This window comes from Pseudomonas sp. S2_F03, assembly GCF_054668335.1.
In genome coordinates this window covers 3,378,018-3,435,688 of record NZ_CP162759.1, presented here as the reverse complement: position 1 = coordinate 3,435,688, position 57,671 = coordinate 3,378,018, and the positions used below count along the sequence as shown (strand labels likewise).

Annotated in this window: 44 protein-coding genes and 9 pseudogenes (2 of these 53 cut by a window edge); 28 read left to right on the top strand and 25 right to left on the bottom strand. The window is 59.6% G+C overall.

Features of this window, described 5'->3' with window-relative positions:
• On the top strand, positions 1–63 hold the end of the coding sequence (locus AB4N76_RS16135; RefSeq protein WP_109785379.1) for a DUF6124 family protein. Its footprint begins 312 nt before the window's first position; only the last 63 of its 375 coding nucleotides appear in the window; its start codon lies off the left edge, out of view; its stop codon occupies positions 61–63.
• A gap of 36 nt (positions 64–99) precedes the next feature.
• Complete coding sequence (locus AB4N76_RS16130) at positions 100–390, top strand: hypothetical protein (RefSeq protein WP_460163243.1); 291 nt, start codon at positions 100–102, stop codon at positions 388–390.
• Positions 391–471: 81 nt separating this feature from the next.
• On the opposite strand, the gene AB4N76_RS16125 is transcribed toward AB4N76_RS16130, so the two are convergent.
• The gene (locus AB4N76_RS16125) at positions 472–915 is read right to left on the bottom strand and encodes a DUF2846 domain-containing protein (RefSeq protein ID WP_046031158.1); all 444 of its coding nucleotides are present in this window, start codon (positions 913–915) and stop codon (positions 472–474) included.
• A gap of 305 nt (positions 916–1,220) precedes the next feature.
• Positions 1,221–2,117: a LysR family transcriptional regulator gene (locus tag AB4N76_RS16120; protein WP_046031159.1), complete on the bottom strand. Its 897-nt coding sequence runs from the start codon at positions 2,115–2,117 to the stop codon at positions 1,221–1,223.
• A gap of 119 nt (positions 2,118–2,236) precedes the next feature.
• Here AB4N76_RS16120 and AB4N76_RS16115 point away from each other — a divergent pair, with 119 nt between their 5' ends.
• The 4 genes from AB4N76_RS16115 (at position 2,237) to AB4N76_RS16100 (ending at position 5,500) form a co-directional block, all read left to right on the top strand.
• The gene (locus AB4N76_RS16115) at positions 2,237–3,514 is read left to right on the top strand and encodes an MFS transporter (RefSeq protein ID WP_460163242.1); all 1,278 of its coding nucleotides are present in this window, start codon (positions 2,237–2,239) and stop codon (positions 3,512–3,514) included.
• Positions 3,515–3,591: 77 nt separating this feature from the next.
• Positions 3,592–3,852 carry an AAA family ATPase gene (locus AB4N76_RS16110; RefSeq protein ID WP_460163241.1) on the top strand — a complete coding sequence of 87 codons (261 nt, stop codon included), beginning with the start codon at positions 3,592–3,594 and terminating at the stop codon, positions 3,850–3,852.
• A 17-nt stretch (positions 3,853–3,869) separates the two neighbouring features.
• The gene (locus AB4N76_RS16105) at positions 3,870–4,862 is read left to right on the top strand and encodes an AAA family ATPase (RefSeq protein ID WP_460163240.1); all 993 of its coding nucleotides are present in this window, start codon (positions 3,870–3,872) and stop codon (positions 4,860–4,862) included.
• Entirely contained in the window at positions 4,859–5,500 is a 642-nt protein-coding gene (locus tag AB4N76_RS16100) for a retron system putative HNH endonuclease (RefSeq protein ID WP_046031162.1), read from the top strand. Before AB4N76_RS16105 ends, AB4N76_RS16100 begins: the two co-directional genes overlap by 4 nt.
• 57 nt (positions 5,501–5,557) lie before the next feature.
• On the opposite strand, the gene hemE is transcribed toward AB4N76_RS16100, so the two are convergent.
• The 11 genes and pseudogenes from hemE to AB4N76_RS16045 all read right to left on the bottom strand — a co-directional run bounded on the left by hemE (position 5,558) and on the right by AB4N76_RS16045 (position 21,341).
• Positions 5,558–6,625 carry a uroporphyrinogen decarboxylase gene (gene hemE / locus AB4N76_RS16095; RefSeq protein WP_077432322.1) on the bottom strand — a complete coding sequence of 356 codons (1,068 nt, stop codon included), beginning with the start codon at positions 6,623–6,625 and terminating at the stop codon, positions 5,558–5,560.
• Between the two features lie 243 nt (positions 6,626–6,868).
• A complete protein-coding gene (locus AB4N76_RS16090) occupies positions 6,869–8,287 on the bottom strand; it encodes an FAD-dependent oxidoreductase (RefSeq protein WP_460163239.1) in 1,419 nt (472 codons plus the stop codon).
• Positions 8,288–8,320: 33 nt separating this feature from the next.
• Positions 8,321–12,767 (bottom strand): annotated as a pseudogene (gltB, locus tag AB4N76_RS16085) (glutamate synthase large subunit).
• 351 nt (positions 12,768–13,118) lie between these two features.
• Entirely contained in the window at positions 13,119–14,708 is a 1,590-nt protein-coding gene (locus AB4N76_RS16080; RefSeq protein ID WP_046031166.1) for an AAA family ATPase, read from the bottom strand.
• Positions 14,709–14,718: 10 nt separating this feature from the next.
• Positions 14,719–15,819, bottom strand: a complete 1,101-nt coding sequence (gene aroB / locus AB4N76_RS16075) for a 3-dehydroquinate synthase (RefSeq protein ID WP_046031167.1) — start codon at positions 15,817–15,819, stop codon at positions 14,719–14,721.
• A gap of 150 nt (positions 15,820–15,969) precedes the next feature.
• Positions 15,970–16,488 (bottom strand): shikimate kinase AroK, encoded by a 519-nt coding sequence (gene aroK / locus AB4N76_RS16070; RefSeq protein WP_046031168.1) that lies wholly within the window; start codon positions 16,486–16,488, stop codon positions 15,970–15,972.
• Positions 16,489–16,492: 4 nt separating this feature from the next.
• A pseudogene (gene pilQ, locus AB4N76_RS16065) lies at positions 16,493–18,555 on the bottom strand (type IV pilus secretin PilQ).
• Between the two features lie 13 nt (positions 18,556–18,568).
• A pseudogene (locus AB4N76_RS16060) lies at positions 18,569–19,095 on the bottom strand (pilus assembly protein PilP).
• The gene (gene pilO, locus AB4N76_RS16055; RefSeq protein WP_046031171.1) at positions 19,092–19,715 is read right to left on the bottom strand and encodes a type 4a pilus biogenesis protein PilO; all 624 of its coding nucleotides are present in this window, start codon (positions 19,713–19,715) and stop codon (positions 19,092–19,094) included. Before pilO ends, AB4N76_RS16060 begins: the two are co-directional and overlap by 4 nt.
• Positions 19,712–20,277, bottom strand: a pseudogene (locus AB4N76_RS16050) (PilN domain-containing protein). Before AB4N76_RS16050 ends, pilO begins: the two are co-directional and overlap by 4 nt.
• Positions 20,277–21,341, bottom strand: coding sequence for a pilus assembly protein PilM (locus AB4N76_RS16045; RefSeq protein WP_109785372.1), 1,065 nt, complete (start codon positions 21,339–21,341; stop codon positions 20,277–20,279). The pseudogene AB4N76_RS16050 and the gene AB4N76_RS16045 overlap by 1 nt, the downstream one beginning before the upstream one ends.
• A 216-nt stretch (positions 21,342–21,557) precedes the next feature.
• Here AB4N76_RS16045 and AB4N76_RS16040 point away from each other — a divergent pair, with 216 nt between their 5' ends.
• Complete coding sequence (locus AB4N76_RS16040; RefSeq protein ID WP_460164616.1) at positions 21,558–23,999, top strand: penicillin-binding protein 1A; 2,442 nt, start codon at positions 21,558–21,560, stop codon at positions 23,997–23,999.
• 243 nt (positions 24,000–24,242) lie between these two features.
• Here AB4N76_RS16040 and AB4N76_RS16035 read toward each other — a convergent pair whose 3' ends face one another.
• The 3 genes and pseudogenes from AB4N76_RS16035 to rpmE form a co-directional block, all read right to left on the bottom strand.
• The gene (locus tag AB4N76_RS16035; RefSeq protein ID WP_046031175.1) at positions 24,243–25,511 is read right to left on the bottom strand and encodes a malic enzyme-like NAD(P)-binding protein; all 1,269 of its coding nucleotides are present in this window, start codon (positions 25,509–25,511) and stop codon (positions 24,243–24,245) included.
• 178 nt (positions 25,512–25,689) lie between these two features.
• Positions 25,690–26,492 (bottom strand): annotated as a pseudogene (locus tag AB4N76_RS16030) (thermonuclease family protein).
• Positions 26,493–26,505: 13 nt separating this feature from the next.
• Positions 26,506–26,736, bottom strand: coding sequence for a 50S ribosomal protein L31 (gene rpmE / locus AB4N76_RS16025; protein WP_007899231.1), 231 nt, complete (start codon positions 26,734–26,736; stop codon positions 26,506–26,508).
• A 201-nt stretch (positions 26,737–26,937) separates the two neighbouring features.
• Here rpmE and AB4N76_RS16020 point away from each other — a divergent pair, with 201 nt between their 5' ends.
• On the top strand, positions 26,938–29,157 hold the full coding sequence (locus tag AB4N76_RS16020; protein WP_077432315.1) for a primosomal protein N': 2,220 nt from the start codon (positions 26,938–26,940) through the stop codon (positions 29,155–29,157).
• Between the two features lie 103 nt (positions 29,158–29,260).
• Here the strand turns inward: AB4N76_RS16020 and AB4N76_RS16015 are convergent, their stop codons facing one another.
• Positions 29,261–29,383: a hypothetical protein gene (locus AB4N76_RS16015; protein WP_460163238.1), complete on the bottom strand. Its 123-nt coding sequence runs from the start codon at positions 29,381–29,383 to the stop codon at positions 29,261–29,263.
• Between AB4N76_RS16015 and argS the strand changes: the two genes are divergently transcribed.
• From argS to AB4N76_RS15970, 9 genes and pseudogenes are all read left to right on the top strand, one after another.
• Positions 29,382–31,118: an arginine--tRNA ligase gene (gene argS, locus AB4N76_RS16010; RefSeq protein ID WP_077432314.1), complete on the top strand. Its 1,737-nt coding sequence runs from the start codon at positions 29,382–29,384 to the stop codon at positions 31,116–31,118. The two genes, AB4N76_RS16015 and argS, sit on opposite strands and share 2 nt — an antisense overlap.
• A 12-nt stretch (positions 31,119–31,130) precedes the next feature.
• A pseudogene (locus AB4N76_RS16005) lies at positions 31,131–31,829 on the top strand (SPOR domain-containing protein); the annotation flags it as partial.
• A gap of 248 nt (positions 31,830–32,077) precedes the next feature.
• Entirely contained in the window at positions 32,078–32,608 is a 531-nt protein-coding gene (gene hslV / locus AB4N76_RS16000) for an ATP-dependent protease subunit HslV (protein ID WP_046031180.1), read from the top strand.
• A 55-nt stretch (positions 32,609–32,663) separates the two neighbouring features.
• On the top strand, positions 32,664–34,001 hold the full coding sequence (gene hslU / locus AB4N76_RS15995) for an HslU--HslV peptidase ATPase subunit (RefSeq protein WP_046031181.1): 1,338 nt from the start codon (positions 32,664–32,666) through the stop codon (positions 33,999–34,001).
• Between the two features lie 165 nt (positions 34,002–34,166).
• Positions 34,167–34,544: a gamma-butyrobetaine hydroxylase family protein gene (locus AB4N76_RS15990; RefSeq protein ID WP_460163237.1), complete on the top strand. Its 378-nt coding sequence runs from the start codon at positions 34,167–34,169 to the stop codon at positions 34,542–34,544.
• A gap of 258 nt (positions 34,545–34,802) precedes the next feature.
• Entirely contained in the window at positions 34,803–36,482 is a 1,680-nt protein-coding gene (gene phaC / locus AB4N76_RS15985; RefSeq protein WP_046031183.1) for a class II poly(R)-hydroxyalkanoic acid synthase, read from the top strand.
• A 147-nt stretch (positions 36,483–36,629) separates the two neighbouring features.
• Positions 36,630–37,484, top strand: coding sequence for a poly(3-hydroxyalkanoate) depolymerase (phaZ, locus tag AB4N76_RS15980; protein ID WP_046031184.1), 855 nt, complete (start codon positions 36,630–36,632; stop codon positions 37,482–37,484).
• Between the two features lie 125 nt (positions 37,485–37,609).
• Positions 37,610–39,290: pseudogene (phaC, locus tag AB4N76_RS15975) on the top strand (class II poly(R)-hydroxyalkanoic acid synthase).
• A gap of 59 nt (positions 39,291–39,349) precedes the next feature.
• Positions 39,350–39,970: a TetR/AcrR family transcriptional regulator gene (locus AB4N76_RS15970; RefSeq protein ID WP_046031186.1), complete on the top strand. Its 621-nt coding sequence runs from the start codon at positions 39,350–39,352 to the stop codon at positions 39,968–39,970.
• 178 nt (positions 39,971–40,148) lie between these two features.
• Here AB4N76_RS15970 and AB4N76_RS15965 read toward each other — a convergent pair whose 3' ends face one another.
• The 3 genes from AB4N76_RS15965 to AB4N76_RS15955 form a co-directional block, all read right to left on the bottom strand.
• Positions 40,149–41,006, bottom strand: a complete 858-nt coding sequence (locus tag AB4N76_RS15965; RefSeq protein WP_460163236.1) for a phasin family protein — start codon at positions 41,004–41,006, stop codon at positions 40,149–40,151.
• Between the two features lie 10 nt (positions 41,007–41,016).
• Complete coding sequence (locus AB4N76_RS15960) at positions 41,017–41,439, bottom strand: phasin family protein (RefSeq protein WP_046031188.1); 423 nt, start codon at positions 41,437–41,439, stop codon at positions 41,017–41,019.
• A 250-nt stretch (positions 41,440–41,689) separates the two neighbouring features.
• Complete coding sequence (locus AB4N76_RS15955) at positions 41,690–41,965, bottom strand: polyhydroxyalkanoic acid system family protein (RefSeq protein WP_027922116.1); 276 nt, start codon at positions 41,963–41,965, stop codon at positions 41,690–41,692.
• A 155-nt stretch (positions 41,966–42,120) separates the two neighbouring features.
• On the opposite strand from AB4N76_RS15955, the pseudogene ubiE reads away from it, so the two are divergent.
• The 11 genes and pseudogenes from ubiE (at position 42,121) to AB4N76_RS15900 (ending at position 50,607) form a co-directional block, all read left to right on the top strand.
• Positions 42,121–42,890 (top strand): annotated as a pseudogene (gene ubiE / locus AB4N76_RS15950) (bifunctional demethylmenaquinone methyltransferase/2-methoxy-6-polyprenyl-1,4-benzoquinol methylase UbiE).
• Complete coding sequence (locus tag AB4N76_RS15945; protein ID WP_460163235.1) at positions 42,890–43,513, top strand: ubiquinone biosynthesis accessory factor UbiJ; 624 nt, start codon at positions 42,890–42,892, stop codon at positions 43,511–43,513. Before ubiE ends, AB4N76_RS15945 begins: the two are co-directional and overlap by 1 nt.
• The gene (gene ubiB / locus AB4N76_RS15940) at positions 43,510–45,114 is read left to right on the top strand and encodes a ubiquinone biosynthesis regulatory protein kinase UbiB (protein WP_077432307.1); all 1,605 of its coding nucleotides are present in this window, start codon (positions 43,510–43,512) and stop codon (positions 45,112–45,114) included. The genes AB4N76_RS15945 and ubiB overlap by 4 nt, the downstream gene beginning before the upstream one ends.
• An 81-nt stretch (positions 45,115–45,195) precedes the next feature.
• Positions 45,196–45,597 (top strand): phosphoribosyl-AMP cyclohydrolase, encoded by a 402-nt coding sequence (hisI, locus tag AB4N76_RS15935; RefSeq protein WP_109785365.1) that lies wholly within the window; start codon positions 45,196–45,198, stop codon positions 45,595–45,597.
• Entirely contained in the window at positions 45,590–45,922 is a 333-nt protein-coding gene (locus tag AB4N76_RS15930) for a phosphoribosyl-ATP diphosphatase (RefSeq protein ID WP_003220849.1), read from the top strand. Before hisI ends, AB4N76_RS15930 begins: the two co-directional genes overlap by 8 nt.
• 25 nt (positions 45,923–45,947) lie before the next feature.
• Positions 45,948–46,220: a twin-arginine translocase TatA/TatE family subunit gene (locus AB4N76_RS15925; protein ID WP_046031192.1), complete on the top strand. Its 273-nt coding sequence runs from the start codon at positions 45,948–45,950 to the stop codon at positions 46,218–46,220.
• A 10-nt stretch (positions 46,221–46,230) separates the two neighbouring features.
• The gene (gene tatB, locus AB4N76_RS15920; RefSeq protein ID WP_046031193.1) at positions 46,231–46,683 is read left to right on the top strand and encodes a Sec-independent protein translocase protein TatB; all 453 of its coding nucleotides are present in this window, start codon (positions 46,231–46,233) and stop codon (positions 46,681–46,683) included.
• Between the two features lie 256 nt (positions 46,684–46,939).
• A complete protein-coding gene (tatC, locus tag AB4N76_RS15915) occupies positions 46,940–47,740 on the top strand; it encodes a twin-arginine translocase subunit TatC (protein ID WP_046031194.1) in 801 nt (266 codons plus the stop codon).
• Complete coding sequence (locus tag AB4N76_RS15910) at positions 47,737–48,444, top strand: 16S rRNA (uracil(1498)-N(3))-methyltransferase (protein ID WP_109785362.1); 708 nt, start codon at positions 47,737–47,739, stop codon at positions 48,442–48,444. The genes tatC and AB4N76_RS15910 overlap by 4 nt, the downstream gene beginning before the upstream one ends.
• A gap of 246 nt (positions 48,445–48,690) precedes the next feature.
• Positions 48,691–49,701: pseudogene (locus AB4N76_RS15905) on the top strand (methyl-accepting chemotaxis protein); the annotation flags it as partial.
• A 33-nt stretch (positions 49,702–49,734) separates the two neighbouring features.
• A complete protein-coding gene (locus AB4N76_RS15900) occupies positions 49,735–50,607 on the top strand; it encodes a methyl-accepting chemotaxis protein (RefSeq protein ID WP_371916745.1) in 873 nt (290 codons plus the stop codon).
• 157 nt (positions 50,608–50,764) lie between these two features.
• On the opposite strand, the gene AB4N76_RS15895 is transcribed toward AB4N76_RS15900, so the two are convergent.
• The 5 genes from AB4N76_RS15895 to AB4N76_RS15875 form a co-directional block, all read right to left on the bottom strand.
• The gene (locus tag AB4N76_RS15895) at positions 50,765–51,499 is read right to left on the bottom strand and encodes an amino acid ABC transporter ATP-binding protein (protein WP_460163234.1); all 735 of its coding nucleotides are present in this window, start codon (positions 51,497–51,499) and stop codon (positions 50,765–50,767) included.
• Positions 51,492–52,409, bottom strand: a complete 918-nt coding sequence (locus AB4N76_RS15890; protein ID WP_258667525.1) for an amino acid ABC transporter permease — start codon at positions 52,407–52,409, stop codon at positions 51,492–51,494. The genes AB4N76_RS15895 and AB4N76_RS15890 overlap by 8 nt, the downstream gene beginning before the upstream one ends.
• Positions 52,410–52,588: 179 nt before the next feature.
• Positions 52,589–53,386 (bottom strand): transporter substrate-binding domain-containing protein, encoded by a 798-nt coding sequence (locus AB4N76_RS15885; protein ID WP_046031367.1) that lies wholly within the window; start codon positions 53,384–53,386, stop codon positions 52,589–52,591.
• Positions 53,387–53,576: 190 nt separating this feature from the next.
• Positions 53,577–56,147 carry a glucans biosynthesis glucosyltransferase MdoH gene (gene mdoH, locus AB4N76_RS15880; protein WP_077432305.1) on the bottom strand — a complete coding sequence of 857 codons (2,571 nt, stop codon included), beginning with the start codon at positions 56,145–56,147 and terminating at the stop codon, positions 53,577–53,579.
• Positions 56,140–57,671: the 3' portion of a glucan biosynthesis protein G gene (locus tag AB4N76_RS15875; protein WP_077432304.1), read on the bottom strand. The gene runs 283 nt beyond the window's last position; only the last 1,532 of its 1,815 coding nucleotides appear in the window; the start codon falls outside the window, past its right edge; its stop codon occupies positions 56,140–56,142. Before AB4N76_RS15875 ends, mdoH begins: the two co-directional genes overlap by 8 nt.

Here is a 57,671-nt window from a genome sequence, read left to right as displayed (position 1 = left end):
GCCCTGGATATTCTTGACCCTCCCAGCGGGTTGTCTATGGCGTCATCCAACAGTCACCAATAAGTAATCGCGCTCTCTTACGCAATGGAGGTTTTTGTCATGGATAGATACATGCCTATCACAGGTATCGATTGCACCATCGCTTCGCTGGTGATCGACACCGAAGCACCGCTGGACGTGTTGCACGAAACAGCGGCTTACCGCATCCGCACTGCGACTCAGCTGCTTGAGAGTTTTGCGTTTGGTGAGGGCGTTTACAGTGAGCTGGCGCGGGTGTTGGTGACGTCATTGCGTGATGGTTGTGATTTGCTGGATGTCGTCGGGCGACGATTGCAGGAGCAAGTTTCGGCGCAGCACAGCAAATCAAGACCAGCGCCGGCCGAGTCGTAACGGCGTTAGCGGTGTGGACGGACGGGTTTCCAACACGTGTGAAAACGGCCCCTGCGCTTGGCGCAGAGGCCGTTCCAACACTTACTGAGCCTGGATCAACTTGCTTTCAGCAACGCCAGCACGACCGGTGTGGTCATCAACCACTTGCAGGCTGTTGCGTGCCTTGATGAAGCCCACTTTCACTTCCTGCCAGACAAAGTAGTTCTTGCCGGCTTCTGCGGTGAGTTTCAGTTCGGAATCGTTTTCCGCCGAGGACACCAGAGTCTGCTGACCGGCCGGAACGGCCAACATCAGGTACGACTTGGCGACGGTCTGGCCGACCGGTTTACCGTTGAGCGTCACCGGCATTTTCACCCCGGCGCCCATGCTCTCGTTGCGATAAACATAAATATTGGCTTTGTCCGGGGCGACCTGGAAGGTCTTCGCCTGAGCGTCCTGCGTGTCATCCGCCATTTTTACCGAAGCGCAACCACCGGTGAGTGCGGCTACGGCCAGCAAAGCGGTGAGGGTTAGCTGCTTGAACATCCTGTATCTCCATTGTTTGTGATGAGTCCGAAACTGTTATCGGCTGATCAGAAAAAAGGCGAAGGGATGCATCAAAAAAACATGGCAAGCCCCCAGGGCGCGAGTTTGCGCGCTATCAGAAGTGCTGAAGGCGACAGCGTCAGGGGTGGTGTTGCGTGGGGATCAGGTACAGATTGACTGAGGAGGGTCATGCTAAAACGACAAAGGGCGCCTTTCGGCGCCCCTTCACAAACAGGCCGGCTTGTCATCGCCCTGTACCAGGGTGAATCCCTAAAGCGGATCCGTTACGCGAAATGTCTTTGCTCTCAAGCCCCTTCAACCTTACGCGTCAACAACTCAACAAACGCCTTGGCCATCGGCGACTTCTGATCCTTGCGCTGCACCAGCCACACCGCCGACACCGCCGCCGGATCCAGTAACGGTCGATACACCACACCGTCGATGCGCATCCGCTGATACGACGCCGGCAGCACCGACACGCCCAATCCCGCCGCGACCAAACCAATAATCGTCATCGCCTCACCCGCCTCCTGCGCAAAGTGCGGACTGAAACCGGCATCGCGGGCCAGGCTGAGCAATTGTGCGTACAGGCCACTGCCATAACTGCGCGGGAAAAACACAAAAGGTTCGAGGGCCAGTGCCGACAGGAACAAACCTTCTTCGCTGTCATTAACCAGCGGGTGTTTGGAGCTGAGCACCGCCACCAATGGTTCGCGCATCAGCTCCACGACACTGAGGGAGTCCGGTAACCCCAGCGGCCGCATGATGCCGACCTCGATCGACTCGTCGACCAACGCATCGGCAACCTGGGTACTGCTCATCTCCCGCAAATTCAGGTGCACCGCCGGAAAGCGTTGGCGGAACGAGAAAATCGCCTGGGGAATGGTCGAGTTGAACGGTGCCGAGGAGGTGAAGCCAATCTTCAATTCACCGAGCTCACCCAGCTGCGCACGCCGCGCCACGTCGGCGGCTTTGTCGACCTGTGCCAGCACCAATCGAGCCTCTTGCAGAAACAACCGACCGGCTTCGCTGAGCTCGACCCGACGATTGGTACGCTCGAACAAGCGAGCGCCAACCTCGGCCTCCAGCGCCTGAATCTGCTGGCTCAGCGGCGGCTGAGAGATGCCCAGCACCTGAGCGGCGCGGCCGAAGTGCAGTTCTTCGGCGACGGCGATGAAGTAGCGCAGGTGACGCAATTCCATGAAAACCCCATTAGGTCGTAAAAGCTCTTAAACAGGTCGAACAATATATTGGATTGAATCATTAGGCAGCTATATGATTTTTTCATTGCCTGCCCGGCTGCGTCCCTCCGAGGTCCAACGTGAAAACTGCTGTCGCTCCACTCGCCCATGAAGTTCCGCCTGCTGCGGCGAACGATATCGTCGCCGAGCTGAAGGAGATTTACATCGAAAAAGGCACGCCGATGTTCATGCGCACGGTGCTGGCGCTGTTCTCCGGCGGCTTCGCGACCTTTGCGTTGCTCTATTGCGTGCAACCGATGATGCCGTTGCTGTCCCACGAATATTCGATCAACGCGGCGCAGAGCAGCCTGATCCTGTCGGTCGCCACCGGCATGCTCGCCATTGGCCTGCTGATCACCGGTCCGATCTCCGACCGTGTCGGCCGCAAACCGGTGATGGTTGCTGCATTGTTCGCCGCCGCGCTGTGCACCATGGCCAGCGCGATGATGCCGAGCTGGGAAGGCGTGTTGATCATGCGCGCACTGATCGGGTTGTCGTTGAGTGGCCTGGCAGCGGTGGCCATGACTTACCTGAGCGAAGAAATCCACCCACAGCACATCGGCCTGGCCATGGGTTTGTACATCGGCGGCAATGCGATTGGCGGGATGTGCGGGCGCTTGATCACCGGCGTGTTGATCGACTTCGTCAGCTGGCACACGGCGATGCTGGTAATCGGCGGCCTGGCCCTGATCGCCGCAGCGGTGTTCTGGAAAATCCTCCCTGAATCGCGCAATTTCCGCGCCCGCTCAATGCACCCACGCAGCTTGATTGACGGCTTCACCATGCACTTTCGCGATACCGGTTTGCCGCTGCTGTTTCTCGAAGCCTTTGTGCTGATGGGCGCGTTCGTCACGCTGTTCAACTACATCGGCTACCGCTTGCTGGCCGAGCCGTACCACATGGAACAAACCTTCGTCGGACTGCTCTCGGTGGTGTACCTGTCGGGGATCTACAGTTCGGCAAAAATCGGTTCGCTGGCTGACAAGCTTGGCCGCCGCAAGGTGCTCTGGTCGACCATCGTGCTGATGCTCGCCGGCCTCGCCTTGACGATGTTTACACCGCTGCCGCTGGTGATCATCGGCATGCTGATTTTCACCTTTGGTTTCTTTGGCGCGCATTCGGTGGCGAGCAGCTGGATCGGGCGCCGGGCGATCAAGGCCAGGGGGCAAGCGTCATCGCTTTATCTGTTCAGCTACTACGCCGGGTCGAGTATTGCCGGGACGGCGGGCGGGGTGTTCTGGCACTTGGGCGGATGGAACGGGATCGGCTTGTTTGTCGGCGGGTTGCTGGTGATTGCGCTGCTGGTGGCGTTGAAACTGGCGAAGTTGCCGCCGTTGCCAGGCACCGCACTGGTTTAGCCACAACTGCGCCCTAGCGGTAATCGCGAGCCAAGGTACACTGACGACATTCGCCAGTCTTGGTAAGGGAAGCCAGAATGCGCCTGGACCGTCTCCACATTCAGAATTTTCGTTGCTACGAAGATGCCACTTTCGACTTTCAGCCAGGTTTCAACCTGGTGGTGGGGGTTAACGGGAGTGGGAAGACTTCGTTGTTGCAGGCGGTGGCTGCATCATTCGTTGAATTTTCCAACGCAATGACATCCGACCGAACCTTCTCAATAAACGATGATGTTCGTGTTGTTGTTGATAAATTCCAAGGCAGAACTCGTTACGAAAAAAATTCCCTCTTTGGATAGTGAGTACAGGGGATGTTTTGGGTGCAAACGAATGGAAAACGTTCAGCCTTGTTGAGGATTCACCTGCAGCTTCGAATAAACAGCTGAAAAATAAGGTTGACCAAGTACTTGCCTTATCTGAAGCAAAAACGATTCCGGACCTCCCCGTCCTTTCGTTTTACCGCGCGGACCGACGCTGGAAGAGTGCAAATATTTCGGCAGAGTTCGCAGCCCAGCAAAAAGTTTCCCGCTTTGATAGCTATAGCAACTGGTATGACGCAGTCACGGATCTAAAGGACTTCGAAAGCTGGCTGATCGCCAAGACGCTGGAGCGAATGCAAACCTTGCTGGACGAGGGAATGACGTCCGCTCCATTTGACGACGAATTAGCATGGGTAAACCAAGCGATTCAGTTTGCACTGCCACAATCGACGGACTTACGTTACGACCTCCGGATGCAGTGTTTGCTCGTAGATATGAACAATGGGCAAACCCTTCCTTTCAATCTGCTGAGCGATGGCCAACGCGGCATGGTCGCCCTCTTCGCCGATATCGCCCGCCGCATGTGCATCCTTAACCCGCACATGGGCAAGGACGTCCTGAAAAAAACTTCGGGGGTCGTCATCATCGACGAGCTGGATATCCATCTTCATCCAGCCTGGCAGCGCAGCATTGTCTCGGCATTGAGGCAGGCATTTCCCAAAGTCCAATTCATCACCGCGAGCCACTCACCTCAGATCATCGGCAGCCTGAGACCTGAAGAAGTCATAGTTCTAAGTGATGGTGATGCTCACCATCCTCGAGTCACTTACGGGCTGGACTCTAGCAGCATTCTTGAGGAGGTCATGGACGTTTCTCAACGCGAACCAAAGATTGAAGCAATGCTCTCGGAACTGTTTTCCACTCTTGAAGATAACGACCTTGAAAAAGCCAAGCTGCTGCTTCAGGCACTCAAGAAAAAAGCTCCGGATCTGCCCGAATTCCTGAGAGCCGAAGCATTGCTCAGGCGTAAGGAGATTATTGGCCGATGAAGCGAGTGATCAAAGGAACTGAGCCTGCTTCATTTATCCGGTGGAAAGCGTTAGCGAGTGAAGAGTGGAGTCCCTCTTATTCGATATTGCGAAATCCAGAGAAACAAGAACTACATGAAAGCCTGATCCGTGAACAGGGTTTTGTATGTTGCTATTGCGGGAACAAAGTAACTCTGCAAACCAGTCACATAGAGCACTTTCGTCCTCAAAAACCCTTCGACCATTTGGGTCTGGTGTACACAAATCTCCATGCCTCCTGCCAAGGCGAAACCGAAGAACCAAAACCTGCCCACTGCGGGCACAACAAGGGTAATAGATTCTCCGAAGACGCTCATGTATCGCCGCTGGACGAAAACTGCGAGAGCCATTTCAGATACACGCTGATTGGCCAGATAGAAAGCGCGAAAACTGGCACGCCTGCCGAGAACATGATCGACATACTCGCCCTCGACATCAGTTTTCTCAACAATCGCCGTAAAGAGAAACTGGAGGGCATCTTCGATGACGACTTCCTGGCCGATTTTTCTGTCAAAGAACTCGAAGCGATCATTCAACAATACCGCCAACCGCAGAATGGCCAGCATGACGCTTTCGACCACATCATCGCCCGCTACGCCGAACAACTCCTCGGTCGTTGAAATCCAGCACAAACAAAAACGCCCGGCATAAGCCGGGCGTTTTCTATTGGGCGACGATCACTCGTGATATTGCGCCGACAACTCATGCACCGCGCGCAGGAAGGCGCCAGCATGCTCCGGATCAACTTCCGGGGTGATGCCATGGCCGAGGTTGAACACGTGGCCACTGCCTTTGCCGTAGCTGGCGAGGATGCGCCCGACTTCGGTGCGGATGGCTTCTGGTTTGGCGTAGAGCACAGTCGGGTCCATGTTGCCTTGCAGCGCGACTTTGCTGCCGACGCGATCACGGGCGCTGCCGATGTCGCAGGTCCAATCCAGGCCCAGTGCATCCGCGCCAGCGTCGGCGATGCTTTCCAGCCACAGGCCACCGTTCTTGGTGAACAGGATGACCGGAACCTTGCGGCCTTCGTGCTCGCGGATCAGGCCGCTGACGATTTTTTTCATGTAGGCCAGGGAGAATTCCTGGTACGCCGCCGCCGAGAGGCTGCCGCCCCAGCTGTCGAAGATCTGCACCGCTTGCGCGCCGGCCATGATCTGGCCGTTGAGGTAGCTGGTGACCGTCTGCGCGAGCTTGTCCAGCAGCAGGTGCAAGGCTTGCGGGTTGTCGTAGAGCATGGTTTTGGTCTTGCGGTAGTCTTTCGACGAGCCGCCTTCGACCATATAGGTGGCCAGGGTCCATGGGCTGCCGGCAAAGCCGATCAGCGGCACGCGGCCATTGAGTTCGCGGCGGATGGTGCTGACCGCGTCCATCACGTAGCCGAGGTCTTTGTGCGGATCAGGAATCGGCAAGGCTTCGATGTCGGCCATGGTGCTGACGACTTTCTTGAAGCGTGGACCTTCACCGGTTTCGAAGTACAGGCCTTGGCCCATGGCATCGGGGATGGTCAGGATGTCGGAGAACAGGATCGCCGCGTCCAGTTGTGGATAGCGGTCAAGCGGCTGCAGCGTGACTTCGCAAGCGAACTCCGGGTTCATGCACAGGCTCATGAAGTCGCCGGCCTTGGCACGGCTGGCGCGGTATTCAGGCAGGTAGCGACCGGCCTGACGCATCATCCACACAGGGGTGACGTCTACGGGTTGCTTGAGCAGGGCGCGAAGGAAACGGTCGTTCTTCAGGGCAGTCATGTCGGCATCCGGAAAAAAAGTGCGGGCATTTTCTCAGAGCGCGACGCAAAAGGCACGGCAAGTGCCGCACCTTTTGTCTATCGGGTCAATTTGTCGCGGGGGAACCACGTCGCGAAACAACCTCAATCCCTGTAGGAGCCGAGCTTGCTCGCGATGCAGGCGCCTCGGTTAACCTGATTTCTGCGGTGATGCTATCGCGAGCAAGCTCAGCTCCTACAGGAGTGAGGTTGCCCGCAATCGGTGTTAGACGCCCAGGTAATCCAGGATCCCTTCAGCCGCATTGCGGCCTTCGAAGATCGCCGTCACCACCAGGTCAGAACCACGAACCATGTCGCCACCGGCGAAGATTTTCGGGTTGCTGGTCTGGTGCTTGTATTTACCTTGTTCCGGTGCCACAACGCGGCCCTGGCTGTCGGTCTGGATGTCGAACTGTTCGAACCACGGCGCCGGGCTTGGACGGAAACCGAATGCGATGACCACGGCGTCGGCCGGGATGATCTCTTCGGAGCCCGGGATCGGCTCAGGGCTGCGACGGCCACGGGCATCCGGTTCGCCGAGACGGGTCTCGACCACTTTCACGCCCTCGACACGATCTTCACCGACGATGGCAATCGGCTGGCGGTTGTAGAGGAATTTCACGCCTTCTTCCTTGGCGTTCTTCACCTCTTTGCGCGAGCCCGGCATGTTCGCTTCGTCCCGACGGTACGCACAGGTCACCGATTTGGCGCCCTGGCGGATCGAGGTACGGTTGCAGTCCATCGCCGTGTCGCCGCCGCCCAGTACCACGACCTTCTTGCCTTTCATGTCGACGAAATCTTCCGGCGACTTTTCAAAGCCCAGGTTGCGGTTGACGTTGGCGATCAGGAAGTCCAGCGCGTCATACACGCCCGGCAGGTCCTCACCGGCAAAACCGCCCTTCATGTAGGTGTAGGTGCCCATGCCCATGAACACGGCATCGTATTCTTCGAGCAGTTGCTCGATGGTCACGTCCTTGCCCACTTCGGTATTCAGGCGGAACTCGATGCCCATGCCGGTGAAAACTTCGCGACGATTGCTCAGCACGGTCTTTTCCAGCTTGAACTCGGGGATGCCGAAGGTCAGCAAGCCACCGATTTCCGGGTTCTTGTCGAACACCACCGGGGTCACGCCGCCACGTACCAGCACGTCGGCACAGCCCAGGCCAGCCGGGCCGGCACCGATGATCGCGACACGCTTGCCGGTCGGCTTGACCTTGGACATGTCCGGACGCCAGCCCATGGCGAACGCGGTGTCGGTGATGTACTTCTCGACCGAACCGATGGTCACCGCGCCGAAGCCGTCGTTGAGGGTGCAGGCACCTTCGCACAGACGATCCTGAGGGCACACCCGGCCGCACACTTCCGGCAGGGTGTTGGTCTGGTGCGACAGCTCGGCAGCCTGGAGGATGTTGCCCTCGGCCACCAGCTTCAGCCAGTTCGGAATGAAGTTGTGCACCGGGCACTTCCATTCGCAATACGGGTTACCGCAACCCAGGCAGCGGTGGGCCTGGTCGGCCGACTGCTGGGGTTTGAACGGTTCGTAGATCTCCACGAACTCTTTCTTGCGTTGACGCAACAGTTTCTTCTTCGGATCTTTGCGCCCGACATCGATGAACTGGAAGTCGTTATTCAGACGTTCAGCCATTGTTAAAACCTCATCAAACTCTTCAGGCGCATATCACTGCGGGTTGGCACGAGTGCTGGAAAGCAACGATTTCAGGTTGGCAGCCTTGGGCTTGACCAGCCAGAAACGACGCAGGTAGTCATCGAGGTTTTCAGCGAGGTTACGACCCCACTCGCTGTCGGTTTCCTCGACGTACTCGTTCAGCACGCGTTGCAGGTGGCTGCGATAGGCTTCCATCGCTTCGCCGCTGATCCGCTGGATTTCCACCAGTTCGTGGTTGACCCGGTCAACGAAGGTGTTGTCCTGGTCGAGCACGTAGGCGAAACCGCCGGTCATGCCAGAGCCGAAGTTGTAACCGGTCTTGCCCAATACGCAGACGAAACCACCGGTCATGTACTCGCAGCAGTGATCGCCAGTGCCTTCCACAACCGTGTGGGCACCGGAGTTACGCACGGCAAAACGCTCGCCGGCGGTGCCGGCGGCGAACAGCTTGCCGCCGGTGGCGCCGTACAGGCAGGTGTTACCGATGATCGCACTGTCCTGAGTCTTGTAGACGCTGCCCTTGGGCGGAACGATGACCAGTTTGCCGCCGGTCATGCCTTTGCCGACGTAGTCGTTGGCGTCGCCTTCCAGGTACATGTTCAGGCCGCCAGCGTTCCACACACCGAAGCTTTGACCGGCCGTCCCTTTGAAGCGGAAGGTGATCGGCGCATTCGCCATGCCCTGGTTGCCGTGTTTGCGCGCGATTTCACCGGAGATCCGCGCGCCGATCGAACGGTCGCAGTTGCAGATATCCAGGGCGAAATCGGCGCCGCTCATGTCGTTGATCGCCGACGTTGCCAGGCCGACCATTTTCTCGGCCAGCAAGCCCTTGTCGAACGGAGGGTTGCGGTCAACCTGGCAGAATTGAGGCTTGTCTGCCGGGATGTGATCGCTGCCGAGCAACGGGGTCAGGTCCAGGTGATTCTGCTTGGCGGTCTGGCCTTCGAGGACTTCCAGCAGATCGGTACGGCCGATCAGCTCTTCGAGGGAGCGCACGCCCAGCTTGGCCAGCCACTCACGGGTTTCTTCGGCGACGTAGGTGAAGAAATTCACCACCATGTCGACGGTGCCGATGTAGTGATCTTTACGCAGCTTCTCGTTTTGAGTCGCGACGCCGGTGGCGCAGTTGTTCAGGTGGCAAATACGCAGGTATTTGCAACCCAGCGCGATCATTGGCGCGGTGCCGAAACCGAAGCTTTCAGCGCCGAGGATCGCTGCCTTGATCACGTCGAGGCCGGTTTTCAGGCCGCCGTCGGTCTGCACCCGGACTTTGCCACGCAGGTCGTTGCCACGCAGGGTCTGGTGGGTTTCGGCCAGGCCGAGTTCCCACGGAGCGCCCGCGTATTTGATCGACGTCAGCGGTGATGCACCGGTGCCGCCGTCGTAGCCGGAGATGGTGATCAAGTCCGCGTAGGCCTTGGCCACACCGGCGGCGATGGTGCCGACGCCCGCTTCTGCAACGAGTTTCACCGAGACCAGCGCCTTCGGGTTGACCTGCTTCAGGTCGAAGATCAGCTGCGACAAGTCTTCGATCGAATAGATGTCGTGGTGCGGTGGCGGCGAGATCAGGGTCACACCCGGCACCGCGTAACGCAGCTTGGCGATCAGACCGTTGACCTTGCCACCTGGCAACTGACCACCTTCGCCGGGCTTGGCGCCCTGGGCGACTTTGATCTGCAGCACTTCAGCGTTGACCAGGTATTCCGGGGTCACACCGAAACGGCCAGTCGCCACTTGCTTGATTTTCGAGCTCTTGATGGTGCCGTAGCGCGCCGGGTCTTCGCCGCCTTCGCCGGAGTTGGAACGCGCACCGAGGCGGTTCATGGCTTCGGCCAGGGCTTCGTGAGCTTCCGGCGACAAGGCGCCGAGGGAAATGCCCGCGGAGTCAAAGCGCTTGAGCACCGATTCCAGCGGTTCGATCTCGCTCATGTCCAGCGGTGTGTCCAGGGTTTTGACCTTGAACATGTCACGGATCATCGACACCGGGCGGTTGTCCACCAGCGACGTGTATTCCTTGAACTTGCTGTAGTCGCCTTGCTGCACAGCGGCTTGCAGGGTGTTGACCACGTCCGGGTTGTACGCGTGATATTCGCCACCGTGGACGAACTTCAGCAGGCCGCCTTGCTGGATCGGCTTGCGCGGGCTCCAGGCTTCAGTGGCCAGGGCTTTCTGCTCGGCTTCGATGTCGACGAAACGCGCACCTTTGATGCGGCTCGGCACGCCACGGAAGCTCAGCTCGCAGACTTCTTCAGACAGGCCGATGGCCTCGAACAACTGCGCACCGCGGTACGAGGTGATGGTCGAGATGCCCATCTTCGACAGGATCTTGAGCAGCCCCTTGGTGATGCCTTTACGGTAGTTCTTGAACACCTCATAGAGGTCGCCCAGTACTTCACCGGTACGGATCAGGTCGCCCAGCACTTCGTAGGCCAGGAACGGATAGACCGCCGAGGCGCCGAAACCGATCAACACGGCAAAGTGGTGCGGATCGCGAGCGGTCGCGGTTTCCACGAGGATGTTGGAGTCGCAACGCAGGCCTTTTTCGGTCAGGCGGTGGTGCACCGCGCCGGTGGCGAGCGAAGCGTGGATCGGCAACTTGCCCGGGGCAATGTGACGGTCACTCAACACAACCTGGGTACGACCGGCGCGCACGGCTTCTTCAGCCTGATCGGCGACGTTGCGGATTGCCGCTTCGAGTCCGACGCTTTCGTCGTAGTTCAGATCGATGATCGCGCGCTCGAAGCCCGGACGATCGAGGTTCATCAGCGAACGCCACTTGGCCGGGGAAATGACCGGCGAGCTGAGGATCACGCGCGAGGCGTGTTCCGGCGACTCCTGGAAGATGTTGCGCTCGGCACCGAGGCAGATCTCCAGCGACATGACGATGGCTTCACGCAGCGGGTCGATCGGCGGGTTGGTGACCTGCGCGAACTGCTGACGGAAATAGTCGTACGGCGTGCGCACGCGCTGGGACAGCACGGCCATCGGCGTATCGTCGCCCATCGAGCCGACGGCTTCGTAGCCTTGCTCGCCGAGCGGACGCAGCACCTGATCACGCTCTTCGAACGTGACCTGGTACATCTTCATGTATTGCTTGAGCTGGTCTACGTCGTAGAACGCCGAACCGTGGTCGTTGTCTTCCATGGTCGCCTGGATGCGCAGGGCATTCTTGCGCAGCCATTGCTTGTACGGATGGCGGGACTTCAAGCGGTTGTCGATCGCGTCGGTGTCGAGGATCTGACCGGTTTCGGTGTCCACGGCAAAGATCTGGCCCGGGCCCACACGGCCTTTGGCGATCACGTCTTCCAGGCTGGTAGTTCCAGACACCGATTTCCGAGGCCAGGGTGATGAAACCGTTTTTGGTGGTGACCCAACGCGCCGGGCGCAGACCGTTACGGTCGAGCAGGCACACCGCGTAGCGACCGTCGGTCATTACCACGCCGGCCGGGCCGTCCCACGGCTCCATGTGCATCGAGTTGTACTCGTAGAACGCACGCAGGTCCGGGTCCATGGTTTCGACGTTCTGCCACGCTGGCGGAATGATCATCCGCACGCCACGGAACAGGTCGATGCCACCGGTGACCATCAGCTCCAGCATGTTGTCCATGCTCGAGGAGTCGGAACCGACGCGGTTGACCAGTGGGCCGAGTTCTTCCAGGTCCATCAAGTCGTTGGTGAACTTGGTGCGACGAGCCACGGCCCAGTTGCGGTTGCCGGTGATGGTGTTGATTTCGCCGTTGTGCGCCAGGAAGCGGAACGGTTGAGCCAGCGGCCATTTCGGCAGGGTGTTGGTGGAGAAGCGCTGGTGGAACACGCAAATCGAGGTTTGCAGGCGCTCGTCACTGAGGTCTGGATAGAAGGCGGTCAAATCCGCCGGCATCATCAGGCCTTTGTAAATGATGGTCTTGTGCGAAAAGCTGCAAACGTAGTGATCGACGTCGGCGGCGTTGGCCACGGACGAGCGACGACGGGACGTGAACAGCTTTACGGCCATGTCCTGATCGCTCAGGCCTTCACCGCCGATGAACACCTGCTCGATCTGCGGCAGGCGCTCGAGGGCCAGGCGGCCGAGGACGCTGGTGTCGATCGGCACTTTGCGCCAGCCGACGAGCTGCAGGCCAGCGGCCAGGATCTCGCGGTTCATGTTCTCGCGAGCGGCTTGGGCTTTGACCGGGTCCTGGTTGAAGAAGACCATGCCCACCGCATATTGCTTGGGCAGTTCGACGCCGAAGGTTTCCTGGGCGATCGCTCGCAGGAACACGTCCGGCTTTTGAATCAGCAGACCGCAACCGTCACCGGTCTTGCCGTCGGCGTTGATCCCACCGCGGTGGGTCATGCAGGTCAGGGCCTCGATGGCCGTTTGCAAAAGGGCATGACTGGGCTCGCCCTGCATATGGGCTATCAGGCCGAAACCGCAGTTATCCTTGAATTCATCTGGTTGGTACAGACCTGCTTTCATAGACACTTTCTCACCAGGCTGCCTCTTACCGAGGCAAATTTCTTTTCAATTCAATCAGTTACCGTCCGCGCCGAACGTATGCCAGCTTTGCGGGGGCAAAAGGGAGGTCATTGTACACACCGACACTTACGCTCACAAATTTGACGACGAAATGTCGCAAATCTATGTCGCATTTGTGAAAGGTTTAAAGCGATCTGCTGTGCTAGTCAAAACTTTTTTTAATTTTGACTGCAACGACTCAAAGACTACTGTGACGCAGACACCACAAGGCACGCAGTCTGTAGAGACGGCGCGCACTTGTAGAAATTTTGAGGTGCTTGGAGAGGCGGCCTGGGTAAGGCCGCCGAATCTTCAGCGAGTTGTTGCCAGTTCCTGTTGGACGCTGGCGACAGTGCGAGGCCAAGGTTTACCAGCCTGAACCTTCGCTGGCAAGGCCTTGATAGCGGTAACGGCTGCATCGCGGTTGGCGAAGTTACCGTAGGTGATGACATACAACGGCTTGCCGTTGAGGACTTTCTTGAAATAACGGTACTCGCCACCCTGTTCTTTCACGAAGTTTTGCGCAGTCGTTTCGGAGCTGGTGCCGAGGATCTGTACCACATAGTTGCTCGTCGGTTGCCCGGCATACCACGTGCCGCCAGCAGCCTTGGCAGCGGGGGCTGGTTTCTCGGCAGGCTTGGCGGCTACAGCGGGCTTGGCTGGCGCCGGTGCCGCGGCAGGCTTGGCAACAGGCACTGGCGCAGGCTTGGCCGTTGCTACCTGGGTCGGCGCAGGCACCGGTTTGGCGGCTGGCGTCGGTGCAGGCCCTGGCTGAATGCCCGCTGGCGGTGCGACGGTGGTCACGGTTGGCGGTGTAGCGCTGGAACCCTCGACCGGAACGCCGTCGTCGCCCTCAGTGATGCCCCCGGCCGCTTCGGCCAACGGACCGCGCATGACCGGTTGCGAGTTGCCGACCAGCGGCAATGGCATCGGCTGTGAGTTACCGGCGAATTCGACGGATGGCGCACCGCCGTTAGGTTGTGGCGACCCCTGACCCAGTGGCAATTGTGCCTGTTCGTTGGCAGGTGCGCCGGTGGTCGGTGCTTTGCTGCGGCCCGGCATCAACCAGGCGGCGGCTACCGCGACCACGACAACGGCGGAAATCGCCAACACGTGTTTCTTCGGCATGTTGAACCCCATACTTGGACGCTTCACCGCTGAGCGGCTGGCAATCATGGCTTCGATCATTGCATCGCGGGCGACCTGGTTGATGTTGCCAGGCCAACCGTCGGAGCTTTCGTGAATATCAGAGATCTGATCCGCGGTGAAAAGTTCGATACCCCGGCCGGCGCCTTCGAGGCGTTGCTCCAGGTATTCGCGGGTTTCTTCTTCGGTGTAAGGCTGCAATTCGATGACGTGGAAACGCTCTTCCTCAAGGCTCAGCGCTTCAAGTTGAGCGATCAGCGACGACTCGCCAAACAGGAAAACGTGCGGACGACCTTCCGGTGCGCCAGCGGCCAGGGCCATCAGGGCCTCCAGCGCGGACTCGTCGAGCTGCTCGGCGTCATCCACCAGCAAATAGACTTCCTGGCCGGTCAACGCCAGTTGGACCACCTGCGCCAGGATTGCACCGATCTCGGCTTGCTCGACGTTCAGCGCTTGAGCCACCTGGCGCAAGATGCCCGCCGAATCGCCAGCACCGCGAGCGGAAACCACAACACTCTGCACCGACTGCTTATTGGTGCTGGCTACCAGGGCCTGGCGCAACAGGGTCTTGCCACTGCCTTGCGGACCGGTGACCACCAGCAGCAACTGGCTGTAACGCGCCAGGTGATGCAGTTGCCCCAGCACTGGTTTGCGCTGGGCCGGGAAAAATTTGAAGCCAGGCACCCGTGGAGCAAAAGGGTCATGACTTAACTGGTAATGGCCGAGGAAAGCCTCGTCGGCATGCAAACTAGTCATCGGGATCTTATTAACCTTTAAGCTGAGCCAGGGCGCGGTAATCCGCTCCCAGCGTGGCCTGTAAAATCTCTTTCGGATAATCGTCGGTCACCACCGCTTCGCCCATGTGGCGCAGCAGCACCAGGCGCAAACGACCGTCGATCACTTTCTTGTCAATTGCCATGTGTTCAAGGAAATCGGCTTCGGTCATTTCCTCAGGCGGAATGACCGGCAGTCCGGCACGCTGGAACAGGCGGATGCCACGATCACGCTCTTGCTCGCTGATCCAGCCCAGGCGCGCGGACATTTCCAGCGCCATTACGGTGCCAGCAGCGACCGCTTCACCGTGAAGCCAGACACCATAGCCCATATGGGTTTCGATGGCGTGACCGAACGTATGACCGAGGTTCAATGTGGCACGCACGCCGGTCTCTTTCTCGTCGGCACCGACCACCGCCGCCTTGGCCGCGCAAGAGCGCTCGATGGCGTAGGTCAGGGCGACTTGATCCAGGGCGCGCAGGCGATCAACGTTTTCTTCGAGCCACGTCAGGAACGGCTCGTCGCAGATCAGCCCGTACTTGATGACTTCGGCAAGCCCGGCGGACAGCTCGCGGGCCGGCAGGGTATTGAGGGTCGCGGTATCGATCAGCACCACGTTCGGCTGATAGAACGCGCCGACCATGTTCTTGCCCAGCGGATGGTTGATACCGGTCTTGCCACCGACCGAAGAGTCGACTTGCGACAGCAGCGTGGTCGGCACCTGGATGAAATCGACGCCGCGCTGGTAGCAGGCGGCAGCAAAGCCGGCCATGTCACCAATCACACCGCCACCGAGCGCGATCACCGTGGTGCGGCGGTCGTGCCGTGCGGTCAGCAGACCGTCGAAAATCAGTTGCAGGGTTTCCCAGGTCTTGAAGGCTTCGCCATCGGGCAGCACCACGGAAATCACCGAGAACTGCGCCAGACTGCGGGTCAGACGCTCGAGGTAGAGCGGTGCTACGGTCTCGTTGGAGATGATCGCTACTTGCCGACCGCGAATATGCGGGACCAGCAGCTCGGGTTGATCCAACAAACCTTCGCCAATGTGAATCGGGTAGCTGCGCTCGCCTAGATCGACCTTGAGTGTCTGCATGTGTCCCCACAGTGAAGATGGAATCAGGCGTCCTGCCTTGAGTTATCGAATGTCCACGGCGTCTGCTGGTGCGACGCCGTTCGGTAGCCTCCGCCACAACCTTGGGCGATCATGACAGGACGCCGAGGATAGCGCATTTCGCGCTCTGCTTTAACGGGGCGGTAGCTGCTGCAAGCGCTCGAGAATGTCGAGCACCACCATTCGCGGCGGCCGCTCATCGGTTTCAATCACCAGGTCGGCGATTTCCCGATAAAGCGGATCGCGGATCGCCAAGAGATCCCGCAGGGTCTTGGCTGGATCGGCGGTACGCAACAAGGGTCGATTGCGATCACGGGCCGTACGACCCACTTGCTGCTCGACAGAAGCATGCAAGTAGACCACCCGACCACCGGCATGCAACGCCCGACGATTGGCTTCGCGCATCACCGCGCCGCCACCGGTCGCCAACACCACGCCGTCGCAGCCGCACAGCTCGGCAATCATCGCCTGCTCGCGGTCACGAAAGCCCGGCTCGCCTTCTTTATCGAAAATCCACGGGATATTGGCGCCCGTGCGCAATTCAATTTCCTTATCGGAATCTTTGAACGGCAGGCGCAGCTCTTTGGCCAGCAACCGGCCGATGGTGCTTTTACCAGCGCCCATCGGTCCAACAAGAATCAAATTTCGCACAGAATCAATGACTCACAGCAATCGCCTGATTGTTCATGATACGCGGAGTGAGAAATACCAGCAGCTCGGATTTTTTCTCCGAAACCACGTCACGCCGGAAAAGGCGGCCAAGATACGGCACATCACCAAGAAATGGCACCTTATCTACTACCTTGCTTTGAGTATTTGAGAAAACGCCGCCAATAACGATGGTCTCGCCGTCGTTGACCAGGACCTTGGCATTGACCTCGTTTTTCTTGATCGGCGGTACATCCTGCACTTTGTTCAGGTAGTCCGGTTCGTCCTTGGTGACCTTGACCTCCATGATGATCCGGTTGTCCGGCGTGATCTGCGGTGTCACTTCCAGAGACAGCGAGGCCTCCTTGAATGACACCGAGGTCGCGCCACTGGAACTGGCCTCCTGATAGGGAATCTCCGTGCCCTTGAGGATTTTGGCGGTTTCCTTGTCGGAGGTAACAACCTTGGGCTGCGAGACAATTTCGCCGTTGCCGGTTTTCTCCATCGCCGTCAGCTCCAGATCCAGCAACACATTGTCGGTGATGAATGCGATGCCGATGCCCGACGTATTGCCAGCCGCGCCCAGGTCGACAAACGGTGAGTTGGTGCTGGGGGTAGTCGACGAACCATTGGAGACCCCGGACGTGTTCCAGTTACCCTGATTGCGCACCGAACCACCCCAGCGCGCGCCGAGGCTTTTGTCGTAATCGACGTTGGCTTCGACGATTCGCGCTTCGATCATGACCTGGCGCACCGGGATATCCAGTTGCGTAACAATGCGCCGAAGTTCATCGAGGCGATCCTGAGGCTGGTAGGCAATGATGTTGTTGGTCCGCTCATCCACCGTGATCGAGCCCCGCTCGTCGGCTTTCGCGTCGGCGCTGGTCACCGATTGAAACAGCTTGGCGATATCAGCAGCCTTGGCGTAATTGACCTGCAATAGCTCCCGACGCAACGGCGCCAGTTCGGCGATCTGCTTCTGCGATTCCAGTTCCTGACGCTCTCGGGCGGCGATTTCATCGGCAGGCGCCACCAACAGGACATTGCCGATCTTGCGTTTGTCCAGCCCCTTGGTTTTCAGCACCAGATCCAGCGCCTGGTCCCACGGCACATTCTGCAACCGCAAGGTGATACCGCCCTGCACGGTATCGCTGGCCACGAGATTGAGGTTGGTGAAGTCGGCGATCAGTTGCAGCACCGAGCGCACATCGATGTCCTGGAAGTTCAGCGAAAGTTTTCACCGATATAGGCCATGCGCTCGGCGTTGCGTTTTTGCAGATCCTCGACGCTCATCGCCCGGATGCTGACGGTCAGCTTGTTGTCCGTCTGATAAGTTGAGTAGTCGAAGGTACCGCCGGGCTCGATGCTGATTGTGGCCCGGTCGCCGGTGGCGCTGGCGTTGACGAACTGCACCGGGGTGCCGAAATCCTTGACGTCCAACCGCACGCGCAATTGCTCGGGCAATTGGGTCCTGGCAAAACCCAGGATAATTTTGCCGTCGAGTTCCCGGATGTCTGGTGCGATGGACGGATCGGACAGATCGATAACCACATTTCCTTCGCCCTGAGTGCCGCGCTGGAAGTCGACGCCGCGAATAGCCTTGCTCGCCGGGGCGTAGGTTTTTGCCGGCGCTGGCGTTGTCATCGCAACGCGAGGGGCGCTCGCCGCCGGTTTCAATGCCTTGCTATTGGCCCCCTGCCCGACCACCACCAACAGATTGTTGCCTTCGACCTTCGCGCTATACGGCGTCAACTGCGTCAGGTTAATGATGAGCCGCGTCCGGTCCTGGGCCTCCACCACCGTTGCACTGCGGGCATTGCCGCCGCCCAGGTCACGACTCTTGCTCGCCAGCTGACTGACCACGCCGGGCAGGTCCAGGGCAATCCGCGCCGGTTGTTCGGTCGTATACCCGTGGGGCGCTGGTGGCGGCCCGTCGAAAAACAACTTCAACTCGACGCGATCACCCGGTAGCGCGGCGACATCCAGCGCTTTGAGGTTGGTCGCAAGCACCATCGGCGGCAACAACGCTATCCATAGCGAAATACCGAGGGTTGAGAAAATCCTGTTCATTATTCGAGTTCCACTATGAGTGCTCTTTCAAAGGGAGGGTCGAGGTCGTTCCAGCCAGGCACCCTCGCCATCGGGAACGATTTCGATCACATCGACTTGGGAGCCGCTGATGGCGACGATCCGTCCATCGTTACGCCCCAGGTAATCGCCGACTTTCAGCCGATGCACACCGCCCGCCCCGCGCAACAGCGCAAAGGAGCCGGTGGCATTGGAAATCGTGCCGACCATTTCAAACTGCTCGATGTTGAAGCCTTCGAGGTACTGCTTGACCCGATTGAGGTCGGGCGTGACGTTCCGCGAGCCGCGCTTCTGGCCAGCCAGGTCCACTCTGACCTGCCGGGAAAACGGACTGCGCAGGTTGGCAGCGCTGTAGGTGAACGTTGGATAAGACCGAAACGTCGGCGTTGGTTCAATCTTGCCCGGAGCCCGCAGACGCACTTCGTTCAGGTAGGCATCCAGGTCGCCGACATCGTTGCTGTTGTCACATGCGGTCAGGCTGGCAAACAAAACAACCATCGACAAACAACGAACCGGGCTCATTTCTGTGCCCCGTTGTCGTTATAGCGATAGGTCTTGGCCAGGATGCTCATGCGCAACTTCGCACCGCCTTCGGGATTGGCCGGAGCAAGGTCGAAATCATGCAGCGTAACGATCCGGGGCAGCCCGGCCACGCCACTGACGAAGGTCGCCAGGTCGTGATAGGCGCCGGTCACCGTGATCTGGATCGGCAGCTCGATGTAGAACGGCTGGGTGACTTCCGGCAACAGTTTGATCTCTTCGAACTCCAGACCACTGCCGAGCCCGGTGCGGGTGATGTCCTCCAGCAGACCCGGGACCTCGGTATCGCTGGGCAATTGCCGCAGCAGCACCCCGAAGGAGGTCTCCATTTCCTTCATTTGCTGGGTGTACAGTTCCAGATTCGCGGCCATGCGGGCTTTGGTGGCGAACTGCTCCTTGAGGGTCAGTTCTTCCTCGCGCTTGAGATGGAGCTGGTCTTGCAGGTCACTGAGGTAAAAGGTGTACCCGAGTGCCAACACCAGCAGCATCAACAGAACACCCACCAACGCCTTGATCGCCGGAGGCCAGGACCCCATGTTGCTGGTGTCCAGATCGTTGAGATCAACATTGCGCAGGCCTGCAAACCATTGGGACGGACTCATTGATCGCCCTCCACGGCTGCGGGCTGCGTCTGACGAACGGTCAGTTGAAAAACGTTGGCCTGATCCAGCTGACCGGCGGTTGTCGCTTTGACCTCGGTGAGGCTTGGGGCATCGAACCAGTCGGACGCATCCAGATTGCGCATCAGATCCGACACGCGATTGTTTGACTCGGCAGCGCCGGTGATGGACAAGGTTTTGCCGACCATTTTCACTTCGGTGAAATACACGCCGTCCGGCAGCGCGCGAGCCAATTGATCGAAGATCCGGCCACTGATCGGTCGGTTGCCCTGCAGGTCCTGAATGATTCGCATGCGTTCGACCAGTTGCTGACGGCGGGCTTTGAGGTCACTGATCTGGGCGATCCGCTCGTCGACTACTGCAATCTGTTTGGCGATATACCCATTACGGGCAGCTTGCCGATCGATGGCGCCGCTAATGACCTGGTCCGCGACCAGTACCCCCCTACGGAGCAAACCAGCACACCGACCAACGCCAGCAAAAAGCGTTTGCGACGCTCTTCTCGCTGTTCTTCGCGCCAGGGTAAAAGATTGATCCGCGCCATCAGTCGAAACTCCTGAGGGCGAGCCCGCACGCAATCATCAGGGCTGGCGCATCACTGAGCAGGGCACCGGCGTTAACTTTGCTGCTCAAGGTCATGTTCAAAAACGGGTTGGCCACCTGAGTGGAAGTGCCCAGGCGCTGCTCGATCAACCGGTCAAGCCCCGGCACCGACGCCGTGCCACCGGCCAGTAGAATGTGGTCGACCGCGTTGTACTGACCGGAGGCAAAAAAGAACTGCAACGAGCGTGAAACCTGTTGCACCAGCGCCTCGCGAAACGGTTGCAAGACTTCGCTGACGTAGTCGTCCGGCAAACCGCCCTGCTTCTTCGCCAGCCCTGCCTGCTCGACCGTCAGACCATAACGTCGCTGAATTTCCTCAGTCAGTTGCCGACCGCCGAACAATTGCTCGCGGGTATAGATGATCTTCCCGTCGTACAACACGCTGAGGGTGGTCATGGTCGCGCCGATGTCCACCACCGCGACCGTCAGGTGCTCCCGAGGGGCGGGCAGTTGCGTCGACAGCAAACTGAAAGAACGCTCCAGTGCGTAGGCCTCGACATCGACTACGCGCGCAGTCAGGCCGGCCAGGGCCAGCGCCGCTTCACGGACCTCGACGTTTTCCTTGCGGCAGGCCGCCAGCAATACACTGACGCGCTCGGGGTTACGCGCAGAGACGCCCTGGACTTCGAAGTCGATGGCGACTTCATCCAGCGGATAGGGGATGTACTGATCGGCCTCGATCTTCAGCTGGTTTTCCAACTCGTCGTCGGAAAGTCCGCCGTCCATCTCGATGGTCTTAGTGATCACCGCCGAACCGGCCACGGCCACCGCCACGCTCTTGAGGCTGGTCCGGGCCTTGAGCAGCACTCGCGAGAGCGCCAACCCGACGCCTTCGAGTTCGGCGATATTTTTCTCGACCACGGCATTGGCAGGCAACGGCTCTACCGCGTAGGCCTCGACCCGATAGCGATCGCCCTGGCGGCTGAGTTCCAGAAGCTTTACCGATGTCGAGCTGATGTCGATCCCCAACAACGAGTTGGATTTTTTATTGAAGAGTCCTAGCACTACCAATTCCCTATGACTATCCGTGTCTTACGGACTCTGTAATATCCATTGCGTTCATTCACCCCGTCTTGACAGAAGCGCCAATGACGCTCCTCGCCGAAAAATGCTTATAATGCCCAGCGTTTTTTTCCGGTTTTTACTTCAAGCGCGGGTCGTTCCCTGTTTCTGAACCCTGATGCCTAATTCATTCTTTGCCCTGGATGTCCAAAAGCCTTGATTCGTCTGCTGAAATTTTTCGGTTGGTCCATCGTCGCCGTTTTCTGCGGACTGCTTCTGGGTCTGAGTGGCGCGTATCTTTACCTTAGTCCCGGATTACCGTCCGTGGAGGCTCTCAGAAGCATCCAGTTGCAGATTCCATTGCGGGTCTACAGCAGCGACAACAAGTTGATCGCAGAATTTGGCGAAATGCGCCGCACACCGATCCGTTTCGCCGACATTCCCCCCAATTTCATTAATGCGTTACTAAGTGCTGAAGACGACAACTTCGCCAACCACTACGGCGTCGACCCCAGCAGCCTGATGCGTGCCGCCACCCAATTGGTCAAAAGCGGGCACATTCAGTCCGGCGGCAGCACCATCACCATGCAGGTGGCGAAGAACTTCTTCCTGACCAGCGAACGCAGCTTCTCGCGCAAAACCACCGAAATTCTCCTGGCCTTGCAAATCGAACGGCAGCTGACCAAGGACGAAATCCTTGAGCTGTACGTCAACAAGATCTACCTGGGCAACCGCGCCTACGGTATCGAGGCGGCGGCGCAGGTTTATTACGGAAAATCGATTCGCGATGTCAGCCTTGCCCAGATGGCAATGATCGCCGGCCTGCCGAAAGCACCGTCGCGCTTCAATCCGCTGGCCAATCCGGCCCGCAGCAAAGAACGCCGCGACTGGATCCTGGGGCGTATGTACAAACTCGGAAAAATCACCGAAGCCGACTACACCACGGCGATCAACGAGCCGCTGAATGCCAGCTATCACGTGCCAACGCCGGAAGTGAACGCGCCGTACATCGCCGAAATGGCCCGGGCCGAAATGGTCGGTCGCTATGGCGCCGATGCTTACACCGAAGGTTTCCGCGTTACTACGACCGTGCCGAGCAACCTGCAGGAAATGGCTAACACAGCGGTCCACGAAGGCTTGATGACGTATGACCAGCGCCACGGTTATCGCGGCCCTGAGTCACGCCTGCCGGGCAAGACGCGCGAAGCCTGGGCCGCCGAGCTGACCAAACAACGCACCATCAGCGGCCTTGAGCCCGCCATCGTCACTCAGGTCGATAAAAACGGCCTGCAGGTGATGACCCGCACCGGTGACGGGCACATCAGTTGGGACAGCATGAAATGGGCGCGCCCATTCCTGAACACCAACAGCATGGGCGCCAACCCGAAACAGCCTTCGGACGTGGCTCAGGTAGGTGACTTGATTCGCGTGCAGCGTCAACCGGACAACTCGCTGAAATTCAGCCAGATCCCGCAAGCACAAGGCGCGCTGGTTTCACTGGACCCGCAGAATGGCGCCATTCGCTCGCTGGTCGGCGGTTTCGCCTTCGAACAGAGCAACTACAACCGCGCCTTGCAGGCCAAGCGTCAGCCGGGGTCGAGCTTCAAGCCCTTCGTCTACAGTGCCGCGCTGGATAGCGGCTACACCGCGTCCAGCCTGGTGAACGACGCACCGATCGTGTTTGTCGACGAATACCTGGACAAGGTCTGGCGTCCGAAGAACGACACCAACACCTTCCTCGGCCCGATCCGACTGCGCGAGGCGCTCTACAAGTCGCGCAACCTGGTGTCGATCCGCCTGTTGCAAGCGATGGGCGTTGGCAAGACCATCGACTACATCACCCGCTTTGGCTTCAACAAGCAGGACCTGCCGCCCAACTTGTCGCTGGCACTGGGCACCGCGACCCTGACGCCAATGGAGATCGCCACCGGCTGGAGCACGTTCGCCAACGGCGGCTACAAGATCACCCCGTACATCATCGACAAGATCGAAAGCCGTAACGGTGACACGCTGTTCGTCGCCAACCCGGCGAGCGTTCCAAAAGGCGATACGGCCACCGACGGTATTGCCGCACCTGCCGCGCAAACCTTCACGGTCAACGCCACCCCGGGTGAGGTTCCAGCCGCGCCAGGCACTGCGCCGCAAGCGCCAGCCGTAGCCGAACGCATCGTCGATGGCCGCACGACTTTCATCCTCAACAGCATGCTGGAGGACGTGATCAAACTCGGGACCGGCCGTCGCGCGCTGGCCCTGGGCCGTAGCGATATTGCGGGCAAGACCGGCACGACCAACGAATCCAAGGACGCGTGGTTCTCCGGCTATAACGCGGACTACGTGACCACGGTCTGGACCGGTTTCGACCAGCCTGAAAGCCTGGGCCGCAAGGAATTCGAGGGCACCGTCGCGCTGCCGATCTGGATGAACTACATGGCCGCCGCCCTCAAAGACAAGCCGCCGCATACGCAGCCAGAGCCCGAAGGCATCCTGAGCCTGCGGGTTGACCCGATCAGCGGTCGTGCGGCGACGCCAGGCACGCCAGGCGCTTACTTCGAACTGTTCAAGGCCGAGGACACACCTCCGTCGATGAATGAACTGGGTAACGGCAATGCGCCGGGCAGCCCACTGCCAGCGGACGAAGCGGCGCCGATCGATTTGTTCTGATCGCAGCGCCAACAGAAAGCCCCGCCTTCGTGAGAAGCGCGGGGCTTTTTATTGCCTGATCGTTCCCACGCTCCGCGTGGGAATGCAGCCCGGGACACTCCGCGTCCCATCCAGAGCCGAACGCAGAGCGTCCGTAGAGGCATTCCCACGCGGAGCGTGGGAACGATCACCACGATCACCTACAGGCAAAAAAAAGCCCCGACTCTCACGAGCCAGGGCTTTCGGTTGAAGCGCTACAACGGCTTAGCCGTTGAACACGTCATCCACGCTTTTGAGCGGGTAGTTCTTCGGATACGGCAGGGTCGCTACGCCGGTCTCGATCGCGGCCTTGGCCACGGCATCGGAGATCAGGGTGATCAGACGGGCATCCATTGGTTTCGGAATGATGTACTCACGACCGAATTCCAGCTTGATGCCGCCGTAGGCGTCGCACACTTCCTGAGGCACTGGCAGTTTGGCCAGTTCGCGCAGGGCGTTGGCGGCAGCCACTTTCATTTCTTCGTTGATGCGCTTGGCGCGAACGTCCAGGGCACCACGGAAGATGAACGGGAAGCCCAGTACGTTGTTGACCTGGTTCGGGTAGTCCGAACGGCCGGTCGCCATGATCACGTCGTCACGGGTGGCGTGGGCCAGTTCCGGGGAGATTTCCGGATCCGGGTTGGAGCACGCGAACACGATCGGGTTGGCCGCCATGGATTTCAGGCCTTCAGCGCTCAACAGGTTCGGGCCGGACAGGCCTACGAACACGTCAGCACCGGTCAGCGCGTCAGCCAGGGTGCGCTTGTCAGTCGCGTGAGCGAAGACAGCCTTGTACTGGTTCAGGTCGTCACGGCCGGAGTGGATCACGCCGGTACGGTCAACCATGAAGATGTTTTCGATGTTGGCACCCATGCTCACCAGCAATTTCATGCAGGAGATGGCGGCAGCACCGGCGCCCAGGCAGACGATCTTGGCGTCAGCGAGGGTTTTGCCAGCGATTTCCAGGGCGTTGATCATGCCGGCTGCGGTAACGATCGCAGTGCCGTGCTGGTCATCGTGGAACACCGGAATGTCGCACTGCTCGATCAGAGCGCGCTCGATCTCAAAGCACTCTGGTGCCTTGATGTCTTCCAGGTTGATGCCACCGAAGGTGATGGAGATACGCTTGACGGTGTCGATGAAGGCTTGCGGGCTTTCGGAATCGACTTCGATGTCGAAAACGTCGATGCCGGCGAAGCGCTTGAACAGCACGCCTTTACCTTCCATTACTGGCTTGGAAGCCAATGGGCCGAGGTTACCCAGGCCAAGAATGGCGGTGCCATCGGAAATGACTGCAACCAGGTTGCCCTTACCGGTGTATTTGTAGGCCAGTTCAGGATCGCGGGCGATTTCGCGTACTGGTTCGGCTACGCCGGGGCTGTAGGCCAGCGACAGGTCGCGGGCGGTAGCGGTGGCCTTGGTGAGCTCGACACTCAGCTTACCTGGACGAGGATGGGCATGATATTCGAGAGCGGCAGTTTTCAGATCAGACATTTTGGCATTCCGCTTTTACTGTTGGACAGACTGGTCAGCGAGGATACGCGCCTCGCAAAATCCCCACAAGACTGACCGGTCACCCCTGTCAAGCGCCCAGCCCTAAGACTTTGGGCCAAGAGCCACGGAACACAAGGGGTAGACTGTTCACAATCGCTAGAAAAAATGTCTACAATTTTTATTGTGGCGTCACTTGCAGCATCGAAGGATCCGTCAGCGGCAGAAGCCAGCGTGCTTGCCCGGGTTTCAATCCACCGCGACGCGAGCGGTCCTGGACCCAGCCACGCGCCTCAATTTGCGCGCCTTGAAGCGTTTCCAGCGCCGCGACATCGAACCTGTTGAGCATATTGGGTGCAACGCGCAATACAACCGAATCCTGCAACTCGATCCAAACCCCGCCGCGATTGCGCTGAACCTTGCTCACACGACCGCTGAGCACGGCGAACCCGGAAGCCTCGATCTGCTCCGCTTTCAGTACGGGGATTGCCGCCATATACCAAGCCCGGCCTGACGGGCATTGCGTTCAGCAGCTTGCTGACAGCTGACCAAATCAACATTGGGTGCCACCGCCACTTGAAAACCGAGGCCTTCGGCGAGCATCTGTGCTTCAAGATTGGCACCGTCGGCGCCATAGACATGGGCCAGCGTGCGACCGTAATGGTCCTTGCTTTCTTTACCCGGCAGCAAACCGACGCGGCCATCGCTGGCAGCCACCAGCGCTTCAAGGCGTTTGCGCGCAACCACGGCAAACGGCTCGTCGGAGCGGCCCTGTTTGCCCAGCTCAGGCGTATTCAAACCAATCATGCGCACACTGCGGCCATCGCTCAGGCGCAAGGTGTCGCCATCCACGACCCGCTGCACGGTGACCGACTCCAGCTCGCTCGGCGTCGAGCAGAACGCCTGGGCGCCTGACAGCCAAATCGCGGACACAAAAAAGGCGCCCGCGAGGGACGCCTTTTTCAACAGCAAGGAAAAGCCCATCGGGCCTTCAACCTTACTCTGCAGCAGCTGGAGCTTTCTTGCCGAAAGCGCCGAAACGGTCTGCGAAGCGCTGTACACGACCGCCAGTATCCAGAGTCTTCTGCTTACCGGTGTAGAACGGGTGGCACTCGTTGCATACGTCGATCGCCAGAGGCTTGGCCAGGTTCGAACGAGTTTCGAACTTGTTGCCACAGCTGCAGGTAACTGCGGTGATTTCGTATGTTGGATGGATATCGGCTTTCATGATGATTCCTCAGGCTAGCGTGCCGCCACTCAACACTATTGTTGAATACCGCACGTAATTAGGCCGCGGATTCTACCAGACCTTTGCAATCGCGCAAGCTGTCGCTTCTACCGACCGTCTGCTAGGCTCCCGCCCCATTACGCGACCCCTACAGATGTATGTACCAAGCCCTTTTTTGTTAGTTGATCGAGATCCCCCCGCGTGCCCGACGCCATTTTGCGCCTCGCCCTGCCTTCGCCCCTGCGCCGCCTGTTCGATTACCGCGCCCCGGCCGGGGTCCTGCGCGCCCAGCTGCAACCGGGCATGCGCTTGCGGGTACCGTTCGGTCGTCGAGAAATGATCGGGATACTGGTGGAGGTTACCGACACCAGCGAAGTGCCGGTGGAAAAACTCAAACCGGCCCTGGCCTTGCTGGACGCCACGCCACCGCTACCGGCGGCGCTGTTCAAACTGTGTTTATGGACGTCCCAGTATTACCAGCACAGCCTCGGCGACACCTTGAGCTGGGCGTTGCCGGTATTGTTGCGTCAGGGTGAACTGGCCGAGGCGCGCCAGGAACGCTTCTGGTCCGCGGCGCCCGGCGCCAGCCTCGATGACCCTCGCATCGCCCGCGCCCCGCGCCAACGCGAAGCCTTGGCGACACTGGCCCAGCATCCCCACGGCGTCGCCCATCAGTTGTTGAGCAAACTGATGTTGAGCAAGGACAGTCTGGACTTGCTGCTGGCCAAGGATCTGGTGCAAGTGGAGATTCGCAAGCACGCCCCCGGCGCACGCCACGAACACTGGCTGGCGCAACCGGAATTGCCGCTCAACCCGGAACAGCGCGCCGCCTATGAAGCCATTCGCGCCGGCTTCGACAGTTATCACGCCTTTCTGCTCGCCGGTGTCACGGGCAGCGGCAAGACCGAAGTCTATTTGCAGCTGATCCGCGAAACCCTCGAAGCCGGTAAACAAGCGCTGGTGCTGATCCCGGAGATCAACCTCGGCCCGCAGACCCTGGCGCGCTTCGAGCAGCGCTTCAATGCACGCATCGCGCTGATTCACTCGGCGGTCAATGATCGCGAGCGGCTCGAAGCCTGGCTCGCCGCTCGGGACGGTGACGCCGACATTATTATCGGCACGCGCTCGGCGCTGTTCACGCCAATGAAAAACCCCGGTCTGATCATCATCGACGAAGAGCACGACGGCTCCTATAAACAGCAGGAAGGCTTGCGTTATCACGCCCGTGACCTGGCGTTGGTCCGCGCCCGGCAGGAAAACATCCCGATTGTCCTTGGATCCGCCACGCCTTCACTGGAAAGCCTGCACAACGCCTACACCGGCCGTTACGGCCTCCTACGCCTGAACGAGCGGGCGGGTGGTGCCAAGCAGCCGCGTTTCCTGCGCCTGGATGTAAAAAGTCGCCCGCTGGATAGCGGCATTTCCGGGCCGATGCAGCAAGCCATCGGTCAGACACTGGCAGCCGGCCAGCAAGTATTGGTGTTCCTCAACCGTCGTGGCTTTGCGCCGACTTTGTTGTGTCACGACTGCGGCTGGATGTCTGAATGCCAGCGCTGCGATGCGCGGATGACCGTGCACCAGCGCTCCGGTGAGTTGCGCTGCCACCATTGCGGCTACGTCGAACGCGTGCCCCGGCGCTGCCCGAAATGCAGCAAAGTCGATTTGCGCCCCGTGGGTGCTGGCACCGAGCGCGCCGAGGAACGCCTGGCGATTCTGTTCCCGGACTACCCGGTGCTGAGGGTCGACCGCGACAGTACGTCACGCAAGGATGCGATGAATCAACTGTTTGCCACCATCCAAAAGGGCCAGCCGTGCATTTTGGTCGGCACGCAAATGCTTGCCAAAGGGCATCACTTTCCACGGGTGACGCTGGTGTCGATTCTCGACGCCGACGGCGGGTTGTACTCCGGTGACTTCCGCGCCAGCGAACGCATGGCGCAGTTGATTGTTCAAGTGGCCGGGCGGGCCGGGCGGGCGGAAGAGCCGGGCAAAGTCATCATCCAGACGCACCTGGCAGACCACCCGCTGCTGGTGCAGTTGACGGAGCAGGGCTATTTCGCATTCGCCGAACAGGCCTTGAGCGAACGTCGCTCGGCGGGCCTGCCGCCCTTCGCACACCTGGCGCTGCTGCGGGCCGAAGCGCACAAGCCGGGGCAGGCCGAAAGTTTCCTGGATGAAGCATGCAGCGAGGCCGAACGTTTGGTGGACGAACAGAATCTGGGCGGAATCGAACTGCTGGGGCCGGTGCCTGCGCCGATGGAACGCCGCGCCGGACGTTATCGTGCACAGCTATTATTGCAGGCCACGGCGCGGGCGCCGCTGCATCGGTTGCTGGCCAGTTGGTTGCTGGTGCTGGAGCAGATGCCGAGCGGACGGGCGGTGCGCTGGTCGCTGGATGTCGATCCTGTCGATTTGTATTGACCTGAAGATCGTCGTTGAATGTGTAGGAGCAAGGCTTGCCCGCGATAGCGATCTCAAGGGCGCCATCGCAGGCAAGCCTTGCTCCTACAAACGAAGACATTTGTCACCACATATCCACATCCTGCCTGCTAAGGTTGGCAAGCCCGCCTTCGCAACGGATAATGCCCAGTTTTTCCACCAGCGCATCGAAGCGCCGCCGCGCTTGCGGTCGAAAAGAGAAGACCATGAAAGACACCATTCGCCAGCTGATCCAACAAGCCATCACCCAACTCGTCAACGAAGGTGTGTTGCCTGAAGGCCTGTCGCCGGCGATCCAGGTGGAAAACTCCCGCGACAAGAAGAACGGCGACTTCGCCAGCAACATCGCCATGATGCTGGCCAAACCGGCCGGCATGAAGCCGCGCGACCTGGCCGAGAAAATCATCGCCGCGCTGCCGGCTGATGAAAACATCACCAAAACCGAAATCGCCGGCCCGGGCTTCCTGAACTTCTTCCAGAACACCCAGGCCCTGGCCTCGCGCCTGGACGCCGCACTGGCCGACAGTCAGATTGGCGTGCGCAAGGCCGGCCCGGCACAGCGCACGGTCATCGACTTGTCGGCACCGAACCTCGCCAAGGAAATGCACGTCGGCCATTTGCGCTCGACCATCATCGGTGACGGTGTCGCGCGAGTCCTGGAATTCCTCGGCGACGAAGTGATCCGTCAGAACCACGTGGGCGACTGGGGCACTCAGTTCGGCATGTTGATGGCGTACCTCCAGGAAAACCCGATCACCAGCGACGAGCTGTCGGACCTGGAAAACTTCTACCGTGCCGCGAAGCAGCGCTTCGACGAATCCGAAGAGTTTGCCGATCGTGCCCGTGGCCTGGTGGTCAAGCTGCAAGCCGGCGACCCGGACTGCCTGGCGCTGTGGACCAAGTTCAAAGACATCTCGCTGTCGCACTGCCAGAAAATCTACGAACTGCTGAACGTCAAACTGACCATGGCCGACGTGATGGGCGAAAGTGCCTACAACGACGACCTGATCAATGTGGTCAACGACCTCAAGGCCGCCGGCATGCTGGTCGAAAGCAACGGCGCCCAGTGTGTGTTCCTCGACGAGTTCAAGAACGCCGACGGCGATCCGCTGCCAGTCATCATCGTGAAAGCGGACGGCGGCTACCTCTACGCCACCACCGACCTGGCGGCCGTGCGTTATCGCAGCGGCAAGCTCAAAGCCGATCGCGCGCTGTACTTCGTCGACCAGCGCCAGGCCCTGCACTTCCAGCAAGTGTTCGCCGTGGCGCGCAAGGCCGGCTTCGTGACGCACCCGATGGAAATGGAACACATGGGCTTCGGCACCATGAACGGCCCGGACGGCCGGCCGTTCAAGACCCGCGACGGCGGCACCGTGAAGCTGATCGATCTGCTGGTCGAAGCGCAAGAGCGCGCCTATACGCTGGTGAAGGAAAAGAATCCTGACCTGGCTGAAGAGGAACTGCGCAATATCGCCAAAGTGGTGGGCATTGCAGCGGTCAAATACGCCGACCTGTCCAAGCACCGCACCAGCGACTACAGCTTCAACTTCGAGCTGATGCTGAACTTCGAAGGCAACACCGCGCCTTACTTGCTGTACGCCTACACTCGCGTTGCCGGCGTGTTCCGCAAGCTGGGCAAGGACTTCACCGAAGTCGAAGGCCAGATCGTGCTGGAAGCGGCGCACGAACATGAACTGGCCGCCAAACTGGCGCAGTTCGGCGAAATACTGAACAACGTTTCCGACAAAGGGACGCCGCACATCCTGTGCACCTACCTGTACGATGTGGCCGGCCTGTTCTCCAGTTTCTATGAGAACTGCCCGATCCTGAGCGCCGACACCCCGGCGCAAATGCAAAGCCGTCTGCGCCTCGCCGCACTGACCGGTCGCACACTCAAGCAAGGCCTGGAACTCTTGGGTCTGGAAACTCTGGAGCGTATGTAAGTTGGCTGCCAAGAAAAACCTGCACCCAAGCGTGGCGCCAGCCGATACCAAGCTCCAGCAAAGCAACCGATCCCGGGTTGGTTGTGGATGGCCATCGGCCTGACGGTCGGCGCGTTCATCGTTTTCCTGATGAAACTGGAACCGGGCAAGGGCAGCGACACGGTCAAGCGCGAGAAGGTGGAGCAGCAACAGAAAGCCACCAAGATCGCCGAGGCCAACAAGACCCCGCCGAGCCCGACGCAACCGGTGAAGCCGAAATACGACTTCTATACCTTGCTGCCGGAATCGGAAGTGATCGTACCGCCGGATGCCGTGCCGGAAAAAACCCTGCCGACGCCACAGGTGCCAGCCATTCCGACCACCCCGGTGACACCGGCGGAAGCGGCGAAGATCGACACGGCGCGCGCGCAGGCTGCCCTGGCCGGGATAACACCACCGCCACCGCCGCCCGTCACCAAAGCCGCGCCGGTGACCAAGTTCTTCCTGCAGGCGGGCTCGTTCCGCAAAGAGGCTGATGCGGACAAGGTTCGTGCGCAGATCATTCTGCTGGGCCAGGCCGTGGCGGTTGAGTCCGGCACGGTGAAGGATGAGACCTGGTATCGCGTTCTGGTCGGGCCGTTCAGCAACCGCGAACAACTGACCACCGCGCAGAAACAACTGTCGGGTGCCGGGTTCAGCAACCTGTTGTTACAACAACGCCAGAGCCGCTGATTTCCCGGCAGGATCTGTGCGTCATCGTTCATCGCGGGCAAGTCGAATCGTCGCACCGCCGCTCCCACAGGATATGCGCTATCCCTGTGGGAGCGGGCTTGCCCGCGAAAGCGTTCTGATAAACACCACACATCCCATCTGACTCACACCACTCGTCCCCTCTCCCGCCCCGCAGTTGAAAAATCCTCCACCACCCCCATATGAGTTGGCATAAGGCATTTTCGCCCCGCTGCGTGGAGACTCTTCCCTTGACCACCATCGTTTCAGTTCGCCGCCACGGCAAAGTCGTCATGGGCGGCGACGGCCAGGTTTCTCTCGGCAATACCGTGATGAAAGGCAACGCGAAGAAAGTTCGCCGCCTGTACCACGGCCAGGTGATCGCCGGTTTTGCCGGGGCCACCGCTGACGCCTTCACCCTCTTCGAGCGTTTCGAAGGCCAGCTTGAGAAACATCAAGGTCACCTGGTTCGCGCGGCCGTCGAGCTCGCCAAAGAATGGCGCACCGACCGCTCCCTGAGCCGCCTCGAAGCCATGCTCGCCGTTGCCAACAAAGACGCCTCCCTGATCATTACCGGCAATGGCGATGTCGTAGAACCCGAAGAAGGCTTGATCGCCATGGGTTCCGGCGGCGGTTACGCCCAGGCCGCGGCCAGCGCACTGCTGAAAAAGACCGATCTGTCGGCCCGGGAAATCGTCGAAACCGCCCTCGGCATTGCTGCCGATATCTGCGTATTCACCAATCACACCCAGACCATTGAGGAGCAGGACTGCGCCGAGTAAGCCCGTGTTGGCCATCGCGCCACGGCTCATTCTTGCTTGAGGTCCGCTAAATACTATGTCCATGACTCCCCGTGAAATCGTCCACGAACTCAATCGCCATATCATCGGCCAGGACGATGCCAAGCGCGCCGTCGCCATTGCGCTGCGCAACCGCTGGCGCCGGATGCAGCTGCCTGAAGAGCTGCGCGTTGAAGTCACCCCCAAGAACATCCTGATGATCGGCCCGACCGGTGTCGGCAAAACCGAGATCGCTCGTCGCCTGGCCAAACTCGCCAACGCGCCCTTCATCAAAGTTGAAGCGACCAAGTTCACCGAAGTCGGCTATGTCGGCCGCGATGTGGAATCGATCATTCGTGACCTGGCTGACGCAGCTATCAAACTGCTGCGCGAACAGGAAATGACCAAGGTGCGCCACCGCGCCGAAGACGCTGCCGAAGAGCGCATTCTCGACGCCCTGCTGCCACCGGCACGCATGGGTTTCAACAACGATGAAGCACCCTCGGCCGATTCCAACACCCGCCAGCTGTTCCGCAAGCGTCTGCGTGAAGGTCAGTTGGACGACAAGGAAATTGAAATCGAAGTCGCCGAAGTGTCCGGCGTCGACATCTCCGCGCCACCTGGCATGGAAGAAATGACCAACCAGCTGCAAAGCCTGTTCGCCAACATGGGCAAGGGCAAACGCAAGAGCCGCAAGCTCAAGGTCAAGGAAGCGCTGAAACTGGTGCGCGACGAAGAAGCCAGCCGCCTGGTCAACGATGAAGAGCTGAAAGCCAAGGCACTGGAAGCGGTCGAGCAGCACGGCATCGTGTTCATCGACGAAATCGACAAGGTGGCCAAGCGCGGCAATTCCGGCGGTGTCGATGTGTCCCGCGAAGGCGTACAGCGCGATTTGCTGCCGCTGATCGAAGGCTGCACCGTCAACACCAAGCTGGGCATGGTCAAGACCGACCACATCCTGTTCATTGCCTCCGGTGCGTTCCACCTGAGCAAGCCGAGCGACCTGGTGCCAGAGCTGCAAGGCCGCCTGCCGATTCGTGTCGAGCTCAAGGCGCTGACGCCTGAAGACTTCGAGCGCATTCTCAGCGAGCCGCATGCCTCGCTCACCGAGCAATATTGTGCACTGCTGAAGACTGAAGGCCTGGGCATCGAGTTCCAGCCGAGCGGCATCAAGCGCATTGCCGAGATCGCCTGGCAGGTTAACGAGAAGACCGAGAACATCGGTGCCCGTCGCCTGCACACCTTGCTTGAGCGACTGCTTGAAGAGGTGTCGTTCAGCGCCGGTGATCTGGCCAGCGCCCATGACGACAAGGTGATCCTGATCGACGCCGACTACGTCAACAGCCACCTGGGTGAATTGGCGCAGAACGAAGACCTGTCCCGTTATATCCTGTAAGCCATAATTACAGCGATAGCGGATCTACAGGGGTCCAAAATGTGGGAGCGGGCTTGCCCGCGATGGCGTCCTCCAGGACGGTAAAAGCATCGCGGGCAAGCCCGCTCCCACAGGGTTCATCATTGATCCGTCCCTGATGATTCCTCCAAGACGGATGCCACTCTCATGACCCAACTCCCCACCGACATCAAACTGCACAAAGCCTCGAAAACCCTGTCGCTGAAATACGCGTCGGGCGAGGAATACACCCTGCCCGCCGAATTCCTTCGCGTGCACTCTCCCTCCGCCGAGGTCCAGGGCCACGGCAAACCTGTCCTGCAATTTGGCAAGATCAACGTAGGCCTGAGCAAGGTAGAACCGGCCGGTCAGTACGCACTGAAATTGACCTTCGATGACGGCCACGACAGCGGCCTGTTCACCTGGGAATACCTCTATGAATTGGCGCGACGTTATGACGCACTTTGGGCGGATTATCTTGCCGAGCTCAAAGCGGCCGGAAAAACCCGCGACCCGAATGAATCCGTCGTCAAGCTGATGCTCTAAGTCAGGCCTCTTGCTCTTTAGAGGGCATTTTCTAATTTCATCTGTTTGAATGCTCCGCTTCTGGGTCAATGATTGGCCTGCTTGCGAAAAAAATTAAACTCGGGTAACCAATGGAGCTGGCAAGTTCCCTGCAGTGCTCTCTGAACTAAAAAGCAGCGATGCAGTATTAACGGTCACCCGAGCAGTAGTACCTGGCATTGGCTGTGTGACTACACCGCTGGTATCAGGTACTCGTCTCAGGACAATGGAGCGTCGTAGATGAGTAACAAAAATAACGATGACTTGAAGACTCAAGCCTCGGAAAACACCTTGGGGCTGAATCCTGTCATTGGGCTGCGTGGAAAAGATCTATTGGCTTCTGCTCGCATGGTGCTCAGGCAGGCCATCAAACAACCGATTCACAGTGCCAGGCATGTCGCCCATTTCGGCCTTGAACTGAAGAACGTGTTGTTCGGCAAATCCGAACTTCAACCGTCCACCGATGACCGTCGTTTTGCCGATCCGGCCTGGAGCCAAAACCCGCTCTACAAACGTTATTTGCAAACTTACCTGGCGTGGCGCAAGGAGCTCCACGACTGGATCGACGACAGTAATCTGCCACCCAAAGATGTCGCTCGCGGGCACTTCGTGATCAACCTCATGACCGAAGCCATGGCCCCGACCAATACGGCGGCCAACCCGGCGGCGGTCAAACGCTTCTTCGAAACCGGTGGCAAGAGCCTGCTCGACGGCCTCTCGCACCTGGCCAAGGACATGGTGAACAACGGCGGCATGCCGAGCCAGGTCAACATGGGGGCATTCGAAGTCGGCAAGACCCTGGGCGTGACCGAAGGCGCGGTGGTGTTCCGCAATGACGTGCTGGAACTGATCCAGTACAAGCCCACCACCGAGCAGGTGCACGAACGCCCATTGCTGGTGGTGCCACCACAGATCAACAAGTTCTACGTGTTCGACTTGAGCCCGGAGAAGAGCTTGGCGCGCTACTGCCTGCGCAGCAATGTGCAGACCTTTATCGTCAGTTGGCGCAACCCGACCAAGGAACAGCGCGAGTGGGGTCTGTCGACCTACATCGAGGCGCTCAAGGAAGCGGTCGACGTAGTCAGCGCTATCACCGGCAGTAAAGACATCAACATGCTCGGCGCCTGCTCCGGTGGCATTACCTGCACCGCGCTGCTGGGCCATTACGCGGCAATCGGCGAGAAAAAGGTCAACGCCCTGACGCTGCTGGTCAGTGTGCTGGACACCACCCTGGACAGCGACGTCGCCCTGTTCGTCGACGAGCAAACCCTGGAATCCGCCAAGCGCCAGTCCTATCAGGCCGGGGTGCTGGAAGGCCGCGACATGGCGAAAGTCTTCGCCTGGATGCGCCCCAACGACTTGATCTGGAACTACTGGGTCAACAACTACCTGCTGGGCAACGAGCCGCCGGTGTTCGACATCCTGTTCTGGAACAACGACACCACACGATTGCCGGCCGCGTTCCACGGCGACCTGATCGAGATGTTCAAAAGTAATCCACTGATCCGCTCCAATGCACTGGAAGTGTGCGGTACGCCGATTGACCTCAAGCAAGTCACCGCCGACATCTATTGCCTGGCTGGCACCAGCGACCACATCACCCCGTGGAAGTCCTGCTACAAGTCAGCGCAACTGTTCGGTGGCAAGGTCGAGTTCGTGCTGTCGAGCAGCGGGCATATCCAGAGCATTCTGAACCCGCCGGGCAACCCGAAATCGCGCTACATGACCAGCACCGAAATGCCGGTCAAGGCCGAAGACTGGCAAGAAAACTCCACCAAGCACACCGATTCCTGGTGGCTGCACTGGCAGGCATGGCAAGCCGAACGTTCGGGCAAGCTGAAAAAATCCCCGACGGTTCTGGGCAACAAAACCTATGTCGCGGCCGAGGCGGCACCGGGCACTTATGTGCATGAGCGGTAACTGACACACCTCGCGCCCCTGTAGGAGCCGAGCTTGCTCGCGAAGGCGGCAGCACAGTCAATATTGCTGAGCCTGCCCCACCGCTATCGTGAGCAAGCTCAACGCCTACAGAGGATCGGGGATGAATTAACCCACAGGGCTTGAAGCATGCCGCAACCGTTCATCTTTCGTACCGTCGACCTGGATGGCCAGACCCTCCGCACGGCAGTACGCCCCGGCAAGCCTCACTTGACGCCCTTGCTGATTTTCAACGGCATCGGCGCCAACCTGGAGCTGGTGTTTCCGTTCGTCGCGGCACTGGACCCGGACCTGGAAGTCATTGCTTTCGACGTACCCGGTGTCGGCGGTTCATCCACGCCGAACCGGCCTTATCGTTTCCCGGGCCTGGCGAAACTCACGGCACGGATGCTCGACTATCTTGACTACGGACAAGTCAACGTCATCGGTGTGTCCTGGGGTGGCGCCCTCGCCCAGCAGTTCGCGTATGACTACCCCGAGCGCTGCAAGAAACTCGTGTTGGCGGCCACGGCGGCCGGCGCGGTGATGGTGCCGGGCAAACCGAAAGTACTGTGGATGATGGCCAGCCCACGGCGCTACATCCAGCCGTCTCATGTCATCCGCATTGCTCCGATGATCTATGGCGGCTCGTTCCGTCGCGATCCCACCCTGGCGGCCAGCCACGCGGCGAAAGTCCGTTCGGCAGGCAAGCTCGGGTATTACTGGCAGCTGTTTGCCGGTCTTGGCTGGACCAGCATTCACTGGCTGCACAAGATCAACCAGCCGACCCTGGTATTGGCCGGCGACGACGACCCACTGATCCCGTTGATCAACATGCGCATGCTCGCCTGGCGTATTCCCAACGCCCAGTTGCACATCATCGATGACGGGCATTTGTTCCTGATTACCCGCGCCGAGGCGGTGGCACCGATCATCATGAAATTCCTCGAAGAGGAACGTCAGCGCGCCGTCATGCACCCACATCCGTCGCCATTGAGCGGTTAATTCGGGAATTTGTTTACCCAAACAGGCAGGCAGGACGCCACGCCGCGCAACAACCCACAACAGCGACTATGGTGATCTGGTTCTGTTTGTTTGTTTTTGGCTTGAAGACGAAGGAGTGTTGAGACATGCGCGAAAAACCAGCGAGAGACGCTTTGCCCACTCCCGCCGCGTTCATCAACGCACAGAGTGCGATTTCCGGCCTGCGCGGCCGGGATCTGATTTCGACCCTGCGCAGTGTCGCGGCCCATGGCTTGCGCAACCCGGTGCACAGCGCCCGCCACGCCTTGAAGCTGGGCGGCCAGCTAGGTCGCGTATTGCTGGGTGAAACCTTGCACCCGACCAACCCGCAGGACAGTCGTTTCAACGACCCTGCGTGGAGCCTCAACCCTTTTACCGACGCAGCCTGCAGGCCTACCTGAGCTGGCAGAAACAGGTGAAAAGCTGGATCGACGACAGCGCGATGTCGCCCGACGATCGTGCCCGCGCGCACTTTGCGTTTGCCTTGCTCAATGACGCGGTGTCGCCAACCAACACGTTGCTCAATCCATTGGCGATCAAGGAGATCTTCAATTCCGGCGGCAACAGCCTGGTGCGCGGTATCAGCCATCTGGTCGACGACCTCTTGCACAATGACGGCCTGCCTCGGCAAGTCACCAAGCAAGCGTTCGAAGTGGGCAAAACCGTGGCCACCACGACTGGCGCCGTGGTGTTTCGCAACGAGCTGCTGGAACTGATCCAGTACAAGCCGATGAGTGAAAAACAGTATTCCAAACCACTGCTGGTGGTGCCGCCGCAGATCAACAAGTACTACATTTTCGACCTCAGCCCGCATAACAGTTTCGTCCAGTACGCCCTGAAGAATGGCTTGCAAACCTTCATGATCAGTTGGCGCAATCCGGATGTGCGTCATCGCGAATGGGGGCTGTCGACGTACGTTGAAGCCGTGGAAGAAGCGATGAATGTCTGCCGGGCGATCACCGGCGCCCGCGAGGTGAACCTGATGGGTGCCTGCGCCGGCGGGCTGACCATCGCCGCGCTGCAAGGTCACTTGCAGGCCAAGCGACAGCTGCGGCGAGTGTCCAGCGCGACCTATCTGGTGAGCTTGCTCGACAGTCAAATGGACTCCCCGGCAACGCTGTTTGCCGACGAACAGACCCTTGAGGCGGCCAAGCGAAAGTCGTATCAAAAAGGCGTGCTGGAAGGTCGCGACATGGCGAAGGTGTTCGCCTGGATGCGTCCCAATGACTTGATCTGGAGCTACTTCGTCAATAACTACCTGCTCGGCAAAGAACCGCCAGCGTTCGACATCCTCTACTGGAACAACGACAACACTCGGCTGCCGGCAGCCTTTCATGGTGATCTGCTGGACTTCTTCAAGCACAACCCGCTGAGTCATCCGGGCGGCCTTGAAGTGTGCGGCACCCCCATCGATTTGCAGAAAGTCACCGTCGACAGCTTCAGCGTCGCGGGCATCAACGACCACATCACGCCGTGGGATGCGGTGTATCGCTCGACCCTGCTGCTGGGTGGCGAACGACGCTTCGTCTTGTCCAACAGCGGTCACGTACAGAGCATTCTCAACCCGCCAAGCAATCCGAAAGCCAACTACGTCGAGAGCGCAAAACTGAGCAGCGATCCGCGGGCCTGGTACTACGACGCCAAGCAAGTCGACGGCAGTTGGTGGTCGCAGTGGCTGGAGTGGATTCAGCAACGTTCCGGGGCACAAAAAGAAACTCACATGCCCCTCGGCAATCAGAACTACCCCCGCAGGAGGCAGCACCCGGTACCTACGTGCGTGTGCGCTGACGTTCAACCCACCACGGCCGACGCCGGCCGTGGCCTGACTCGACCATTAAGAAGACTGGATGAAAACCCGCGACCGGATTCTCGAATGTGCCTTGCAGTTGTTCAATCACAAAGGCGAACCGAACGTCTCCACCATGGAAGTTGCCAACGAGATGGGCATCAGCCCCGGCAATCTCTACTACCACTTTCACGGCAAGGAACCGCTGATTCTCGGGTTGTTCGAGCGTTTCCAGACCGAGCTGGCGCCGCTGCTCGACCCACCCGCCGATGTGGAACTGGGACCAGACGATTACTGGCTGTTCCTGCACTTGATCGTCGAACGGCTGGCGCACTACCGGTTTCTGTTCCAGGACCTGTCGAACCTCGCCGGGCGCCTGCCGAAACTGGCCAAGGGCATACGCAATTTGCTCAATGCGCTGAAGCGCACACTGGCTTCATTGCTGGCGCGGTTGAAGGCTCAAGGGCAGTTGGTCAGTGACACCCAGGCGTTAGGGCAGTTGGTGGAACAGATCACCATGACGCTGCTGTTCTCGCTGGATTACCAACGGATTCTGGAGGGTGAAGGTGAAGTGCGGCTGGTGGTGTACCAGATCATGATGCTGGTGGCGCCGCACTTGCTGCCGCCGATCAAGGTCGCGACGGAGCAGATGGCCCTGCAATATCTCGAAGTCCACGACTAACCTTGTAGGAGCCGAGCTTGCTCGCGATGGCGTCGTGTCAGTCGATATTAAATTGGGCTGACACACCGCCATCGCGAGCAAGCTCGGCTCCTACCAAGGGCTGCGTCGCTCATTGAACCGTGCACAAACAAAAACGCCCGACCTTGGCAGGCCGGGCGTTTTTTTGAGCCCCGGGTTATCAGGACTGACTGGTTGGCGTCGATGGAGCTGGCGCGACAGTCGGGGTAACAGCTGGGGTTGGCGCAGTCGCGGAGTTCGATGCGCTGACCGGTGCTGTCGGGGTTGCCGGTTTGGCAACCGCAACGGCTGGTTTTGCAACGGCTTTCGGTGCGGCCGGTTTTTTCACTGCCGGCTTCTTCGCTGCAGCAGGTTTTGCTGCCGGTTTGGCGGCTGCGGTTTTGACAGCCGGTTTAGCCGCTGGCTTAGCGGCCGCTTTGGCGGCGACCGGTTTGGCCGCTGGCTTGGCTGCTGCAGGTTTGGCGGCGGCAGTCTTGGCAGCTGGCTTGGCCGCTGCTTTCGCGGCTGGTTTGGCAGCCGGTTTAGCGGCAGCTTTGGCCAGTGGCTTGGCAGCCGATTTAGCAGCCGGTTTGGCCGCCGCGGTTTTCGCCGCAACAGGCGCAACCTTGGCACCGGTGAGTTTTTCGATTTGCTTGGTCAGGGTGTCGACCTTGCTGTGCAGTGCTTTGACTTCGTTGCGGCTCGGGACACCGAGGCGCGAAATGGCGCTGTTCAGACGCTTGTCGAAAGCCCCTTCCAGTTCATCCCACTTGCCCAGCGCACGATCTTTCACGCCGCTGATGCGCGACTTGGCCGACGAAGCAGAATCCTTGGCGGCGTCGACTTTCTTGCCAACAGCGCTCTTGGTGAGCTTCTCGGCTTTCTCGCCGTCTTTGACCAATGTATCGAAGAGCTTGCTGCCGTCAGTGTCGATCTTCGAGTACACGCCTAAACCAGCCAGCCAGATTTTGCGGGAGTAGTCTTCGACTTTCCCGATCCACGAGCTGCCTTCTTTTTCGGTGTTCTTTTTAACAGCCATCCCGTTCTCCTTAAGATTTACGCGCGACGTTTTCGAGCAATGCCGTCAGCTCATCGAGCTTAGCAGAGAGTGTCTCAACGTCATGTTTAGACGGAATGCCGATACGATTCAAGGCACTTGCGACACGCGAGTCAAAAGCCTTCTCGACCTTGTCGAGTTGAACTTCGACCTTGCCTTTGAAAGTGCTCACTTCACTCTTGGCTTCATCGATCTCGGCATTAGCGGCTTCAAGTTTCTCAGCCACTACTTTTTTGCCTTTCTTTTCAACAGTTTGACCAGCCTTGATCAACTCTTGAAAGTAATCGCTGCCCTCTTGGCCGACCTTGGCGTAGGCACCCAGGCCTGCCAGCCAGATCTTGCGGGCATAGGATTTGACGTCGCCCAGAGCAGTGGTCGATGCGTCGATTTTTTTCTTCAGAATAACTTTGGCCATGGTGCACCTCACGCGCAGAAGGTTTGAGGAACTGCCCGGATAAGTGTCGGGCTCAGGCACAAAGTAGGGAGAAAAATTAGAAACGGCACCCTAACAACTGACATAAACCAGTGGTGCCACACACCTCGACCTGTAGGAGCCGAGCTTGCTCGCGATAGTCCCTCATCATTCAAAATGGATGTGGACTGACACACCGCCATCGCGAGCAAGCTCGGCTCCTACAGGGACTGCCTTCAAAAATCGATGCAGGTCACACCAACGCTTTATCCAGCGCCTTCTCGATTTCCGATTTAATCATGCCGCTCATGGCCGACATCATCAGGCCCAGCTCGACATCGACGCGGATCGAATCTTCGCTGACATGCACCGCGCCTTTCACGCCGGAGCGCTTGAGGTTCAAGGTGTCACCCGACCACTGCGGCTCCAGGCCATATTGATCGGACAATTTCTGCGCCAGCTTGTCGGCCTTCTCGCGAGCCGCTTCCTTACCCAGGCCGTGGGCGCGTTCAACACTAATACGGGCCATCAAATGACTCCTGCTTTATGAATGCTTGGTCGGTAAATCCTGACCGCGGGTGCGGCAAAACGTCCCGAGGGTGATCCATCTTACCTTCAGCCTTGCCAAGACAAAGCATCCCTTGGGGATTAGAATGTCCCGCATTCTCTTCTGGTGACAGCGATATGACTGATCAGCGCAAAGGCAGCGATGCCGAACCCACCACGCACTTCGGTTTCAAAAACGTTCCGGAAAGCCAAAAGCGGAAAAAGTCGCTGAGGTTTTCCATTCGGTAGCCGCCAAGTACGACTTGATGAACGACCTCCTGTCGGGCGGCATGCACCGCTTGTGGAAGCGTTTCGCAATCGAGCTTTCGGGCGTGCGCACCGGTAATCGCGTGTTGGACATCGCCGGCGGCACAGGCGACCTGACCAAAAAATTCTCGCACCTCGTTGGCCCGACGGGCCAGGTCGTGCTGGCCGACATCAACGAATCGATGCTCAAGGTCGGACGTGATCGCCTGCTGGACCTCGGTGTCGCCGGCAACGTCGAATTCGTTCAGGCCGACGCTGAAAAACTGCCGTTCCCGGACAATCACTTCGACTGCGTGACCATCGCCTTCGGCCTGCGCAACGTGACGCACAAGGAAGACGCCCTGCGTTCGATGCTGCGCGTGCTCAAGCCTGGCGGTCGCCTGTTGGTGCTGGAGTTCTCCAAGCCGACCAACGCGCTGATGTCCAAAGCCTACGATGCTTACTCGTTCGCCTTCATGCCGTTGATGGGCAAGCTGATCACCAACGACTCGGAAAGCTATCGCTACCTGGCCGAATCGATCCGCATGCACCCGAATCAGGAAACCCTGAAATCGATGATGGTCGAGGCCGGTTTCGACCGCGTGACCTACCACAACATGACCGCAGGCATCGTCGCCCTGCACCGCGGCATCAAACCCTGATGTTGCTGGCCGGCCTGCTCGCCAGCGTTGAACTCGGCCTGAACCGGGTGCTGCGTCTCGACAGCACGGCGCTGCCACGGCTGGCGCATTTGAGCGGCCGGGTGATAGCCGTCGATTGCCGCAGCCCGGCATTACAGCTGTTCATCCTGCCCAGCGACGAAGGCCTGATGCTCGCTTCCCACTGGGAAACCGGCGTCGATTGCACCTTGCGTGCACCGGCCTCAAGCCTGCTGAAACTGGCGATGAGCAAGGACAAGACCTCGGTCCTGCATGGCCCTGAAGTCGAACTCGACGGTGACAGCGGCGTGCTGCTGGAACTGGCGGCGATCCTTCAGGACCTCGAGCTGGATTGGGAGTATGAACTCTCGCGCTGGCTCGGCCCGGTGGCGACGCAACTGATCGGTGGTCACCTGCGCAGTCGCGCTCGCTGGTATCAGCAAGGGTTCATCAGCCTGGGGCAAAACCTGGGCGAATACCTGGCTGAAGAATCGCGAACCCTCGTCGGTCAGCGCGAAGCCGAAGCCCGTTTCAGTGAACTGGACCAGATCAAACTCGATCTGGAACGTCTCGAGGCGCGCTTCGAGCGCCTTTCCCGATCCCTCGACCCAAGCGATAACGCATGAAGCTGCTTGCCGTCCGCCGTTTGTTGCGCATCCAGCGCGTTGTGATTCGTTACCGTCTCGATGACCTGCTGTTCGCCCTGCCGCTGCCCTGGTTCCTGCTGGCGCTGCGTTACGCGTTGCCATGGCGCTGGTTCCCGCGCAAGACGCTGGACTTGAGCCGCGGCGCGCGATTGCGCCTGGCGCTGCAGGACCTCGGGCCGATTTTCATCAAGTTCGGGCAGATTCTGTCCACCCGCCGTGACCTGTTGCCGGAAGACATCGCCGATGAGCTGATGAAGCTGCAGGACCGCGTGCCGCCGTTCGACTCGCAAGTGTCGGTCAAACTGATCGAAGAACAGCTCGGCAAAAAGATCAGTGAAGTGTTCAGCCGCTTCGACGTCGAGCCGCTGGCTTCCGCGTCGGTGGCGCAGGTGCATGCCGCGCAGTTGAAAACCGGCGAAGAAGTGGTGGTCAAGGTGATTCGCCCGGGCCTCAAACCGGTTATCGCCCAGGATCTGGCGTGGCTGTTCATTCTCGCCCGCGCCGCTGAAAAGCTCTCGGCCGACGCGCGTCTGCTGCACCCGGTGGACGTGGTCAGCGACTACGAAAAAACCATCTACGACGAACTCGACCTGCTGCGCGAAGCGGCCAACGCGAGCCAGCTCAAGCGCAACTTCGAAGGCTCGCCGCTGCTGTACGTGCCGCAAGTCTATTGGGACTGGTGCCGGCCGAAAGTGTTGGTGATGGAGCGCATCTACGGCATCCAGGTCACCGACCTGACGACCCTGGCCGACCAGCGTACCGACATGAAAATGCTCGCCGAACGCGGTGTGGAGATCTTCTTCACGCAAGTGTTCCGCGACAGTTTCTTCCATGCCGACATGCACCCCGGCAACATCTTCGTCAGCACCGTGAACCCGTGGAGCCCGCAATACATTGCGATCGACTGCGGCATCGTCGGCAGCCTGACCCCGGAAGACCAGGATTACCTGGCGCGCAACCTGTTCGCCTTCTTCAAGCGTGATTACCGGCGCGTGGCGCAGTTGCACATCGATTCGGGCTGGGTGCCGGCGGAAACCAAACTCAACGAATTCGAAGCGGCGATCCGTACGGTGTGCGAGCCGATTTTCGAAAAACCGTTAAAGGATATTTCCTTCGGTCAGGTGTTGATGCGCCTGTTCCAGACCGCCCGACGCTTCAACATGGAAGTGCAGCCGCAACTGGTTCTGCTGCAAAAGACCCTGTTGAACATCGAAGGCCTGGGCCGCCAGTTGTACCCGGACCTCGATCTGTGGAACACCGCGCAGCCGTTCCTCGAGCGCTGGATGCGCGAGCGCGTCAGCCCCAAAGCCTTGCTCGGCAACGTGCAGAGCCAGTTTGAACAGCTGCCGCACCTGGCCAATATGGCCCGCGACCTGCTGGAGCGCATGTCTCAACCCCACGCGTACGACACGCCGCCACCGTGGCATCGACGCCGCGACGACTGGTTCCTGCGGTTGCTCGGTACGGCCCATCTGGCCGGTGGCGCGATACTCGCCGCTGGCGGGCCACTGAACCAGTTGGCCTACTGGCCGGCGGGAATCATGATGGCCGTCGGTTTGTATCTGGTCGTTCGCCGATAGCCAGTTGTGTTACGCACTGGCACACTGTTTCAACGCCTGGGCTTGACTATTGAAGTGTGGAGCCCGCTGTCGGAGTCGAAGATGAAAAACTGGCTGGACGAGATCAAGTGGGACGCCGACGGCCTGGTGCCCGCGATTGCCCAGGATCACAAAACCGGGCGCGTCCTGATGATGGCCTGGATGAACCGCGAAGCGCTGGAACTGACCGCTGCCGAGAACCGCGCCATCTACTGGTCGCGCTCGCGTGGCAAGCTGTGGCGTAAGGGCGAAGAGTCCGGCCACGTACAAACCCTGCACGAGATGCGTCTGGACTGTGACGCCGACGTGATCATCCTGATGGTCGAGCAGATCGGCGACATCGCGTGCCACACCGGTCGCCAGAGCTGCTTCTACCGCGTATACGAAAACGGCGACTGGACAACCGTCGACCCGGTTCTGAAAGATCCGCACGCCATCTATTCCGCAGGACACGCACATGAGTGACACTCTGACCCGTCTGGCCCAAGTGCTGGAAGAGCGCAAAGGCGCCGCCGCCGACAGCTCGTATGTCGCCAGCCTGTACCACAAGGGCTTGAACAAGATTCTGGAAAAAGTCGGCGAAGAGTCGGTCGAGACCATCATTGCCGCCAAGGATGCCGCCATCAGCGGTGACTGCAGCGATGTGATCTACGAGACCGCCGATTTGTGGTTCCACAGCATGGTCATGCTCGCCCAACTGGGGCAGCATCCACAGGCTGTACTCGATGAACTGGACCGTCGTTTCGGTCTCTCCGGACATGTCGAGAAAGCCTCGCGTCCGTCCGCCTGAATAACTATTAGAGAGGAGCAGCAACATGGGCATTTTTGACTGGAAACACTGGATCGTCATCCTGGTTGTTGTCGTGTTGGTATTCGGCACCAAGAAACTGAAGAACCTCGGCACGGACGTCGGCGAGTCGATCAAGGGCTTCAAGAAAGCCATGAACGACGACGAAAAACCGGCCGATCCGACCGCCACGCCGTCTCAACCAGCACCGCCGGTGCAGCCACAGGCCTCGGTAAACCAGCCGCACACCATCGATGTGCAGGCGCAAAAAGTCGAAGAGCCGATCCGCAAAGACGTGTGAGCACAGACTAATGTTTGGTATCAGCTTCTCTGAACTGCTGCTCGTCGGCCTCGTTGCCCTGCTCGTGCTGGGCCCCGAGCGCCTGCCGGGTGCTGCGCGCACCGCCGGCCTGTGGGTTGGGCGCTTGAAGCGCAGTTTCAATGCAATCAAACAGGAAGTTGAACGTGAAATCGGTGCCGACGAAATTCGTCGGCAACTGCACAACGAGCACATTCTGTCGCTGGAACAAGAGGCGCGGAAGATCTTCACGCCGACCCAGCAGGAGCCGACGCCGGTGGAGCACGTGGGAGAGCAGACGATTCATGCCCCTGCCGCTGCCCCCGAACCCACGCCTGCACCTGTTGTAGCGGCTGCACAACCTGCGCCAGCTGTACCCGTGACGCCGGTTGAGCCGGTTGCTCTTGCCGCCGCACCGACAGCGCCGGCCCCTCATGACCCCACACTGCCGCCGCGAGCCCCATGACAAGGGTCTGTCATCGGTCATTTCCTGTGTCGCGTTGTCGCCTGAAAGCGGGCCAGGCAAGGCGTAGGCCGCAGGGAATGGTTGTTCCCTTTCCAAGGCCTACAACGCAGCCTGGCCCGCTTTCAGGCACAACCCGGTGGGCCGGCCTGTATTTGCGCAGGGCTGCGTTACTCGTCGCTTATTTGAAACGCCAAACTACGCTTCTCGCGCCTTGCCCTGCGCAAATACAGGCTCGGCGCGACACAGGAAATGACCGATGACAGGCCCTACTCTCCCCGAAAACGACCAGCACATGCCGCTGGTTTCGCACCTCACCGAGTTGCGTACCCGCCTGCTGCGTTGCGTAGCGGCGATCTTCATCATTTTTGCCGGGTTGTTTGCCTTCACCCAGCAGATCTACACCTTCGTCTCCACGCCGCTGCGCGCGTACCTGCCTGCTGGCGCGACGATGATTGCCACCGACGTATCGTCGCCGTTCCTGACGCCGCTGAAGCTGACCATGATGGTCTCGCTGTTCCTGGCGATCCCGGTGATCCTGCATCAGATCTGGGGCTTCATCGCACCGGGTCTGTACAAGCATGAAAAGCGCATTGCCGTGCCATTGCTGGTGTCCAGCATCCTGCTGTTCTACACCGGCATGGCGTTCGCCTATTACCTGGTCTTCCCGCTGATCTTCAAGTTCTTCGCTGCCGCCACCCCGGCCGGCGTGGAAATGATGACCGACATCACCAGTTACCTCGATTTCGTCATGACGCTGTTCTTCGCCTTTGGCGTGGCGTTCGAAATCCCGGTGGCCGTGGTGCTGCTGGTGTGGATCGGCGTCGTCGACGTCAAATACCTGAAGAAAATCCGCCCGTACGTGGTCATCGGCTGCTTCGTGGTCGGCATGATCCTGACGCCGCCGGACATCTTCTCGCAGACGCTGTTGGCAGTTCCGATGTGGCTACTGTTCGAGATCGGCATCCTGTTTGGCAGCCTGATCAGCAAACGCGGTGAGCACCCGGACGATCAACCGGTTGACGATCACAACGACCAGCCGCCAGCGACCCAACCGTGAACCTGCTGCTGCTCGAAGAAGCCGATTTCATTGCGGCCGACCGGGTGATCCTGCGTGATCGCCGGTTGACGCACATGCAGGAAGTCCACCGCTGTGAAGTCGGTGACAACATGCGCGTCGGGCGGATCGGCGGTTTGATGGGGGCAGCCGAAGTGCTGCGCCTGGACGCCAATGAAGCCGAGTTGCGAGTCACGCTGGACCAATCGCCCCCGACCAAGCTGCCGCTGACCCTGGTATTGGCCCTGCCACGCCCGAAAATGCTGCGCAGGGTGTTTCAGACTGTGGCCGCCATGGGTGTGCCACGCATCGTCCTGGTGAACAGCTATCGCGTCGAGAAGAGCTTCTGGCAAACCCCGTTTCTGGAGCCCGAAGCGATTCGCGAGCAACTGATCCTCGGCCTCGAACAGGCCCGGGACAGTGTGCTGCCGGAAATCGTCATCGAAAAGCGCTTCAAGCCGTTCGTTGAAGACCGTTTGCCGGCAATCACCGAGGGCACCCTTGGTCTCGTTGGCCACCCCGGCAATTACCCGCCCTGCCCCCGCGGCCTGGACGAACCGGTGACGCTGGCCATCGGCCCCGAAGGTGGCTGGATCCCCTACGAGATCGACCTGCTGGGCAAGGCCGGCCTGCAACCGGTGCAACTCGGCGAGCGCATCCTGCGTGTCGAAACCGCCGTCACCGCGCTGCTCGCCCGCCTCTTCTAACCCCGACTACTTGTAGCAGCTGGCGAAGCCTGCGTCCGGCTGCGAAGCAGTCGTCAATCCGGACAACTCGGACTACCTGAAACACCGCGGTGTCTGATTTCACGACTGCTTCGCAGCCGAACGCAGGCTTCGCCAGCTGCTACAGGGACTGTGATCGTCGCAAGTCCTTTTCCGCCCTACAGATTCTCTTTCGCCTGCCGATACAGTTCCCACAAAACCAAAATCAGTGGTCCAGGGAGTTGCAGCATGTACCAATGGCTAGCCGAGAATCTGGGAAACGTCAGCGTCAATCGCAAACTGGGAATCGGTTTCGGTCTGGTACTGCTGCTCACCCTATCGATCACCGTCACCGGCTGGACCGGCCTGAGTGATGTGACGAGCCGCGGCGATAAGCTTGGGTTCATTGCCAGCCTCAATGACCTGACCAAAGACCTGCGCAACGCCCGCCTGGACTATGAAATGCGCCGGGGTGAACAGGGCCCGGGGGCGGTTAACGACACACTTGCGCAACTCGATACCGGCCTGCAAAGCGCCCGCAAAATGATCGAACAGCCGGCTGATGCAGCGATGGTCGACCAGCAACTGGCCGCCGTCAGCCAGTACAAACAAGCGTTCGCCGCCATGACTCAGGCAGGCGCCAACCGCGAAGACGCCCGCAGCAAACTCGGCGCTACGGCCGATAATGCCGTGGCCCGCGTCGCAGAAGTCGAGAAGTCCCTGTTACAGGGCGATAGTGTTGCCGACTTCAATAGCGTGATTGATCTGAGCAAACTGATCCAGCAAGCGCGCTTCCAGGTCCGCGGCTACACCTATAGCGGCAAGGCCGAAGCTGAACAGCCAGCACTGGATGCCATCGACAACGCCCTGAAAAACCTCGAAAGCCTGCCGTCCAAATTGCCGGAGCAACACATCGCCAACCTGCAACAGGCCACCGACTCGCTCAAGGCCTACCGCGCCGCCGTCAGCCAGTACCGCGACTCTCAGGTCGCCAGCGCTGCCGCGCTCAAAACCATGGCTGCGCAAGGTGACATCCTGCTCGACGTCAGCAAAAAACTCACCGTGTCGCAAACCATTGTTCGCGATACCGATGCCGCACACGCCAAGAACATGCTGCTGTTGGCTACGGCTCTGGCCCTGGTCTTTGGCATGATTGCCGCTTGGGCGATCACCCGTCAGATCGTTATCCCGCTGAGCCAGACCCTGAAAGTCGCTGAGCGCGTCGCAGCAGGCGACCTGACTCACAACCTGACCTCCAAACGTCGCGACGAACTCGGCCAGCTCCAGCGCGCCATGCAGAGCATGATTCTGGGCCTGCGCGAACTGATCGGCGGCATCAGCGACGGTGTCACGCAAATCGCCAGCGCCGCCGAAGAGTTGTCGGCCGTCACCGAGCAGACCAGTGCCGGGGTCAACAGCCAGAAGGTCGAAACCGACCAGGTGGCCACTGCCATGAACGAAATGACCGCGACCGTGCAAGAAGTGGCACGCAACGCCGAGGAAGCCAGCGAAGCCGCTGTCGCCGCCGATCAGCAAGCCCGCGAAGGTGACAAAGTGGTCGGCGAAGCCATCGCCCAGATCGAACGCCTGGCCCTCGAAGTCGGCAACTCCACTGCCGCGATGGGCGACCTCAAGCGCGAAAGTGACAAGATCGGCAGCGTGCTCGACGTGATCAAATCCGTGGCCCAGCAAACCAACCTGCTGGCCCTCAACGCCGCCATCGAAGCCGCCCGTGCCGGTGAGGCCGGACGGGGTTTTGCGGTGGTCGCCGATGAGGTCCGCAGCCTGGCCCAGCGCACCCAGAAGTCCACCGAAGAAATCGAAGAGCTGATCGTCGGCCTGCAAGCCGGCACCCAGCAAGTCGCGACCATCATGGACAACAGCCGCACGCTGACCGACAGCAGCGTCGAACTGACCCGCCGCGCCGGCGGCTCACTGGAAAGCATCACCCGCACCGTGTCGGCCATTCAGACGATGAACCAGCAGATTGCCGCCGCTGCCGAGCAGCAAACCGCCGTGGCCGAGGAGATCAACCGCAGCGTGCTTAACGTGCGCGACGTGTCCGAACAAACCTCGGCCGCCAGCGAAGAGACCGCGGCCTCCAGCATTGAGCTGGCACGGTTGGGGACGCATCTGCAGATGCTGGTGGGCAAGTTCAAGGTTTGAGGGGGTGTTTTGACCTCGGTTCACTCAGGACCGAGGTGATGCAATCGCGGGCAAGCCCGCTCCCACAGGGATAAGCGGTGTTACGCAAATAGCATGAACAGCGCAATCCATTGTGGGAGCGGGCTTGCCCGCGATGGCGATCGCAAGGTCGCCGCCGTCAGAGGACCTGACGCAAAAACGCCTGCGCCCGTGGATCCTTCGGCGCATCGAAGAATTCGGCCGGCGAAGCATCTTCCAGCAATTTGCCGTGATCGAAGAACAACACCCGATCCGCCACTTCCCGCGCAAAACCCATTTCGTGGGTGACACAAACCATGGTCATGCCCTCCAAGGCCAGGGTCTTCATCACATCCAGCACTTCGCCGACCATTTCCGGGTCCAGGGCCGACGTCGGTTCATCGAACAGCATGACCTTGGGTTCCATGGCCAATGCGCGGGCGATCGCCACACGCTGCTGCTGGCCACCGGACAAGCGCGATGGAAACTCGTGGGCCTTCTGCGCGATCCCGACTTTTTCCAGCAGCGCCAAGGCCTTGGCCTCGCTCTCCTTCTTGCCGCGCTTGCGCACGACTTTTTGCGCCAGGCAGAGGTTTTCCAGCACGGTCATGTGCGGGAACAGGTTGAAATGCTGGAACACCATGCCGACTTCGCGGCGGTAGGCATTCACGTCGGTTTTCGGGTCGGCCAGTTGCAGGCCATCGATGCTCACCGAACCCGAATCGAATTCTTCCAGGCCGTTGAGGCAGCGCAAGAAGGTCGACTTGCCGGAACCGGACGGACCGATCACCACCAGCACTTCGCCCTTGGCCACTTGCGTGGTGACGTTATCCACCGCGCGAACCACTTGGCCACGGGTGTCGAAGACTTTTACCAGATCGCGGACTTCAATCACTTTGCGCGAGCCTCCGTTCAAGCCGACTGGCGATTTTCGACAGTGGCAGGTTGATCAACAGGTACAACCCGGCCACGCAGAACAGGATTTCGAACGGCGAAAACGAGGTGGTAATGACTTCACGACCACTTTTGAGCAGTTCGGTAATCGCAATCACCGAGACCAGCGACGTGTCCTTGACCAGGCTGATGAACTGCCCGGCCAAGGGCGGCAGTACGCGCTTCAAGGCTTGCGGCATCACCACGTGGCGCATCGACTGGCCAGCGCTCAGCCCCAACGAGCGCGCCGCTTCGTTTTGCCCCCGGGCGATGGACTGCACGCCGGAACGGATGATTTCCGCGACGTAGGCCCCGGTAAACAACGACAGTGCAGCGATCCCGGCGAATTCACGGGACAGGTTCATCACGGTGCCGATGAAGAAGTAGAAAATGAAGATCTGCACCAGCAGCGGCGTACCACGGACCAGCTCGACATAGATCGTCGAGAGATCGCGCAGCGTCGGGTTGTTCGAGAGCCGGCACAGGCCCGTGGCGAGACCAATCAACAGCCCGAGCACACCGGACACTACCGACAACCACAAAGTTGTCCACAGCCCCCAAAGCAGCGGCCCGGCGGCCCAATGACGGGTCACGCCAATCACATCGCCTTCGGCCACATCATCGCCTTGGGCGACTTGCAGGCTGTTGTCGTCGACGGTCACGCGTTGCTCATCGCCTGCGTCGTTGCGCAGCGTGACTTCAGCTTTATCGCCTTTGCGCACCAGTTCGCTGACAGTGGAGATATCAGTGGCGCGCTGGGATTCTTCGGCGTGGTAGGCGAAGTATTGCGGCACGCGATTCCAGCGCCATTCGTAGGACATCAGCGAGGTGGCGTAGTACAACGCACCAGCCAGGCCGATCAGCACCAGCACGGTTAATACGTGCCAGGGCCATTGGGATTTTTTTGTTTCATTACGGGTTCCGGAATTTGATCGTTCCCACGCTCTGCGTGGGAATGCCGCCCGGACGCTCCGCGTCCCTTCTCAAGCGTGACGCAGAGCGTCACAGGATGCGTTCCCACGCAGAGCGAGGGAACGATCAGCGGTAAGCCTTATTCCATGTCTTTCTGCCAAGCGGTGTCTTTGAACCACTTGTCATGGATGCGATCGTAGGTGCCGTCTTCGTGGATCTGGTGCAGGAAGTTGTTGATGAAGTTGATACTGTCGTAGTCACCCTTCTTCAGACCGAAGGCAAGCGGTTCGTAGGTGAACGGCTTATCGAGGAACACCAGCTTGCCGGCGCCGACCTTGTTCACCGCCACCACGTTGTAAGGCGCGTCGTAGATGAAGGCATCCGCCTTGCCGTTGACCACGTCGAGCACCGCTTCCTGCTCGTTGTCGTAGCCGTGGTATTTGGCTTTGGAGATCAGTTTTTTCGCGACCATTTCGCCGGTGGTGCCGAGCTTGGAGGTGATGCGGTACTCGTCGGTGTTCAAGTCTTTATAGGACTTGATAGTACCTTCCAGCTCTTTGCGGATCAGCAGTGTCTGACCGACCACGATGAACGGTTCGCTGAAGTTCAGGCGCAGGTTGCGCTCCTGGGTCAGCGTCATGCCGCTGCCGATCATGTCGAACTTGTCGGTCATCAGGGCCGGGATGATGCCGTCGTAGCCGGTGGACACCAGCTCCAGTTTCACGCCCATGGCCTTGGTCATGGCTTTGAGGATGTCGACTTCGAAACCGATGATCTCGCCGCGCTTGTTGGTCATCTCGAACGGCATGTAGGTCGGGTCCATGCCGACTTTCAGCGTGCCGCGCTTGACCGCGTCATCGATGGCGCCGGCCTGCGCCGTGCCGACTGCAACCAATGCCGTGACGCCGACCAGCAGCATCGAGAGATACTTCTTCATCATCATGTCCCCAAAACCATTGCGGTGTGAGGCGCGCAAACGGCCGTCTCCCTCAGGAAACGTAGCCATGTGGACAAAAATTATCCGGGCGCACCAATTCGGGGACGGATCCTAACGTACTCGTCCGTTTGCACAAGGGCTTGCAAACGATCAGGCAAAAAAAACCCCGCTTGATGAGCGGGGTTTTTTGTTATGCCAACTGAGGCTGTGCGCTCAGCGGCTTGAGCGGCAGCAGCGGCGCATGGGGATCGGATTTCACCGATGTACGCCAGGCTTGCAACCACTCTGCGTGACCTTCACTCCAGATCTGCTCATGCAGACGAGCCAATGCCACCGGGTCGCTCAGCAGTTGCACGCGCTCATTGTTGTTCAGGCCGTCAGGCCCGACTTTCAATGCATGGCGCACCCGCTCGATCCGCAGCCACTCGATCGGCTCGGCCTGACCGTGACGCGACGTCGCCAGCGAGCACGCCAGGGCGTTCTGCTGCGGGTCGACCACTGACCGGATGAAGCCGTCTTTGAGTGCGTGGTAACGGTTTTCGTGGGTGTACTGGTCTGTGGCCAGCAGCGCCTGTGGCGGATTGTATTCCTCAGGGATCAGGAACAGGCTCTCGTCACGGGACTTCAGGCCCAGGCCAACACGGCTGGAGATCACGGACACCGGGATCGACAGCATCAACGAACCCACGATTGGCACCAGCCACCACAGGAAGCTCGGGTTCAGCCAGATCACCAGCAAGGCCCAGAAGAAGCCCAGCAAGGTTTGCGGACCATGGCGCTTGACCGCTTCGCTCCACGGCGTGGAGTCGTCGTCACGTTGTGGCGAGTTCCAGGTCGCCGCCCAGCCGAGGAACGCGGCGAGGACGAAACGGGTGTGGAAAATCATCCGCACCGGCGCCAGCAGCATGGAGAACAACATCTCCAGCAACATCGACAGGGTCACCTTGAACTTGCCGCCGAACTCTTTCGCGCCTTTGGCCCAGATCAGGATGATGCTCAGCAGCTTCGGCAGGAACAGCAACACGACGGTCGTGGAGAACAGCGCCACGGCCTTGTCCGGATGCCATTGCGGCCACAGCGGATACAGCTGTCGCGGCTCCATGAAGTACTGCGGCTCCATCAACGTGTTGACCGCCAGCAGCGCTGTCGACAGCACGAGGAAGAAGAACCACAACGGCGCCGACAGATAAGACATCACACCGGTCAGGAATACCGCCCGGTGAACCGGGTGCATGCCTTTGACCAGGAACAGACGGAAGTTCATCAGGTTACCGTGGCACCAGCGACGGTCACGCTTGAGTTCGTCCAGCAGGTTCGGTGGCAACTCTTCGTAACTGCCCGGCAAATCGTAGGCAATCCACACGCCCCAGCCAGCACGGCGCATCAGCGCGGCTTCAACGAAGTCGTGGGACAGAATTGCACCGGCGAAAGCCCCTTTACCAGGCAACGGCGCCAAGGCGCAGTGCTCGATGAACGGCTTCATGCGGATGATCGCGTTGTGACCCCAGTAGTGGGATTCGCCCAACTGCCAGAAGTGCAGGCCAGCCGTGAACAACGGGCCATACACGCGAGTCGCAAACTGCTGCATGCGCGCATACAGGGTGTCCATGCCCGACGCACGCGGCGCGGTCTGGATGATCCCGGCGTCCGGCGTGGCTTCCATCAAGCGCACCAGACTGGTCAGGCACTCGCCGCTCATGACGGAGTCAGCGTCGAGCACGACCATGTACTTGTAGTCACCGCCCCAGCGACGGCAGAAGTCGTCGAGGTTGCCACTCTTGCGTTTGACGCGACGGCGACGGCGACGATAGAAGATCTTGCCGAAGCCTTTGGCTTCGCGACAAACGTCCAGCCAGGCTTGCTGTTCGGCGACGCAAATGTCGGCGTCGTTACTGTCGCTGAGGACGAAGAAGTCGAAGCGATCCAGGTCACCCGTGGCCGCAACCGACTCGAACGTCGCGCGCAAACCGGCAAACACCCGTGGCACGTCTTCGTTGCAGATCGGCATCACCAGTGCGGTGCGCGCATCCTTCGGAATCGGTTCATTGCCGGCGCTGGCGCCAGAAATGCGGTATTTGTCGTGACCGGTGAGCAGCTCGAGGAAACCCATCAGCGCGGTCCAGAAACCGGCCGATACCCAGCAGAACAGAATCCCGAACAGAATCAGGATGCTGGTTTGCAGTGCATACGGCAGCACTTGCGTGGCCGTTTGCAGCAGCGGTTGATGCAACACTTCGTTGAGGTCGACGAACGACCAGCCCTGGTACGGCATGATGCCTTTCATGTACCAGCCGGCAACGATGGTCTGGCCGAGCATCAGCACCAGCAGAATGTAGCGACGGATCGAACCAACGGTCCGCCAGCGGGCAGCCGGCAACACGCGTTCATCTTTCGGCGGAGCCGGCGGATTGGTGCGACCGGTCAGACGCCGCCAGCCACGCACCAGAATGTTGGTGCGCCAAGGCTCCGGCACAACTTTGGTCCGGCGGATCGGCGGGGTGGCCTTGAGGCATACCCGGCCACTGGCGTCGACCGCCAGCATTTCCGCTTCTTCCAGCTCTTCAGCGGTGTTCAGAGTCAAGCGGCGGCCTACCGAAGCTTGAGCTGCTTCGGTCGGTGCGTCGAACGTGGAGGACGACAGACGCTGGTGCAACTCGCTGAAGGACTGGCAGCCCGCAAGTTCCGCGCGCTGCTCGTCGGTCATCGGTAAATGCGCCAGATACTCGGAAAGCGACTCTGGCTGTACTTGAGAATTACTCATCGGCAGGCAACTGGTAGCTCCAGGTCTCGGTCAGGACTTCTTCAGTCGGCGCCGATTCCGGTGTGGCTGGGGCCGCGTCGGCAGCAACAGGCTGCTTGGCGTCTTTGTTGGCCTTGTCCTTGGCATCTGCAACTGGCTTGGCATCGGCCTGCTTGGCTTCTGCTTGCTTGGCTTCCTTGTCCGCTTTCTCTTGTTGCTTGGCGGCAACCTTGTCGGCTTTGGCGACGGACGAATTCGACGCAGGAAGCGACGTCTTGGCCAGGTCAGCCGGCACGATGTTCTGGACCAGGGCCGCTCGCATTTCGGTGGCTTTGCCCGGGTCTTTGATCTTCATGCGCAGCGTCAGGCGCCAGCCCTTGGTTTCAGGGTTGTAGCGCACGCTGTTCTCGACCAGTTCGGCATTGTCGCCAACGCTGACCTGGCTGCGAACGTCCGCTTCCGGTGGCAATGCCGCCAGGGACGGGCCTTCGAAGTCCACCAGATAAGCCACGCTACCGTCCGGCTGACGAATCAGGTTGGACTGTTTAACGTCACCGGTGGAGCGCAGGGTCTGGCTGACCCAGGCGCTGTCGGGGGCGTGGATTGCGGATTCATCCATGGTCCAGTGCAGGCGATAGGCAACATCGAGCGGCTGGCCAGGTTCTGGCAGTTTTTCCGGGTTCCAGAAAGCAACGATATTGTCGTTGGTTTCGTCGGCAGTCGGAATCTCTACCAGATCCACGGTACCCTTGCCCCAGTCACCCTTCGGCTCGATCCAGGCGCTTGGGCGCTTGTCGTAGCGGTCGTCGAGGTCTTCGTAGTGGCTGAAGTCGCGGCCACGTTGCAGCAGACCAAAACCACGCGGATTCTCGACCGAGAAGTTGCTCACCGACAGGTGTTTGGGGTTGTTCAATGGACGCCAGATCCATTCGCCGTTGCCGGCATGAATCGCCAGGCCGCTGGAATCGTGCAATTCGCGACGATAGTTCAGCACTTTCGATGGCTGGTTGGCGCCGAACAGATACATGCTGGTCAATGGAGCGATACCCAGCTTGCCGACCTTGTCACGCAGGAACATCTGCGCCTTGACGTCGACAATGGTGTCGCTGCCCGGACGCAGGGTCAGGCGATAGGCGCCGGTGGCACGCGGCGAATCCAGCAGGGCGAAAATCACCAGGTGCTTGTCGCCCGGCTTCGGCTGTTGAATCCAGAACTCGGTGAAACGCGGGAACTCTTCGCCCGATGGCAATGCGGTATCAATCGCCATGCCGCGCGCGGACAAGCCATAGACGTGACCCTTGCCGACGACGCGGAAGTAGCTCGCGCCGAGCATGGTCATGATTTCGTCTTGCTTGTCAGCCTTGTTGATCGGGTACAGCACCCGGAAACCGGCATAACCCAGTTGTTCGGTGGCTTTAGGATCGAATTTCACGTCGCCAAAATCGAAACGAGTCGGGTCGTACTTGATCTCTTCGACGGAGTTAGCTGTGATTTCGTTGATTTTCACCGGCGTATCGAAATGCATACCCTGGTGATAGAACGACA

Coding starts and splice junctions, on each gene's coding strand:
- AB4N76_RS16130 (WP_460163243.1), top strand. CDS start 100: ATGGATAGATACATGCCTATCACAGGTATCGATTGCACCATCGCTTCG.
- AB4N76_RS16125 (WP_046031158.1), bottom strand. CDS start 915: ATGTTCAAGCAGCTAACCCTCACCGCTTTGCTGGCCGTAGCCGCACTC.
- AB4N76_RS16120 (WP_046031159.1), bottom strand. CDS start 2,117: ATGGAATTGCGTCACCTGCGCTACTTCATCGCCGTCGCCGAAGAACTG.
- AB4N76_RS16110 (WP_460163241.1), top strand. CDS start 3,592: ATGCGCCTGGACCGTCTCCACATTCAGAATTTTCGTTGCTACGAAGAT.
- AB4N76_RS16100 (WP_046031162.1), top strand. CDS start 4,859: ATGAAGCGAGTGATCAAAGGAACTGAGCCTGCTTCATTTATCCGGTGG.
- hemE (WP_077432322.1), bottom strand. CDS start 6,625: ATGACTGCCCTGAAGAACGACCGTTTCCTTCGCGCCCTGCTCAAGCAA.
- AB4N76_RS16090 (WP_460163239.1), bottom strand. CDS start 8,287: ATGGCTGAACGTCTGAATAACGACTTCCAGTTCATCGATGTCGGGCGC.
- AB4N76_RS16080 (WP_046031166.1), bottom strand. CDS start 14,708: ATGACTAGTTTGCATGCCGACGAGGCTTTCCTCGGCCATTACCAGTTA.
- aroB (WP_046031167.1), bottom strand. CDS start 15,819: ATGCAGACACTCAAGGTCGATCTAGGCGAGCGCAGCTACCCGATTCAC.
- pilO (WP_046031171.1), bottom strand. CDS start 19,715: ATGAGTCCGTCCCAATGGTTTGCAGGCCTGCGCAATGTTGATCTCAAC.
- AB4N76_RS16035 (WP_046031175.1), bottom strand. CDS start 25,511: ATGTCTGATCTGAAAACTGCCGCTCTCGAATATCATGCCCATCCTCGT.
- rpmE (WP_007899231.1), bottom strand. CDS start 26,736: ATGAAAGCCGATATCCATCCAACATACGAAATCACCGCAGTTACCTGC.
- argS (WP_077432314.1), top strand. CDS start 29,382: ATGAAAGACACCATTCGCCAGCTGATCCAACAAGCCATCACCCAACTC.
- AB4N76_RS16015 (WP_460163238.1), bottom strand. CDS start 29,383: ATGGTCTTCTCTTTTCGACCGCAAGCGCGGCGGCGCTTCGATGCGCTG.
- hslU (WP_046031181.1), top strand. CDS start 32,664: ATGTCCATGACTCCCCGTGAAATCGTCCACGAACTCAATCGCCATATC.
- AB4N76_RS15990 (WP_460163237.1), top strand. CDS start 34,167: ATGACCCAACTCCCCACCGACATCAAACTGCACAAAGCCTCGAAAACC.
- phaC (WP_046031183.1), top strand. CDS start 34,803: ATGAGTAACAAAAATAACGATGACTTGAAGACTCAAGCCTCGGAAAAC.
- phaZ (WP_046031184.1), top strand. CDS start 36,630: ATGCCGCAACCGTTCATCTTTCGTACCGTCGACCTGGATGGCCAGACC.
- AB4N76_RS15970 (WP_046031186.1), top strand. CDS start 39,350: ATGAAAACCCGCGACCGGATTCTCGAATGTGCCTTGCAGTTGTTCAAT.
- AB4N76_RS15965 (WP_460163236.1), bottom strand. CDS start 41,006: ATGGCTGTTAAAAAGAACACCGAAAAAGAAGGCAGCTCGTGGATCGGG.
- AB4N76_RS15960 (WP_046031188.1), bottom strand. CDS start 41,439: ATGGCCAAAGTTATTCTGAAGAAAAAAATCGACGCATCGACCACTGCT.
- AB4N76_RS15955 (WP_027922116.1), bottom strand. CDS start 41,965: ATGGCCCGTATTAGTGTTGAACGCGCCCACGGCCTGGGTAAGGAAGCG.
- AB4N76_RS15945 (WP_460163235.1), top strand. CDS start 42,890: ATGTTGCTGGCCGGCCTGCTCGCCAGCGTTGAACTCGGCCTGAACCGG.
- ubiB (WP_077432307.1), top strand. CDS start 43,510: ATGAAGCTGCTTGCCGTCCGCCGTTTGTTGCGCATCCAGCGCGTTGTG.
- hisI (WP_109785365.1), top strand. CDS start 45,196: ATGAAAAACTGGCTGGACGAGATCAAGTGGGACGCCGACGGCCTGGTG.
- AB4N76_RS15930 (WP_003220849.1), top strand. CDS start 45,590: ATGAGTGACACTCTGACCCGTCTGGCCCAAGTGCTGGAAGAGCGCAAA.
- AB4N76_RS15925 (WP_046031192.1), top strand. CDS start 45,948: ATGGGCATTTTTGACTGGAAACACTGGATCGTCATCCTGGTTGTTGTC.
- tatB (WP_046031193.1), top strand. CDS start 46,231: ATGTTTGGTATCAGCTTCTCTGAACTGCTGCTCGTCGGCCTCGTTGCC.
- tatC (WP_046031194.1), top strand. CDS start 46,940: ATGACAGGCCCTACTCTCCCCGAAAACGACCAGCACATGCCGCTGGTT.
- AB4N76_RS15900 (WP_371916745.1), top strand. CDS start 49,735: ATGCAGAGCATGATTCTGGGCCTGCGCGAACTGATCGGCGGCATCAGC.
- AB4N76_RS15885 (WP_046031367.1), bottom strand. CDS start 53,386: ATGAAGAAGTATCTCTCGATGCTGCTGGTCGGCGTCACGGCATTGGTT.
- mdoH (WP_077432305.1), bottom strand. CDS start 56,147: ATGAGTAATTCTCAAGTACAGCCAGAGTCGCTTTCCGAGTATCTGGCG.